55 protein-coding genes (1 of these 55 running past the window's edge) are annotated in these 57671 nt (G+C 69.6%); 46 read left to right on the top strand and 9 right to left on the bottom strand.

Annotated features, from left to right (window positions below):
• A protein-coding gene (gene queG / locus NXI30_27420) for a tRNA epoxyqueuosine(34) reductase QueG (protein MCR9097968.1) crosses the window boundary here: on the top strand, positions 1 to 770 show its 3' portion. 256 nt of this gene lie to the left of the window's left edge; only the last 770 of its 1026 coding nucleotides appear in the window; its start codon lies off the left edge, out of view; it ends in the stop codon at positions 768 to 770.
• A gap of 21 nt (positions 771 to 791) precedes the next feature.
• Here queG and NXI30_27415 read toward each other — a convergent pair whose 3' ends face one another.
• Together NXI30_27415 and NXI30_27410 are read right to left on the bottom strand one after the other, a co-directional pair.
• A complete protein-coding gene (locus NXI30_27415; protein ID MCR9097967.1) occupies positions 792 to 1346 on the bottom strand; it encodes a methyltransferase domain-containing protein in 555 nt (184 codons plus the stop codon).
• Complete coding sequence (locus tag NXI30_27410; protein ID MCR9097966.1) at positions 1333 to 2121, bottom strand: hypothetical protein; 789 nt, start codon at positions 2119 to 2121, stop codon at positions 1333 to 1335. Before NXI30_27410 ends, NXI30_27415 begins: the two co-directional genes overlap by 14 nt.
• Before the next feature lie 220 nt (positions 2122 to 2341).
• On the opposite strand from NXI30_27410, the gene dcd reads away from it, so the two are divergent.
• The 14 genes from dcd to trpA all read left to right on the top strand — a co-directional run bounded on the left by dcd (position 2342) and on the right by trpA (position 15549).
• A complete protein-coding gene (dcd, locus tag NXI30_27405; protein ID MCR9097965.1) occupies positions 2342 to 2854 on the top strand; it encodes a dCTP deaminase in 513 nt (170 codons plus the stop codon).
• Between the two features lie 2 nt (positions 2855 to 2856).
• Complete coding sequence (dtd, locus tag NXI30_27400; GenBank protein ID MCR9097964.1) at positions 2857 to 3306, top strand: D-aminoacyl-tRNA deacylase; 450 nt, start codon at positions 2857 to 2859, stop codon at positions 3304 to 3306.
• A gap of 132 nt (positions 3307 to 3438) precedes the next feature.
• Complete coding sequence (locus NXI30_27395; protein ID MCR9097963.1) at positions 3439 to 3942, top strand: hypothetical protein; 504 nt, start codon at positions 3439 to 3441, stop codon at positions 3940 to 3942.
• 199 nt (positions 3943 to 4141) lie between these two features.
• The gene (locus NXI30_27390; protein MCR9097962.1) at positions 4142 to 4915 is read left to right on the top strand and encodes a cytochrome c biogenesis CcdA family protein; all 774 of its coding nucleotides are present in this window, start codon (positions 4142 to 4144) and stop codon (positions 4913 to 4915) included.
• Between the two features lie 39 nt (positions 4916 to 4954).
• Positions 4955 to 5479 carry a TlpA family protein disulfide reductase gene (locus NXI30_27385; GenBank protein ID MCR9097961.1) on the top strand — a complete coding sequence of 175 codons (525 nt, stop codon included), beginning with the start codon at positions 4955 to 4957 and terminating at the stop codon, positions 5477 to 5479.
• Positions 5480 to 5535: 56 nt separating this feature from the next.
• Complete coding sequence (locus tag NXI30_27380) at positions 5536 to 6234, top strand: Crp/Fnr family transcriptional regulator (protein ID MCR9097960.1); 699 nt, start codon at positions 5536 to 5538, stop codon at positions 6232 to 6234.
• Positions 6235 to 6400: 166 nt separating this feature from the next.
• Positions 6401 to 8794, top strand: coding sequence for an LPS assembly protein LptD (gene lptD / locus NXI30_27375; protein ID MCR9097959.1), 2394 nt, complete (start codon positions 6401 to 6403; stop codon positions 8792 to 8794).
• A 142-nt stretch (positions 8795 to 8936) separates the two neighbouring features.
• Entirely contained in the window at positions 8937 to 10421 is a 1485-nt protein-coding gene (gene trpE / locus NXI30_27370) for an anthranilate synthase component I (protein MCR9097958.1), read from the top strand.
• A gap of 1 nt (position 10422) precedes the next feature.
• The gene (locus NXI30_27365; protein MCR9097957.1) at positions 10423 to 11019 is read left to right on the top strand and encodes an aminodeoxychorismate/anthranilate synthase component II; all 597 of its coding nucleotides are present in this window, start codon (positions 10423 to 10425) and stop codon (positions 11017 to 11019) included.
• Positions 11016 to 12053, top strand: coding sequence for an anthranilate phosphoribosyltransferase (trpD, locus tag NXI30_27360; GenBank protein MCR9097956.1), 1038 nt, complete (start codon positions 11016 to 11018; stop codon positions 12051 to 12053). The genes NXI30_27365 and trpD overlap by 4 nt, the downstream gene beginning before the upstream one ends.
• Entirely contained in the window at positions 12050 to 12862 is an 813-nt protein-coding gene (gene trpC, locus NXI30_27355; protein ID MCR9097955.1) for an indole-3-glycerol phosphate synthase TrpC, read from the top strand. Before trpD ends, trpC begins: the two co-directional genes overlap by 4 nt.
• A complete protein-coding gene (locus NXI30_27350; protein MCR9097954.1) occupies positions 12859 to 13515 on the top strand; it encodes a phosphoribosylanthranilate isomerase in 657 nt (218 codons plus the stop codon). The genes trpC and NXI30_27350 overlap by 4 nt, the downstream gene beginning before the upstream one ends.
• 58 nt (positions 13516 to 13573) lie before the next feature.
• On the top strand, positions 13574 to 14749 hold the full coding sequence (gene trpB / locus NXI30_27345; protein ID MCR9097953.1) for a tryptophan synthase subunit beta: 1176 nt from the start codon (positions 13574 to 13576) through the stop codon (positions 14747 to 14749).
• Positions 14746 to 15549, top strand: a complete 804-nt coding sequence (gene trpA, locus NXI30_27340; protein MCR9097952.1) for a tryptophan synthase subunit alpha — start codon at positions 14746 to 14748, stop codon at positions 15547 to 15549. The genes trpB and trpA overlap by 4 nt, the downstream gene beginning before the upstream one ends.
• 33 nt (positions 15550 to 15582) lie before the next feature.
• Here trpA and coaE read toward each other — a convergent pair whose 3' ends face one another.
• Positions 15583 to 16209, bottom strand: coding sequence for a dephospho-CoA kinase (gene coaE / locus NXI30_27335; GenBank protein ID MCR9097951.1), 627 nt, complete (start codon positions 16207 to 16209; stop codon positions 15583 to 15585).
• A 45-nt stretch (positions 16210 to 16254) separates the two neighbouring features.
• Complete coding sequence (locus NXI30_27330) at positions 16255 to 17916, bottom strand: diguanylate cyclase (GenBank protein ID MCR9097950.1); 1662 nt, start codon at positions 17914 to 17916, stop codon at positions 16255 to 16257.
• Positions 17917 to 18487: 571 nt separating this feature from the next.
• Here NXI30_27330 and pheA point away from each other — a divergent pair.
• The 15 genes from pheA to NXI30_27255 all read left to right on the top strand — a co-directional run bounded on the left by pheA (position 18488) and on the right by NXI30_27255 (position 38005).
• Entirely contained in the window at positions 18488 to 19675 is a 1188-nt protein-coding gene (pheA, locus tag NXI30_27325) for a prephenate dehydratase (protein MCR9097949.1), read from the top strand.
• Positions 19672 to 20787 (top strand): histidinol-phosphate transaminase, encoded by a 1116-nt coding sequence (gene hisC, locus NXI30_27320; protein ID MCR9097948.1) that lies wholly within the window; start codon positions 19672 to 19674, stop codon positions 20785 to 20787. The genes pheA and hisC overlap by 4 nt, the downstream gene beginning before the upstream one ends.
• A complete protein-coding gene (locus tag NXI30_27315; protein MCR9097947.1) occupies positions 20784 to 21674 on the top strand; it encodes a prephenate dehydrogenase/arogenate dehydrogenase family protein in 891 nt (296 codons plus the stop codon). Before hisC ends, NXI30_27315 begins: the two co-directional genes overlap by 4 nt.
• 89 nt (positions 21675 to 21763) lie before the next feature.
• Complete coding sequence (locus NXI30_27310; GenBank protein ID MCR9097946.1) at positions 21764 to 23482, top strand: 30S ribosomal protein S1; 1719 nt, start codon at positions 21764 to 21766, stop codon at positions 23480 to 23482.
• Between the two features lie 105 nt (positions 23483 to 23587).
• The gene (locus tag NXI30_27305; protein ID MCR9097945.1) at positions 23588 to 23938 is read left to right on the top strand and encodes an integration host factor subunit beta; all 351 of its coding nucleotides are present in this window, start codon (positions 23588 to 23590) and stop codon (positions 23936 to 23938) included.
• A 29-nt stretch (positions 23939 to 23967) separates the two neighbouring features.
• Complete coding sequence (locus NXI30_27300; GenBank protein ID MCR9097944.1) at positions 23968 to 24345, top strand: LapA family protein; 378 nt, start codon at positions 23968 to 23970, stop codon at positions 24343 to 24345.
• A gap of 4 nt (positions 24346 to 24349) precedes the next feature.
• Positions 24350 to 25396 (top strand): tetratricopeptide repeat protein, encoded by a 1047-nt coding sequence (locus tag NXI30_27295; GenBank protein ID MCR9097943.1) that lies wholly within the window; start codon positions 24350 to 24352, stop codon positions 25394 to 25396.
• On the top strand, positions 25393 to 28146 hold the full coding sequence (gene mutS, locus NXI30_27290) for a DNA mismatch repair protein MutS (protein ID MCR9097942.1): 2754 nt from the start codon (positions 25393 to 25395) through the stop codon (positions 28144 to 28146). The genes NXI30_27295 and mutS overlap by 4 nt, the downstream gene beginning before the upstream one ends.
• Positions 28143 to 29324 (top strand): N-acetylmuramoyl-L-alanine amidase, encoded by a 1182-nt coding sequence (locus tag NXI30_27285; GenBank protein MCR9097941.1) that lies wholly within the window; start codon positions 28143 to 28145, stop codon positions 29322 to 29324. Before mutS ends, NXI30_27285 begins: the two co-directional genes overlap by 4 nt.
• Positions 29324 to 32140, top strand: coding sequence for a DUF294 nucleotidyltransferase-like domain-containing protein (locus tag NXI30_27280; GenBank protein MCR9097940.1), 2817 nt, complete (start codon positions 29324 to 29326; stop codon positions 32138 to 32140). The genes NXI30_27285 and NXI30_27280 overlap by 1 nt, the downstream gene beginning before the upstream one ends.
• Positions 32133 to 33068, top strand: coding sequence for a site-specific tyrosine recombinase XerD (locus NXI30_27275; GenBank protein MCR9097939.1), 936 nt, complete (start codon positions 32133 to 32135; stop codon positions 33066 to 33068). Before NXI30_27280 ends, NXI30_27275 begins: the two co-directional genes overlap by 8 nt.
• Positions 33065 to 34483, top strand: coding sequence for a hypothetical protein (locus NXI30_27270; GenBank protein ID MCR9097938.1), 1419 nt, complete (start codon positions 33065 to 33067; stop codon positions 34481 to 34483). Before NXI30_27275 ends, NXI30_27270 begins: the two co-directional genes overlap by 4 nt.
• A gap of 171 nt (positions 34484 to 34654) precedes the next feature.
• Positions 34655 to 35551, top strand: a complete 897-nt coding sequence (locus NXI30_27265; GenBank protein MCR9097937.1) for a segregation/condensation protein A — start codon at positions 34655 to 34657, stop codon at positions 35549 to 35551.
• 93 nt (positions 35552 to 35644) lie between these two features.
• Entirely contained in the window at positions 35645 to 36466 is an 822-nt protein-coding gene (scpB, locus tag NXI30_27260) for an SMC-Scp complex subunit ScpB (GenBank protein ID MCR9097936.1), read from the top strand.
• Positions 36467 to 36472: 6 nt separating this feature from the next.
• On the top strand, positions 36473 to 38005 hold the full coding sequence (locus NXI30_27255; protein ID MCR9097935.1) for a pseudouridine synthase: 1533 nt from the start codon (positions 36473 to 36475) through the stop codon (positions 38003 to 38005).
• A 250-nt stretch (positions 38006 to 38255) separates the two neighbouring features.
• On the opposite strand, the gene NXI30_27250 is transcribed toward NXI30_27255, so the two are convergent.
• On the bottom strand, positions 38256 to 39335 hold the full coding sequence (locus tag NXI30_27250; GenBank protein MCR9097934.1) for a DUF368 domain-containing protein: 1080 nt from the start codon (positions 39333 to 39335) through the stop codon (positions 38256 to 38258).
• A gap of 190 nt (positions 39336 to 39525) precedes the next feature.
• On the opposite strand from NXI30_27250, the gene NXI30_27245 reads away from it, so the two are divergent.
• The 8 genes from NXI30_27245 to NXI30_27210 all read left to right on the top strand — a co-directional run bounded on the left by NXI30_27245 (position 39526) and on the right by NXI30_27210 (position 46579).
• Entirely contained in the window at positions 39526 to 40317 is a 792-nt protein-coding gene (locus tag NXI30_27245) for an SOS response-associated peptidase (protein ID MCR9097933.1), read from the top strand.
• 37 nt (positions 40318 to 40354) lie between these two features.
• Positions 40355 to 40594 carry a hypothetical protein gene (locus tag NXI30_27240; GenBank protein ID MCR9097932.1) on the top strand — a complete coding sequence of 80 codons (240 nt, stop codon included), beginning with the start codon at positions 40355 to 40357 and terminating at the stop codon, positions 40592 to 40594.
• Entirely contained in the window at positions 40591 to 42057 is a 1467-nt protein-coding gene (locus NXI30_27235) for a sodium:solute symporter family protein (protein ID MCR9097931.1), read from the top strand. Before NXI30_27240 ends, NXI30_27235 begins: the two co-directional genes overlap by 4 nt.
• A gap of 143 nt (positions 42058 to 42200) precedes the next feature.
• Positions 42201 to 42401 carry a hypothetical protein gene (locus NXI30_27230; protein ID MCR9097930.1) on the top strand — a complete coding sequence of 67 codons (201 nt, stop codon included), beginning with the start codon at positions 42201 to 42203 and terminating at the stop codon, positions 42399 to 42401.
• A gap of 186 nt (positions 42402 to 42587) precedes the next feature.
• A complete protein-coding gene (locus tag NXI30_27225) occupies positions 42588 to 44621 on the top strand; it encodes a M3 family metallopeptidase (protein MCR9097929.1) in 2034 nt (677 codons plus the stop codon).
• A complete protein-coding gene (locus tag NXI30_27220; protein ID MCR9097928.1) occupies positions 44618 to 44950 on the top strand; it encodes an MGMT family protein in 333 nt (110 codons plus the stop codon). Before NXI30_27225 ends, NXI30_27220 begins: the two co-directional genes overlap by 4 nt.
• Entirely contained in the window at positions 44947 to 45192 is a 246-nt protein-coding gene (locus NXI30_27215; protein ID MCR9097927.1) for a hypothetical protein, read from the top strand. The genes NXI30_27220 and NXI30_27215 overlap by 4 nt, the downstream gene beginning before the upstream one ends.
• Before the next feature lie 13 nt (positions 45193 to 45205).
• On the top strand, positions 45206 to 46579 hold the full coding sequence (locus tag NXI30_27210) for an HD domain-containing protein (GenBank protein MCR9097926.1): 1374 nt from the start codon (positions 45206 to 45208) through the stop codon (positions 46577 to 46579).
• A gap of 42 nt (positions 46580 to 46621) precedes the next feature.
• Here NXI30_27210 and NXI30_27205 read toward each other — a convergent pair whose 3' ends face one another.
• Together NXI30_27205 and NXI30_27200 are read right to left on the bottom strand one after the other, a co-directional pair.
• A complete protein-coding gene (locus tag NXI30_27205) occupies positions 46622 to 46840 on the bottom strand; it encodes a uracil-DNA glycosylase (GenBank protein ID MCR9097925.1) in 219 nt (72 codons plus the stop codon).
• A 4-nt stretch (positions 46841 to 46844) separates the two neighbouring features.
• A complete protein-coding gene (locus NXI30_27200; GenBank protein MCR9097924.1) occupies positions 46845 to 47855 on the bottom strand; it encodes an MBL fold metallo-hydrolase in 1011 nt (336 codons plus the stop codon).
• Positions 47856 to 47950: 95 nt separating this feature from the next.
• Between NXI30_27200 and NXI30_27195 the strand changes: the two genes are divergently transcribed.
• Both NXI30_27195 and NXI30_27190 read left to right on the top strand, forming a co-directional pair.
• A complete protein-coding gene (locus NXI30_27195) occupies positions 47951 to 48532 on the top strand; it encodes a hypothetical protein (protein ID MCR9097923.1) in 582 nt (193 codons plus the stop codon).
• A gap of 178 nt (positions 48533 to 48710) precedes the next feature.
• Entirely contained in the window at positions 48711 to 49367 is a 657-nt protein-coding gene (locus NXI30_27190; GenBank protein MCR9097922.1) for an OmpA family protein, read from the top strand.
• A gap of 115 nt (positions 49368 to 49482) precedes the next feature.
• Here NXI30_27190 and NXI30_27185 read toward each other — a convergent pair whose 3' ends face one another.
• Positions 49483 to 50124 (bottom strand): response regulator transcription factor, encoded by a 642-nt coding sequence (locus NXI30_27185; protein ID MCR9097921.1) that lies wholly within the window; start codon positions 50122 to 50124, stop codon positions 49483 to 49485.
• 168 nt (positions 50125 to 50292) lie between these two features.
• The gene (locus NXI30_27180; GenBank protein MCR9097920.1) at positions 50293 to 51576 is read right to left on the bottom strand and encodes a PEGA domain-containing protein; all 1284 of its coding nucleotides are present in this window, start codon (positions 51574 to 51576) and stop codon (positions 50293 to 50295) included.
• Between the two features lie 193 nt (positions 51577 to 51769).
• Here NXI30_27180 and NXI30_27175 point away from each other — a divergent pair, with 193 nt between their 5' ends.
• From NXI30_27175 to NXI30_27150, 6 genes are all read left to right on the top strand, one after another.
• Positions 51770 to 52663 carry a MotA/TolQ/ExbB proton channel family protein gene (locus NXI30_27175; GenBank protein ID MCR9097919.1) on the top strand — a complete coding sequence of 298 codons (894 nt, stop codon included), beginning with the start codon at positions 51770 to 51772 and terminating at the stop codon, positions 52661 to 52663.
• Positions 52664 to 52666: 3 nt separating this feature from the next.
• Positions 52667 to 53440 (top strand): hypothetical protein, encoded by a 774-nt coding sequence (locus NXI30_27170; protein ID MCR9097918.1) that lies wholly within the window; start codon positions 52667 to 52669, stop codon positions 53438 to 53440.
• Positions 53437 to 54420, top strand: a complete 984-nt coding sequence (locus NXI30_27165) for a hypothetical protein (protein MCR9097917.1) — start codon at positions 53437 to 53439, stop codon at positions 54418 to 54420. The genes NXI30_27170 and NXI30_27165 overlap by 4 nt, the downstream gene beginning before the upstream one ends.
• Before the next feature lie 186 nt (positions 54421 to 54606).
• Positions 54607 to 56697, top strand: coding sequence for an ATP-binding domain-containing protein (locus NXI30_27160; protein ID MCR9097916.1), 2091 nt, complete (start codon positions 54607 to 54609; stop codon positions 56695 to 56697).
• Between the two features lie 91 nt (positions 56698 to 56788).
• Entirely contained in the window at positions 56789 to 57067 is a 279-nt protein-coding gene (locus NXI30_27155) for a hypothetical protein (GenBank protein MCR9097915.1), read from the top strand.
• 18 nt (positions 57068 to 57085) lie between these two features.
• A complete protein-coding gene (locus NXI30_27150) occupies positions 57086 to 57496 on the top strand; it encodes a secondary thiamine-phosphate synthase enzyme YjbQ (protein ID MCR9097914.1) in 411 nt (136 codons plus the stop codon).
• Positions 57497 to 57671: the final 175 nt, after the last annotated feature.

Raw genomic sequence — 57671 nt, 5'->3', positions numbered from 1 at the left:
ACGCCGGCGGAGACGACTACCACGACGTCCTCCTCGAGCGGCTCCGTGCCCTCGAGGCGGCGCTCCCGTCGCTCGCCGAGCGCCGGGTCGTCTCCCGGAGCTACGTCGACACGGGACCGATCCTCGAGCGCGCAGCGGCGGCCCAGGCCGGCCTCGGCTGGATCGGGAAGAACACCTGCCTGATCGATCCGGAGCGCGGGTCCCACCTGATGCTCGGCGTGATCCTGACGGACCTCGCCCTCGCGCCCGATGCGCCGGAGCCCGATCACTGCGGAACGTGCCGGGCCTGTCTCGATGCGTGTCCGACCGACGCGTTCCCCGAGCCCTGGGTACTCGATGCGACGCGCTGCCTCTCGTACACGACGATCGAGCTGCGGGGCGCGATTCCGGCGCACCTGCGCGAGGCGCAGGGAGAGCACGTCTTCGGCTGCGACGTCTGCCAGACGGTCTGTCCCTGGAACCAGAGTCGGCCGCGGGAAGCGCCGGAGGATCCGCTGGGACTGCGCGCGCGACTCACGCCGCGCTCGGCCTGGCAGTCGCCGACGCTGCGCTGGCTCCTGGAGCTCGACGAGGTCGGCTTCCGCGAACACGCGCACAAGACGGCCATCAAGCGAACGGGTCACACGGGCCTGCTTCGCAATGCCCTGGTCGCGGCCGGCAACAGCCGGGACGGTTCGCTGCGTCCGGCGGTCGAGCGCCACGCGGAGAGCCCCGATCCCGTCTTGGCCGAGCATGCCCGCTGGGCGCTCGACCGGCTGACCTCCGCCTAGCGGGTCGGTCGGGGGGACGCTCTAGCGAGGGCGGCGGGCGAGCAGCCGGGCCGTGTCCGCGGGCTTCGGCTCGTCGGTCGGGCCCTCCTCGAAGCGAAGGGGCTCGAGACTCGGGAAGAGCGTCGGCAGCTCGCCGGGCGCGAGGAGGAACGCATCGCGCGAGGGGCCCCAGCCGCGTTCGCGCTGCGCGGTCGTGAACGTCTCGTAGAGCAGGATTCCGCCGGGCGCGAGGAGCGACTCGATCCAGGGCGCGAGGGGGCGATGGAGGTAGCGGAAGACGAGGACGGAACCGAAGGGGGCCGTGCCCAGGTCAGGGGGCGCACCGGTCTCGAGGTCGACCACGCGCGTCTCGATCCGGTGCCCTGGCGCGGCGGCCTGCCGGAGCGCCGCCAGGGGATCGCCGTTGCGATCGACGGCGAGGACCGCGAGGCCGAGGTCGGCCGCCGCGAGGGCATGGCGGCCGCGTCCGCAGGCGAGATCGAGGGTCGGGCCGAGCTCGGCGGAGCCGCGCAGCGCGTCCTGGCAGGCCACGAAGAAGGGCGAGGGGGCTCCGATCTCGCGCCTAGCGTCGTCCATCGGCCACCAACCAATCGTGCATCTGCCCGGGCAGGTCCGTCACGATTCCGTCGACGCCCCGCGCGAGGAGCTCGGCGATCTCCTCGAGGTCGTTGATCGTCCAGACGTGGACCTCGACGCCATGGGCATGGGCGTGCTCGACGAGCGCCGGGGTCGCGAGGGGCTGCCCCGCGAACTCGGCCGGGATCTGGAGCGCGTCGACGCCCTCGGGCATCTTCCCCTGGCCGAGCGCGCTCCCGACCGCCTGGACGATCTCGCCGAGGCTCGCGCCGATCGCCGGGGCGACGGCGTGTTCGCGCAGGGCCGCGCGCAGGAGTGTCATCACGTCGTCTTCACCGGCGGCGAGGAGCGTCCGATCCGCGCGATCGAAGCGCGCGACGAGATCGAGGGTCGCGCGGATCGCCGCCGCGTCGGCGCACTTCACTTCGAGATTGAAGCGCGCGTCCGGGAAGGCATCGAAGGCGGCTTCGAGGGAGGGGATGCGATGTCCCGCTCCCTGGAAGGTGGGCTGGTAGTGGCCGGCGTCGAGGGCGGAGAGGGCGGCGAAGTCGAGATCCGCCGCCAGACCTTCGCCCTCGCTCACGCGTCCGACGTCGGGATCGTGAAGCAGGATCGGTACGCCGTCTCGACTCACGTGGATGTCGCTCTCGAGAATCTGGGCACCCTGCTCGAGCGCGGCGGCGAAGCTCGCCAGCGTGTTCTCCGGGTGCGTGCCCGCGGCCCCTCGATGACCGATCACGACCGGTCGATCCACGTTGAAGTATTCGTGCGCCATGTCTCTACGGTAGTTCAGAGGCCATCTCATGAACCCCTCGGTCGCGATGAACGCGCCTTCGGCCCGATCTCGGCGTTGCGAAATCTTGAAGTCGGGAGGAGCCGACAGGCTCCGAGTAGCTACGCCTGCGATTTCGCGCCTTGATCTCGGGCCCCTGTTTTCATCCATGAGAGGCGCGTCCCTCACTCGGTCGGGATTTATGAGATAGCCTCTGCGCCCGATGTCGGTCCTGACCCGTGACGTGATCCTGCGCGAACTCGATTCGGGGCGCGTGAACATCGACCCGCTCGAGACGTCCCAGGTGGGCGTGGCTTCGATCGATCTGACCCTCGGACGCGAGATCCGGGAGATCGTGGGCAACGAGGCCCCGATTCCGGTCGAGGACGCGACCGACTACCGGGACCACACGCGGGTCCTCGACCTCGACGAGCCCTATCGCCTCGAACCCGGGTCGACGATCCACGGCATCACCCTCGAGCACGTGACGCTGCCGCCGGATCTCTGCGGCTTCCTGGAAGGGCGCAGCCGCTTCGCGCGCCTCGGTCTGATGATCCACGTGACGAGCGCCTTCGTTCAGCCCGGCGTCTCGAATCGCCAGGTCCTCGAGATGAGCAACGTCTCGAGCCGGGCCCTCGAGATCGTGGCCGGCGTGCGGGTCTGCCAGCTCGTGCTGATGCGCACCGAGGGCGAAGCGGTCTACCGCGGACGCTTCCAGAACCAGCGGGAGATCTAGTCGTGCGCGCCGTCGTCCAGCGCGTGTCGTCGGCGTCCGTCGACGTCGGCGACGATCGCGTCGCCGAGATGGGGGCCGGGCTCCTCGCGCTCGTCGGGGTCGCCGAGGGCGACGACGAGCGCGCCGCAGCGGAGCTCGCGAAGAAGATCTGTGGTCTGCGGATCTTCGAGGACGACGGGGGCAAGATGAACCTTTCCCTCGAAGAGATGGGGGGAACCCTCGGACTCGTCTCGCAGTTCACGCTCCTTGCCGACGCACGCAAGGGAAGGCGGCCGTCGTTCGGGGCGGCGGCGCCTCCGGAGTCGGCGGAGCCGCTCTTCGAACGCGTGGTCGCCGAAGCGAGATCGATCGGCGTGCCCGTCGTCACCGGAAGGTTCCGCGCGATGATGCAGGTTTCCCTCGTGAACGAGGGGCCGGTCACGATCCTGTTGGATACCGACCGCGCGTTCTGAGTCCGCCGGAACCCGCGCGAGTTGGACGACCTCGGAAGATCGGGCACACTCCCTCACGGGGAATGTGAGAGGTCGAGGGCAGGACGGCGCGATCGTGTCGTCCGAACCTCGCATTGAGAGGTTGGACGAATCATGACATTCGAGATCGATCGCTCGGGCGAGCGCCCGAGCATGGAATCCGTGCGCCCGAAGCGCGGCCACGACGTCAAGCGGCGCTTGATGACGGCCCTGGTGGTCGTTGCGATGCTCGGCGCCCCGAGCGCGGGCTTCGCCGAGAGCGCGGCCCAGGAGACGGGCCGCGAAGGGGGCCTCGGCGCCGCGGCAGCCCTTTCGAGCCTGATCTACGGGCCGGTGAAGCTGCTCTACGCCACGGGGGGCCTGATCGTCGGTGGCTTCGCCTGGGCGTTCACCGCCGGTGACTCGCAGGTCGCCGAGAAGGTCTTCACGCGCTCCCTGCGCGGCACCTACGTGCTCACGCCGGACCACCTGACCGGCGAGCAGGAGATCGTGTTCATCGGACGCGACGTCGACGAGCCCGGCCGTCGGCCGGAAGCCGTCGCTTCGGCGACGACGGCCTCGGCGTCGGCCTCGGCCGAGCCGATCGACACGAGCGGCTACGACGAGATGGGCTGGTAGCCCTCGTCCCGTCCGGCCTCGCGCGCGCGTCCGGCTCCGACCGGGCGTCGCGCGCGGTGCCGGAAGGGTTGGCCGGGACGCAGCGAGCCGATCGACACCCAGCGGCGCGGGCCGACCGCAACGGATCGTGGCCCTGCCGGCGTTCGAACGATGAGTGCTGGCATCGGCGGGACGTGCGCGTCACCTTCCCGCGCAACCCATGTCCGACTTCGTCACGCAGATCCCGATCGTGTTCGCCTCGGGGCTGATCTCCGTCCTGTCGCCGTGCGTGATGCCCCTGATGCCCGCCTATCTGTCGCTCGTCTCGGGCGTCTCGGTCCAGGATCTCGGGGAGGGCGCGTCGACCGGTGAGCAACGAGCCCGCGTGATGGAAGCCTGCCTCGGCTTCGTCTGCGGCTTCTCCACCGTCTTCATCGTGCTCGGCGCGAGCGCCTTCGCGCTGGGCCGCGTGCTGCGGACCTTCCGCCTCGACCTCGGCTTCGCGGAGCTCGGGATCGCCCAGATCGCAGGGGTCGTGATCCTGATCTTCGGCCTTCACATGATGGGGGCCTTCCGCCTGTCGTGGCTGATGCGGGACACGCGTCTCCACCTCGACCTGGGGGCGCCCGGCTTCATGGGCTCCTTCACCGTCGGCGCCGGGTTCGGCTTCGGCTGGTCGCCGTGCATCGGGCCGATCCTCGGCGCGGTCCTGACCCTCGCCGGAAGCCGCGACACCGTCTACGAAGGGATCACGCTGCTCGCCGTCTACTCGGCGGGGCTGGCGATTCCGTTTCTCGCGGCGGGCTGGAGCATCGACTACTTCTTCAGTGCCTTCGCCAGGATGAAGCGCCACTTCCGGACGCTCGAGTTCGTCTCGGGGATCCTGCTCGCCGGCGTCGGCCTCCTGCTGATCTCCAATCAGCTGGCGATCTTCAATACCTACTTCGGGTTCCTGAACGACCTGGTCTACGCCGCCGAGGAGGCGCTCCAATGAGGGCGCTGGGCGGCGGGGTCCCCCGGTGAGCGGCCCGCGATGAAGGCGGCGATCGGGATCTGGCTGGTCGTGCTCGTCGTGACCGTCGTCGCGAGCGGCTACCTCGACGGCTGCTTCGTCGAGGAGTCGATCGAGCGACCCGAGGCCGCGTCCTTCGAGCTCGTGCGTCTCGACGGTCTCCCGGTCCGCCTGGAAGAACAGCGCGGCCGCGTCCTGATCCTCGATTTCTGGGCGACCTGGTGTGCCCCGTGCGAGGTGCAGATGCCGATCCTGCAGGAGATCTGGGAGCGACGCCGGGACGAGCCGCTCACGATCGTGGGTGTGTCGATGGACACGGATCCGCCGCAGAAGGTGAGTCGCTGGCTCGCCGAGCGCGGCCTGACGTACCCGATCGCGATCGCCGATCAGGAGCTCGCGGTCGAATACGGAGTCTGGTCCTTCCCGACCCTCATCGTCGTGGATCCGTCGGGCCGGATCGCTCGTTCCCATCAAGGCGTCTTGAGTCGTCCGGAGCTCGACGATCTGATCGATCAGCTGCAGCGCGAGACTCCGCCGGCCTCCTGAGGGCGGTGGGGCGCGGACCGCGACGCAGACCGGCCCGTCTCAAGTGGTCCTTGCGCGTGGACGAAAGAACCCGGAGGCCCCGCCCAGCCGGGCGGAGCGCCGAGGGGGACGGTCGGCTGTCTGCGGGAGAAACGACACAGATCCAGGTCCGGAAGGCCTTCCAGCGCCACTTCGAAGACGGCGAGGTCGTCTTCGACGAGGGCGACGAAGGGATCGACCTCTACGTGATCCAGTCCGGTCGGGTCGAGATCAGCCGCTCCGGGAGCTCGGGGCCGCGGGTCATCGCGCGCCTCGGCCCGGGGGACTTCTTCGGCGAGATGAGCGTCGTCCTCGGTGAGGCTCGGACTGCCCGCGCCGTCGCGGCGGGCCCGACCGAGATCCTCGAGATCGATGGCGAGACCTTCGAGCTCATGTGCATGGAACGCCCGGAGATCGGCGTGCGCATGATCCAGCGCCTGGCCACGCGCCTGATCGGCGCCGAGCGTCGCCTGGCCGCACTCGGTCTCGACGAGCTGGTCGGTCCGCTGGTCCGCTTCCTGGCCACCCGTCCCGTCGGCGAGAACGAGGACGAGCTGCGGCTCCGCACGAGCCTCCGGGAGCTGTCGGCGGGGTGCGATCTGTCGATGGAGGAGACCCATCAAGCACTGCATCAGCTGATGGACCAGAAGCTCCTCCGGCTCGTCGAAGACGAGCTGGTCGCGCCGGATCGCGCGGCGCTCACGACGGCGCTCACCCGGTTCGCCCAGGCGAGCTAGCCGCCGGTTTGGCCGGGCCGCCGGCACTCAGGTAGCGTCCCCCTGTCCGCACAGGAGTGCGCGCAGCGCGCGTTCCGTGGCGACGGGGGGAAGCGTGGCGCGAGGGGCCACCTGCCAGAGCAGAAGGGGCCGCGGTCTGCCCGCGTGTATTCGCCTGGCGATCGCCGTGGCCTGTCTGATCACGGGACCCGTCGCTGCACAGCAGGTCGACCGCGCGCGGCTCGAGGATCCCCTCGAGATCACCGCGGACCGGATCGACTACGACGGCGAGCGTGATCTCTACGTCGCCACCGGCAACGTCCACGTGATCCAGACGACGCGGACCCTGCGCGCGGACTGGGTGGCCTTCAGCACCCAGACGCAGACCGGCGTGGCCGAGGGCGACGTCGAGCTGGTCGACGAGAGCGACGTCCTGCGCGCGGAGTTCATGGTCTTCGACGTCGAGACCCTGCGCGGGATGTTCTTCGACGGTGGCTTCGACGCCGGCAGTCAGGGGTTCCGGATCCGCGCGAAGGAGATGATCCGAACCGGGGAGAACACGTTCGAGATGCGCGACGCGGTCTTCACGACGTGTCGCTGCGAGCCGGGCGAGCCGCTGCCCTGGAAGATTCGGACCGCGGACGCCGACGTCGAAGTCGGCGACTACGGCACGGTCAGGAACGCCACCTTCGACGTGCTGGGGGTTCCGGTGCTGTGGTTCCCCTGGGCCTTCTTCCCCGTGAAGAGCGATCGGGAGTCCGGCGTGTTGCTCCCGCAGCTCGTGCTCGGCGGACGGAGCGGCTTCGGCGGTGGACTGCCGCTCTTCTGGGCCGCGCACGATCAGGTCAACGTCACGTTCACGCCCAACTACTTCTCGGAGCGGGGCTTCAAGGGCGACGGCCAGATCGAGTACGTCTTCGGCGAGCGATCCGGGGGCGATCTCTTCGTCTCGGGGCTCTACGACCAGCGCGACGACGACGTCGCGAGCACGGATTCGCGACGCTTCGGCGTTCGCTGGCTCCACGACCAGATGCTGCCCGGAGAGTGGCGCTGGAATACGGACCTCAAGTACGTCTCCGACAATTTCTACCCCGAAGACTTCGCCGAGTTCCGCCCCTTCCGTGAGTTCCGATTCCTCGAGTCGACGACGAACGTCCATCGCTCGTTCGGCGACGCGGGGGGGCTCGGCGCGATGGTCGGCGCCCGCTTCGCCGACGACGTCCAGGGCATCCGTAGGCGGGACACGGTCCCGCCCGGGGAAGTCCAGCTGCTCGACGCCGACGACGTGACGCTGCAGCGGTTCGGGGAAGCGGCCGTCGACGTCCAGCCGGGGACAGCGGTGGCCCCCGGCGGCATCGAGTTCCTGCTCGACGCGGACGTCGTCCACTTCCGGTCGATCCGGGATCACGAGAGCGTGTACGACCCGCGGCCCGGCGCGAATCCCTCGGTCGCGGACGGCCATTTCTACGATCTCGGTGCCGACGGGCTGGTGCCGGCCACCGTCTCGGGTCGTCCCTTCGACTTCGGCGGCGGCAACGGCCTCTTCGAGCCGGGCGAGCCGATCCGCGAGCGCGGGGTGCGGGCGGTGATCCATCCGCGCGTCGCCCGACGCTTCCACCTCGGTCGCTTCGGAGCCGTGACGCCCGAGGTGGGTTGGCGCCAGAGCCTCTACCGCACGGATCAGCAACAGTTCGGGGAGCGCGGGCTGCTGACGGCGCGGCTCGAGTGGCGCAATCCGCTCGCGCGTGAGTTCGAGCGCGGTCGGGGCGGCCTGCTTCGGCACGTCGTCGAGCCGCGACTGGGATGGGCCCTCGTCTCTCAGCGACAGCAGGACCGCAATCCTCTGTTCACGCCGCGGGGGCTCGTGGAGCAGTCTCGCCTGCGCTCGCTCTCGCTCGAAGCCATCACGCGCGACCCCGCCGATCGGATCGAGACCGCCAACCGCGTCGTGGCCGCCGTCGGCCAGCGCTTCTACCAGAAGCGCCGCGCCCGAGCGTCGCTCCAGTTCCTCGGCGAGGTCCTGACCGGCATCGACTACGACTTCGCGGAAGGCGGGCTCGGCAACGTCTTCCTCGACGGCCGCATGATGCCCCTTCGCGGCTTCTCCGCGCGCGCGGTCGCGGCCTTCGACCCGGAGGCGCTCGCCCTCGACGAGGGCGGCCTGGATCTCCGGTTCGGGAAGAAAGTCGACCTCTGGCTGCTGCGTCGCTTCACCCTCGTCGGCGGCTATCGCTACCGACGCCGGATTCCGCCGGTCCTCGAGAGCGACCGGGGCGTCGTCCGGATCGGTGAGATCGATGCGATCAACCAGATCCGAGGGCAGGCGATCGTGGAGCTCACGTCGCGGATACGCCTGCGGTACGCGACCGTCTACAAGCTGGCGGAACGCGACGAGTTCATCCGGAATTCGGGGACGTTCGAGTACGTCTCGAAGTGCCGGTGCTGGTCGGTGGGCGCGACCGTCGCCGTCGATCGGCGGGACAACCTCCGCGGCGGGCTGATGTTCCGCTTCATCGGGCTGGGGGAAGGGCGCGAGGACCAGCTCTTCGACTCCGGCTTCGGGACCGGCGTCAGCTTCTGAGGCGGCACAGCGCCCCGTGGCCCGTACGCGCTGCCCATCGCTTGCTGGACTCACCACAAGGTCTTAGAATCACAGGGTTTTCTGCTCCCCCTACCCACTCCCGACGCACCGGTCCCGCCGGTCCCGTCCCCGAGATCACCTCGTGCTTCGCACATCCCCCGAGCAGTTCGAAACGCTCGCCCAGCAGGGGAATCACGTCCCGGTCGTACGCGAGGTCATGGCCGACCTCGAGACGCCGCTCTCCCTGTTCCGCAAGATCGACGACGGCCGGACGGCCTTCCTCCTCGAGTCGGTCGAGGGCGGGGAGAAGTGGGCCCGGTACAGCTTCCTGGGTGTCGGCGCACGCGCGAAGTTCTCCGCGACGGGGAGCCGGGTCGAGTGGACCGAGGGTGATTCGACCGAGGTGATCGACACGGGCGGAGATCCGCTCGAGGTCCTGCGCGACCGTCTGCGCGCGTACCAGGCCGTCCAGCCGACCGATTTCGCCCTCCCGCGCTTCATCGGCGGCGCCGTCGGCATGATCGGCTACGACTGGGTGCGCTTCGTCGAGAAGATCCCGGACGCGAATCCGGACAAGGTCGGCCTGCCCGACGCCTTCTTCGTGCTCCCCGAATTCGTCGTCGTCTACGACAACGTCCGGCACACGGCCCTGATCGTCGTGCACGCCGAGATCGGGACAGCCGGCGCGCGGGCGGCCTATGACGCGGCCTCCGCGCGGATCGAGAAGATGGTGGAGCAGATCCGCCAGCCCCTCGCGGCGGAGCCCCGTCGGACACCGGTCCGTGCGCCGATGGAAGTCGAGCGGAGCATGACCGAGTCCCAGTTCCACGAGATCGTGAAGCGGGCCAAGGAGTACATCGAGGCGGGTGACATCTTCCAGGTCGTCCTCGCCCAGCAATTCCAGCTGCCGCTCCAGGTCGACCCGTTCTCGATCTACCGACACCTGCGCGTGATCAACCCCAGCCCCTACATGTTCTTCATCCGGATGGAGGACGCGGTCATGGTCGGGGCCTCGCCGGAGATCCTCGCGCGGGTCGAAGGAGATCGCCTGGACGTGCGACCGATCGCCGGTACCCGCTGGCGGGGGGAGACGCCAGAGGAGGACAGGGCGCTCGAAGCCGACCTGCTCGCCGATCCGAAGGAGCGCTCCGAGCATCTCATGCTCGTCGACCTCGGGCGGAACGACGCCGGTCGGGTCTCGGAGATCGGCTCCGTCGAGGTCGACGACTACGCCTTCGTCGAGCGGTACTCGCACGTCATGCACATCGTGTCGAACGTGCACGGGAAGCTGCGCAAGGGGCTCGACTGGCTCGACGTGCTGCGCGCGACCTTCCCGGCGGGCACGCTCTCGGGCGCACCGAAGGTCCGCGCCATGGAGATCATCGACGAGCTCGAGACGGTCCGTCGCGGCTTCTTCGGAGGCTGCGCCGGCTACCTCGACTATTCCGGCAACATGGACATGGCGATCACCATTCGCACGATGGTCGCGAAGGACGACAAGGTCACTCTCGAAGCGGGGGCGGGCGTCGTCGCGGACAGCGAGCCCGAGTACGAGTTCGAGGAGACGATGAACAAGTCGCGGGCCGTACTGACGGCGATCGATCTCGCGCGGGAAGGCGTCGACTGAGATGCGCCTGCTGATGATCGACAACTACGACTCCTTCACGTACAACCTGGTCCAGTATCTGGGCGAGCTCGGTGCCGAGGTCGAGGTCGTGCGCAACGACGAGGCCGACGTCGAGACGCTCCTCGGGCGACAGGCGGATGGCCTGGTGATCTCGCCGGGGCCGGGCACGCCGGACGACGCCGGTGTGTCGATGGCCGCGATCGAGGCCTTCGCTTCGGCCGGGATCCCCGTCTTCGGGGTCTGCCTCGGGCACCAGTCGATCGGGCAGGTCTACGGCGGCAAGGTGATCCGCGCGCGGTCGATCATGCACGGCAAGGTCTCGACCGTCGCACACGACGGGAAAGGCGTCTTCGAGGGACTGCCCCAGGATTTCGAGGCCACGCGTTATCACTCGCTGGTGATCGAGGAGTCGACGATCCCGGATTCGCTCGAGATCACCGCGCACACCCGGGACGGCGAGATCATGGGCGTGCGCCATCGAACGCTCCCGATCGAGGGGGTCCAGTTCCACCCCGAGTCGATCATGACGGGCGAAGGCAAGCGACTGCTCGGCAACTTCCTCGCGCGATGTCGCGCGGTAGCGGGATCTGCGGGATGACGGCGATCCGCGACGCGATCCAGGCGCTCGTCTCCGACGGCGCCGCCCCGCCGGCGCTCCTCGGACGGGCCTTCGGCGAGATCATGGACGGCGAGGCTTCCCCCGCCGCGGCGGCGGGTCTGCTGGTCGGTCTCCGCATGAAGGGCGAGACCGTGGACGAGATCGTCGCCGTCGCCGAGGCGCTGCGGGCCCGGGCGACGAAGGCGGCGCCGGCGGACCCGCGGACGATCGACACCTGTGGAACCGGGGGCTCGGGCCTCGACACCTTCAACATCTCGACGACCTCGGCCTTCGTGGTCGCGGGGGCCGGCGTGTCGGTCGCGAAGCACGGCAACCGGGCCGCGACCAGCCGGTCCGGCAGCTTCGACGTCCTCGAAGCGCTCGGCATCCGGATCGACCTGCCGATCGAGACCTGCGGCCGGATCCTCGCCGACGTCGGGATCGCCCCGTTCTTCGCGCGCACGGCCCATCCCGCGTTCAAGCACGTGGCGCCCGTCCGTGCCGAACTCGGCGTGCGAACGCTGCTCAACTGTCTCGGCCCCCTGCTGTCCCCGGTCGGCGCGCGGTATCAGGTCGTCGGCGTCTATTCGCGCGAGCTGGTCGAGCCGCTGGCGGAAGCGCTCGGTCGCCTCGGAGCGGAGCGCGCGTTGGTCGTGCACGGCTCGGACGGCATGGATGAGCTCACCACCACGGGGCCCAGCCACGCGGCGCTCCTCGCGAACGGCAAGGTCGGCCCGATGGGGGTCGAGCCCGGGGCGCTGGGTCTCGAAACGGCGCGCCTCGAGGACCTGGCGGGCGGAACGCCGGAAGAGAACGCGGCGACGACCCTGGCGATCCTGGACGGGGCCACCGGTCCCAAGCGCGACATCGTGCTGCTGAACGCGGCCGCAGCGCTGCTCGTCGTGGAACGAGCGCCGAACCTCGAGGACGGAATCAATCTCGCTGCGGCGAGCATCGATTCCGGCGCTGCGCGGGCGCGACTCGACGCCCTGGCGGAAGCCACCCGTGCGGCCGGGGAGGCGGCTTCGTCGTGACGATCCTCGACGACATCCTGACCCACAAGGCGACCGAGGTGGAGGCGGCCAAGCGGGCGCGGCCGCCGGAAGCGCTGGCGCGCGCCGCGGAGAGCTGTGAGCGGAAGCCTGCGGGTTTCCGGGAGGCGCTCCGTTCGACGCCGGGGGCGTCGGTGATCGCCGAGGTGAAACGACGGTCGCCGAGCAAGGGGCTGATCCGGGAGGACTTCGATCCCGTCTGGATCGCGAAGTGTTATGCGGAGGCCGGCGCGGCTTGCATCTCCGTCCTGACCGACGAGAAGTTCTTCGGCGGCAGCCTCGAGGTGCTCGAGGCCGTCCGCGCAGTCGTCGAGCGGCCGCTGCTGCGCAAGGACTTCATGATCGATCCGTACCAGGTCGACGAGGCCCGGGTCGCCGGCGCCGATGCGATCCTGTTGATCGTCTCCGCCCTCGACGACGGGACGATGGAGACGCTCGACGCGCGGGCGCGGGCGCTCGGGCTCGACGTCCTGGTCGAGGTTCACGACGAGGACGAACTCGAACGGGCGCGTGCGCTCGGAGCGGATCTGATCGGGGTCAACAACCGCAACCTCAAGACCTTCGAGACGGATCTCGCGACGACGGAGCGGCTGGCGGCCCGCCTCGACGATCGCGACGTCGTGCTCGTGGCCGAGAGCGGGATCGGCTCGGCAGCGGACGTCGCGCGACTCGAACGCGCCGGGGCCGCGGGATTCCTCGTGGGTGAATCGTTGATGAGACAGCCCCATCCGGGGCAGGCGCTCGAAGCCTTGCGACGCGGCGAGGTGAGCGCGGGAGGGGCATCGTCGTGACGGGAAGCGTTCGGATCAAGATCTGTGGCGTGCAGGACGTCGAAGATGCGCTGGCTGCCGTGGAGGCAGGGGCGGATCTCATCGGGATCAACTTCGTCGACGGCTCGCCGCGACAGGTCGACGTCCACCGGGCCCTGGAGATCTGCGAGGCGCTCGAGGCGCACGACGTCGAGCGCGTGGCCCTGTTCCGGAACGCGCGCTGGGACGTGATCGACCCGATCCTCCAACGCGTGCCCTTCGAGCGCGTCCAGTTCCATGGTGACGAGAGCGAGGAGGAGGTCGAGGCCGTCGATCTTCCCACGATCAAGGCAATTCGCGGCGCCGATCACGACGCGGCGGAGACCTATCCGAGTTCGATCCTCCTGCTCGATCATCCCCATCAGGGGGGCGGACAGGGGCAGACCTGGGACTGGAGCGAGGCCGAGGACCTGATCGCCCATGGCTACGACGTGATCGTTGCCGGCGGGCTCACGCCGGATAATGTTGCAGAGGCCCTCGCGGACGTCGGAGACATCCCGCCGTGGGGGGTCGATGTCGCCACGGGCGTCGAGGACGAGAACCGACGCAAGGACCCGGCCAAGATGCGCGCCTTCGTCGAGGCCGTGCGCGAGCGAGAAGAGGCGGTGGAAGCCGCGAAGGAATCGGGCGAGTAGTTCCTGCGAGGACGACCGCCAGGGAGACCCCTTGAAGAGCGAACCCGACGAGCGAGGCATGTTCGGGCCCTTTGGTGGCCGCTTCGTTCCCGAGATGTTGATCAGCGCCCTCGACGAGCTCGTCGAGGAGTCGGAGAAGATCCTCGCGGACCCGGGGTATCGAAAGGAGCTCGACGACCTGCTGCGCGACTACGCCGGCCGGCCCACGCCGCTGACCTTCGCGAAGCGGCTGACCGAACAGACCGGCGGCGCGAAGATCTACCTGAAGCGCGAGGACCTCGCGCACACCGGCGCGCACAAGATCAACAACGTACTCGGCCAGGCGCTCCTCGCGAAGTACATGGGCAAGACCCGCGTGATCGCCGAAACCGGCGCCGGCCAGCACGGCGTCGCGTCCGCGACGGCGGCCGCGCTCCTCGGCCTCGAGTGCGAGGTCTACATGGGCGCCGAGGACGTCCGGCGCCAGGCGCTGAACGTCTTCCGGATGGAGCTCCTCGGCGCGAAGTGCATTCCCGTCGAGAGCGGATCCCGAACCCTCAAGGACGCGATCAACGAGGCGATGCGCGACTGGGTCACGAACGTCGAGGACACCTACTACCTGATCGGTTCGGTGATGGGGCCGCACCCGTACCCCCGGATGGTCCGTGACTTCCAGCGGGTGATTGGTCTCGAAGCGCGCGAGCAGATGCTCTGCGTCGAAGGCCGTCTGCCCGACGTGGCGATCGCCTGCGTCGGTGGCGGCTCGAACGCGATCGGGCTCTTCCACCCCTTCGTGGAGGACGACGAAGTCGCTTTGGTCGGCGTCGAGCCCGGTGGCGAGGGGCTCCAGGGCAAGCACGGCGCCACGATCAATGCCGGCGTCCCGGGGATCTTCCACGGCAAGCGCACCCTCGTCCTCTCCGACGACGACGGCCAGATCATGGAGGCGCACTCGATCTCCGCCGGCCTCGACTATCCCGGCGTGGGCCCCGAGCACGCCCACCTCAAGCAGATCGGTCGGGCGTCCTACGCGGTCATCAACGACGACGAGGCACTCGAGGCGTTCCAGCTCCTCTCGCGCACGGAGGGGATCATCCCCGCCCTCGAGAGTTCCCACGCCGTGGCCCACGCGATCAAGGTCGCGAAGACGATGAACCCGGATCAGATCGTGCTGATCAACCTCTCCGGGCGGGGCGACAAGGACGTCGACGAGGTCCGACGGATCCTGGCCGAGCGTGCGGGAGAGTCCGCTTGAGCGACGCGAACCGCATCGACGTCCGCTTCGCGAAGCTCCGGGAAGAGGGCCGCACGGCGCTCGTTCCCTTCCTGACCGCCGGCGATCCGGACCTCGAGACGAGCGAACGCCTGATCCTCGAGATGGCCGACGCGGGAGCGGACGTGATCGAGATCGGCGTGCCGTTTTCGGATCCGACCGCCGAGGGGCCGACGATCCAGCGCTCGAGTAGTCGAGCGCTCGCGAGCGGAACGAGCCTGCGCGCGATCCTGATGATGGTCGATCGACTGCGATCCCGGATCGAGCAGCCCCTCGTGCTGATGGGCTACGCCAATCCGGTCCACGCGATGGGCGCCGAGGCCTTCGCGAAGTCCTGCGAGGACGTCGGCGTCGACGGGATCATCTTCCCCGACCTGACGCCGGAGGATGGCAAGCCCTATCTCGACCCGTGTCGAGAGCGGAACGTCCACCCGATCCTGCTGGCGGCACCGACGACCCGTCCCGATCGGCTCGAAATGCTCGTTCGCGAGACCCGCGGCTTCCTCTACTACGTCTCGCTCCAGGGCGTGACCGGTGCGCGGGCGGACCTCGCGAAGGGGATCGAGGAGAAGGTGCGCGCCGCCCAGGCGCTCGGCGACACGCCGGTCTGCGTCGGCTTCGGAATCAGCACGCCCGAACAGGCGAAGGCGATCGGGGCGTACGCCGACGGCGTGGTGATCGGAAGCGCGATCGTCGACCTGATCGAGCAGGCGGAGGGCCGGACCGCCGCCGTCGACGCCGTGGGGCGCTACATCGCCGAGATCCGGGCCGCCCTCGACTGACCCCGACTGACCCTGGCCTCGCACGGCCCCAGGCTAGGCGGGGCCCGAGGTCTTCTCCAGGTAGAAGGCTTCGACCTGCACGCGGGTCTCCTCGTACGTGCCGGAGTTGTCGATCACGTGGTCGGCCATCTCGCGCTTCTCGTCGATCGGCATCTGCGCGGCCACACGCCGCTCTGCCTCGGCGCGGTCGCAGCCGTCCCGTTCCATGGTGCGCTCGACCTGGACCTCGACGGGGACCCAGACGCAGACCGTGCTGTCGTACTCGTTCGCGGCAGCGCTCCCGGTGCCGGCGCGGTAGCCCTCGAAGAGCAGCGGGATGTCCATCACGACCATCGGCTCCCCGGCGTCGATCGCCACCGCTGCGCGCCGGGCCATCTCGGCTACGACCGGCGGCTGGACGATCTTCTCGAGCACCTTTCGCTGGGCCGGGTCGCGAAACACGATCCCGCCGAGGGCGGGGCGATCGAGGGAGCCGTCCTCGCGGATCACGTCGTCACCGAAGGCAGCTCGAATCTCGTCGAGCATCGGCTGGCCCGCGGCCTGCATCTCGTGCACGAGCGCATCGGCGTCGACGACGGTCGCACCGAGTTCGGCGAGGAGCTTCGAGACCGTGCTCTTGCCCGAGCCGATCCCGCCAGAGAGTCCGATGAAGGCGGTCATGGAGCGGGAGTCTCGCGCGACAAGGACGCCGCCGCTAGGCGTTCGCTACGGGATCTCCGCGCCCTCGTTGCCCGCGATGATCACGCAGTTCTTGCCGTTTTCCTTGGCGGTGTAGAGGGCCTTGTCGGCCTCGACGAAGAACTCGCGTCGGTCGCCGTTGAACAGTGCGACGCCGAGGGAGATCGTGATGTTGATCGGCTTCATGTTGTCGCCGATGATGAGCCTCGTCGATTCCACGGTCATGCGGATCTTCTCCGCGAGGTGGACCGCGCCGGCGAGATCCGTGTTGGGCATCAGGATCACGAATTCCTCGCCGCCGTAGCGGGCGATCAGGTCGGATTCCCGGGCCGAGTCGTTCATGATCGCCGCGAGCGCCACGAGCACCTCGTCGCCGGCCGCATGGCCGTGGGTGTCGTTCAGCAGCTTGAAGTCGTCGATGTCGAGCAGGATCAACGAGAGCGGCGCGTGGGTCCGGCTGACGCGCTTGATCTCGCGGGTCAGGTGGTCCTGGAAGTAGCGATGGTTGTGGAGCTTCGTGAGGCCGTCGGTGATCGAGAGCTGCGCGAGGATCTCGTTGGCGCGCTGGAGCTCTTCGTTCTTCTCGTGGAGACGGATGCGATCGTTCTCGATCTCGAGCTGGCTGCTGCGCAGCTTGCGCATCATGCCGTTGAAGGTCCCGGTCAGCAGACCCAGCTCGTCGTCGTTCGCGGGCATGGGGATCTCGTAGTCGACGTGGCCCTCGGCGATCCGCTGGGCACCGCGCGAGAGTGCCTCGATCGGCTGCATGATCGCGAGGGTGATCTTGTACGCGAGGACGCTGAAGAGCAGGATGATGCAGATGTCGACGATGAAGATCTGGTTCGTGATCGCGATCGCCGGCGCGAAGGCGCGCGCGTGCTCGGTCTCGGCGACGAGGTACCAGCCCGATCGGCCGAGGGGAAGCAGGCGTCCGACGAGGTCGGTGCCCTGGTCGTCCTCGTAGCGGGCGAGGGCGCCGTCGGCCGGGTGGAAGAGGTCGGCCATCGGGAGTCGCTGGCCGATGCGCGCACTGGCGCGGATGCCACCGGCGACGGCGATCCGGCCGTCCGCGGTCGCCACGAGCAGTCGCCAGCCCCGCACATCGGCCGACGCCGGCTGGAGCGCGTCGTAGAGACTCTCGTTGCCCACGCACCCCTCGAGATGCCCGGCGACGCTCGAGTCGGAACGGATCAGGTCGATGCCCGTCGGCAGGCAGGCGTCGCGAACTTCGGGGCCGGGACCGTCACGGCGGAGCGTCAGGCGGTCGAAGCGGGCCGCGACGTCCGGGGGCGGCGTCGGGAGCGAACGGACGCGTGAGTCCTCGGCGATCGGCGTGCTCTGCCAGTCCCAGCTGCGGGTGTCGGGGCGGGCGTCGAGTGCGGCGACCAGGGCCGCGTGCCAGTCGCTGCCGATTGCGGAGGCCGCGGACAGCCGAGCGAAGGCGCTGGCATGGCTGGACTCGATCTCGGCGGCCTGCCGGTCGAGGACGACCGCCGCCCGAGCCGCGATCCGGGTCCTCACGTCCTGGTGGATCGCGCCGACCGAGAGCCAACTCACGATCAGCGCGGTCAGGAGCGTCGAGAAGAAGACGCACAGAATGATCCGTGTCGAGACGCTGTTCAGCGGCGCACGTCGACGCGTCGGCTCGGCAGGGCTGCCGGCGGCGATCTCGGGCTCTCGCGGGTTCATCGGGCCTCGGACGGGTGGACTCGCCCGTCGTATCGGCGTCATCGAGTCCCATCTTGAATCACGTCCGTGGAAAGTCGCGTGAATTCAACGGCTTACGCTCGTTCGGCCCGTGCCGGACGCGAGCGATCGGGCCCACCGGCGGGGGATTCCGGTAAACCCTTGCTTTTAGAAGAGAAAAGCCGATTTCGAGGTTTGCAGGGCGGGAGCGCCTCCGATATGATGCGCCAGCAATTTCAGGGGGTTAGAGGACCTCGGCCCGTTTCCCCGGGTGTCTCGTCCCCGCTCCGTCTGGAGACCGTCCTACATCGCGGGTTCGCGGCCGCCTCCTGCCTCGTGCCGTGACCCGACCACCCATCCGCAACGCGTCCACGCGAAGCCGCCCGACGGCGTTCCTTCGCGGGCAATCGATCGTGTCCCGAGAGCCGGGGCCGCCGTTCGAACGGACCCCATCCCCCGACCCGAGAAGCATTCCGACCCATCGCCGTGCCGTCGGTGGTCGGTCGCCGTCCGAGGCGCCGTCGTCGCGCCTCCGAGACGCCGAGGAAGCCGGGTCGCCTGGAGTTCGTTGTCGATGTCGAACGAAGACCGCAGCGCCAAGGGGGCGGGCGCGACGAGCGACGCCTCCGGGATCGAGCAGGAGCTCACGGAGCTTCGCGCGGAGATCGATGCGATCGACGCCGACATCCTCGCCCGGCTGAACGCCCGGGCGCGCGCGGTCCAGCGGGTCGGCGAGATCAAGGAAGGCGGTCGCAAGGGCCCCATCTACGTGGCGGCGCGCGAGCGCGACCTCGTGAGCGCGCTGATCGAGGCGAATGAGGGCCCGTTCCCGAGTGCGGGGATCCCGCACGTCTTCCGGGAGATCATCTCCGCGACGCGTTCCCTCGAGGAGCGCGTGAAGGTCGCCTTCCTCGGACCCGATGGCACGTTCAGCCACCAGGCTGCGAGCCGGCAGTTCGGGGCGCAGGTCGACCTCGTGCCGGTCGAGAACATGCGCGACGTGTTCACCCTGACCGAGCGGGGCGATACGCACTTCGGGGTCGTCCCCGTCGAGAATACGATCGAGGGGCCGGTGACGGTGACCTATGACGCCCTGATCGAGACGGAGGTCACGATCTGCAGCGAGATCAAGCTCGAGATCGCCCAGCACCTGATGTCGCGAACCGGCCGACTCGAGGACGTCCAGAAGGTGGTGTCCCACCCGCAGCCCCTCGCACAGTGCCGCCGCTGGCTCGAGCAGAACCTTCCCGGAATCGACGTCGTCGAGACGACCAGCACCGCCGCCGCCGCCCAGCTCGCACACGCGGACGAGAAGGTGGCCTCGATCGGATCCGAGGTGTCGGCCGAGGTCTACGACCTGCTGATGGTCGCGTCCCGGATCGAGGACCAGCGTGGCAACACCACCCGCTTCCTCGTCATCGGGCGGGAGACGCCGGCGCCCTCGGGCCAGGACCTCACGAGCGCGGTCTTCACGGTCCGGCGCGATCAGTCAGGGGCGCTCCACAACCTGCTCGGCCCCTTCGCCAAGAACGGCGTGAACCTCACGGCGGTCCAGTCCCGGCCGATGAAGGGAAAGCCGTGGGAGTACATCTTCATCGTGGACATGGAGGGTCACCAGGACGACGACGCAGTGGCCCGGGCCCTGGCCGAAGCGGGCAGTGTCGCCGCCTCCCACAAGGTCCTCGGTTCGTTTCCGCGCGCCCTCGAAGTGAGTTCCGGTGTCGGTCGCTCCGCCGCCGTGGCCCAGGAGTCCCATTCGTGAGCGTTCGCGATCTCGTCAAGCCGCACATCCGCGAGCTGTCGCCCTACAAGCCGGGCAAGCCGATGGAGGAGCTCGAACGCGAGCTCGGGATCACCGATTCCATCAAGCTCGCCTCGAACGAGAATCCCCTCGGCCCGAGCCCGAAGGCCGTGGCCGCAATCCGCGAAGCGGCCTCCCAGATCCACCGCTATCCCGACGGCGCGAGCTTCAAGCTCCGGTCCAAGCTCGCCGCCCGCCTCGGCGTGGGCGAGGACCAGCTCGTCTTCGGCACGGGTTGCGACGAAGTGATCGAGCTGATCGCGAAGACATTCATCGGCCCGGGCGACGAGGTCGTCTTCCCGTGGCCCTCGTTCGCGATGTATCCGATCGTCGTGACGGGGATGGGGGGCACGAGCGTGCCGGTTCCGCTCAAGGCGGACCTCGATCACGACCTCGACGCCATGGCGGATGCGATCACCGACCGGACCCGCGTCGTGATGGTCTGCAATCCGAACAACCCGACCGGCGTGAGCTTCGGGGCCGACGCGTTCGAGCGCTTCGTCGCGCGTCTCCCCGACGACGTTCTCCTGGCGATCGACGAGGCGTACTTCGAATTCGTGCGAAGGGACGACTTCCCGAATGCGACGGCACTCCTCGCGGAGCGGCCGGCGACGATCGTCCTGCGCACCTTCTCGAAGATCTACGGGATCGCCGGCGTCCGCATCGGCTACGGCATCACGAGCCCGGAGGTCGCGAGCTTCCTCGAGCGCGCGCGCCATCCCTTCAACGTCAATCTGCTCGCCGAAGCCGCGGCGGTGGCCGCGCTCGACGACGACGAGCACCTGAACGCCACCCTCTCGTTGAACGCCTCGGGCGGGGACTACCTGCGGTCGGAGCTCGGGAAGCTCGGGATCGAGACCTGGCCCACGGATTCGAACTTCGTGCTCGCCCGCGCGGGGGCTGGCGTCTACGACGCGCTCCTGCAGCAGGGCGTGATCATCCGTCCGATGGGCGGCTTCGGCCTCGACGATTGCGTACGGATCTCGATCGGCCTGCCCGAGGAGAACGAGCGACTGATCAAGACGATCGCCGAGCTCCGAGCCGCCGAATCTTCCGGGGAGGACGGCGCTTGAGCGGTCATCCGCCCTTCGATCGACTGGCCGTGCTCGGCCTCGGACTGCTCGGCGGCTCCGTCGCCGCAGCGGCGAAGGAGCGTGGACTCGCCCGGGAAGTGGTCGGCGCCGCGCGGCGGCCGGCTCCGCTCGAGCGGGCGCTGGCAGCGGGGATCGTCGACGTCGTGGCGAAGCCCGCGGAAGCGGTCGTCGGCGCGGACTTCGTCGTACTCGGCACGCCGGTGGGCAACATGACTGCGGTCCTCGCCGACGTGCGCGAGGGCCTTGCGCCCGGCGCCCTCGTGACGGACGTCGGCAGCGTGAAGGGGGCCGTCCTCGATGCGCTCCCCGGGCTGCTGCCCGAAGGCGTCGAATTCGTCGGGTCGCACCCGATGGCGGGGAGTCATCTCCGCGGCCCCGACCATGCCCGTGCCGATCTCTTCGAGGGCGCGACCTGCGTCGTCACCCCGCGCCCGGGCCAGGACGAGCGACCCGTGGAGCGGATCGCGGCGTTCTGGGAGGCGCTCGGCGCGCGTGTGGAGCGTCGCTCGGCCGACACCCACGACGAGGACGTCGCGTGGGTGAGCCACCTGCCGCATCTCGTGGCCTTCGCCTTCGCCGACGCGCTCAAGGAGGCGCCCGATCAGGTCGGGACGCTGGCGGGCGGCGGCTTCCGCGACTTCACGCGCATTGCCCAGAGCGATGCCGAGATGTGGGGCGAGATCCTGCGCCTGAACGGCAAGGCGCTCTCGGGCCCGCTCGAACATTTCTCCGCGTCCCTGGCGAAGCTCGCCCGGGCGCTCGAGGAGGGCGACGCTGCGTCGCTCGAACGAACGCTATCTCAGGCGCGGGAGCGTCTCGCCGAGGTCGCCGCGAAGGCGTCGGCCGAGGGGAGGGGCGAGGACTGAGCAGTTCCTCGCGCCTGAAACGCTGGCACCAACACAGAGGGAGCCATGGACACGGGGTTCATGGCGACTCTCAGGAGAACCATCCAACAATGTCCGAATCCACTGAACAATCGCAGGGAGCCGCAGGCGCTTCCACAGGCGCCGCGAGTTTCGCGGAGCTCTTCGGTCAAGCCGAGAAGGCCATCAAAGAGGGCGAGATCGCCGTCGGCAAGGTCCTCTCGATCGACAACGATTACATCCAGATCGACATCGGCTTCAAGTCCGAGGGAATGATCGCCGCCTGGGAGTTCATGACCGAGGAAGGCGAGATCACCGTCAACGTCGGTGACGACGTCGAGGTCCTCGTCGAGGAAGTCGAGAACGAAGACGGTCAGCTCGTGCTCTCGAAGGAGAAGGCGGAGCGCCTCAAGGTCTGGGACGAGATCAGCGACGCCTACGACAACGAGAACCCGGTCGAGGGCACGATCGTCGCCCGCGTGAAGGGCGGCCTCAGCGTCGACATCGGCGTCAAGGCGTTCCTCCCCGGCTCGCAGGTCGACCTGCGCCCGGTCCGGAACCTCGAGGCGCTGCTCGGCGAGAAGGCCAACTTCAAGATCATCAAGTTCAACAAGCGACGAGGGAACATCGTTCTCTCCCGCCGCGCGCTGCTCGAGACCGAGCGCAAGAAGATGCGCGAGGCGACGCTGACCACGCTCCAGGAGGGCCAGATCCTCGACGGCGTGATCAAGAACCTGACCGACTACGGCGCCTTCATCGATCTCGGCGGCATCGACGGCCTGCTCCACATCACGGACATGTCGTGGGGTCGCATCAACCACCCGAGCGAGCTGTTCCAGGTGGGCGACGAGATCAAGGTCAAGGTCCTCAAGTTCGACCAGGAGAACGAGCGCGTGTCGCTGGGTCTCAAGCAGATCCAGCCCGACCCGTGGATCGACGCCGGCATGCGGTACCCGCTCGGCATGCGCATCCAGGGCAAGGTCGTGTCCCTCACGGACTACGGCGCGTTCATCGAGCTCGAGCCCGGCATCGAGGGCCTCGTGCACGTCTCCGAGATGTCCTGGACGAAGCGCGTCAAGCACCCGTCCAAGGTCGTCACGATCGGCGACGAAGTCGAAGCGGTCGTCCTCGACGTGGATGAGCGGGATCGCAAGATCTCCCTCGGCATGAAGCAGATCGAGGAGAACCCGTGGACGGTGATCGAGGAGCGCTACCCGGTCGGCACGGAAGTGTCGGGCCAGGTCCGCAACATCACCAACTTCGGCATCTTCGTCGGCCTCGAAGAGGGCATCGACGGCCTGGTCCACGTCTCGGACATCTCCTGGACGGAGCAGGTCAAGCATCCCTCCGAGCGCTTCGAGAAGGGCGACGAGGTGAAGGCGGTCGTGCTCAAGATCGACAAGGAGAACGAGAAGTTCTCCCTGGGGATCAAGCAGCTCGAGCCCAACCCGTGGGAAGACATTCTCAAGAAGTACACCGTGGGCAGCGAGATCACCGGTCCGGTCAAGAGCGTGACCGACTTCGGTGTGTTCGTTCAGCTCGAGGACGGGATCGATGGTCTCGTCTACAGCTCGGAGCTCGCGCCTGAGCGGATCGAGACCCCGTCGGAGCACTTCAGCGAAGGGCAGGAAGTCACTGCGCTGGTCGTCAAGGTCGACGCCCACGAGCAGAAGATTTCCCTGTCGATTCGTGCGGTGAACGACAAGGCTGAACGTGCGGCTCTCAAGGAGCTCGCGGAACAGCAGTCGGCGAGCCAGACCACCACGCTCGGTGATCTGCTGGCCGAGAAGCTCAAGGGACAGGGCGACTAGCCCACCCGCGAGAAGAGGTCGGGGCGCGGCGCCCTGCAACCACACGGCGCCGCGCCCCTTGCCTCGGTCCCTGTACGCCAGGGATGCCATGTCTGGGGAGACAGAATGACGAAGAGCGGTTTGATCGAAGAGGTGGCGAAGCGCACCCCGCACATCTCGAAGAAGGACACGGAGGTCGTGGTCAACACGATCTTCGACGCGATGATCGAGTCGTTGCGTGCCGGCGACCGGATCGAGATCCGGGGGTTCGGTTCCTTCCAGGTGAAGATCCGCGAGGCGCGGGACGGCCGGAATCCCAAGACCGGCGAGCCCGTGCACATCTCCGCGAAGCGCACCCCCTTCTTCAAGGTGGGCAAGGAGCTGAAGGAGATGGTGGATTCGTCGCCCGCGCAGGGAGACGCTTCCGCCGCGGCCGAGTCCGACCCGATCGGTCCGGGCGATTCGACCGCCAGCTGATCGGCTGACGAGATCGGGGGGGAAGCGGTTTGAAGCGGAATCTGACCATCGTCGCGCTGATCGTGATCTTCGTGTGCGTGAACGCCGTCTTGTGGATGTTCTACGCCGCGAACACCGCGGTCGTGACGGTCGACCTGCTCGGCCTCGGCGTGATCGAAGTGACCGTGTGGAAGCTCACACTGTCCTGCTTCGCGCTCGGTGCCGTGGTCGTGCTCCTGATGGCGGGCTTCTTCGGCCTGCGCGGGGGCGAGCTGCGGCGCCGATACCGGAAGACGATTCGCCGCCTCGAGGGCGAGCTGCACCAGCTCCGCAGCCTGCCGCTCTCGACGGATCGGGAACCTCCGGTCGCGGCGGAGACGGCGGCCGGGGGCGACGGCCCGAAGGCCGCCGCAGGCGGGCAGGGCTAGCGACGTGGCGATCGGGAGGAAACGGCCGGTCGTCGATCCGCGCAAGGCGGGGTCGGTCGAGGCCGCCCTTCGCCGGGCGCTGCGCGCGGCCGTCGGCGGGGACTGGCCGGCGGCCGAGACCTGGCTCGAGCGGATCGTCGAGGCGGACAGCACCGATCTCGACGCGTATCACGCCCTCGCGCGCCTCTATCGGGAGCAGGGCGCGATCGGGCGGGCAATCCGAATGCATCAGAACCTGCTGCTGCGCCCGGGGATCTCGAAAGAAGAGAAGAACGAGGCATTGCTCGAGCTCGCCCGGGACTTCGATGCGGGGGGCTTCGTCGAGCGCGCGGTCGCGGGCTACGAGGAGGTGCTCGATACGAGCCCGAGGGAGCGTGAGGCCCTCGCGCGTCTCGTGAAGCTGCTCGGCGAGATGCGCGAGTATCCGCGGGCGCTCGCCCTGGTGAAGCGTTGGCGAAGGCTCGACCGGGAGGCCGCCGAGACCGAGGAGCACCGACTGCTCCTCGCGCAGGCGCAGGGGCAGACGGAAGAGGGCGACGCGGACGCGGCTCGCTCGACCCTGAAACGGCTGCTGCGCAAGGACAAGGCGTGCGCCCCGGCGTGGTCGATGCTCGGCGACCTCGAGGCGGAGAAGGGTCGCGACGCGAAGGCGATCGGCGCCTGGCGGAGAGCGGTCGAGGCCGACCGGACCCTGGGCACCATCCTGCTGCCCAGGATCGAGGCGGGCTTCGCCGCGCGCAAGAAGCCGCAGGACTACGAGAAGCTGGTTCGCGCGCTCCTCGAATCGCAGCCGACGGATGCAGCCGCGCAGGTGGCCCTCGCGCGCACGCTCGCCAGCCGGGGCGACGCGGCCGCGGCGATCGAGTCGCTCTCGCGGGCCATCGAGATCGCACCGAGCGCTCCCTCCCTTCGCGTCGAGCTCGGCCGGATGCTGCTCGACGGAGGGCAGGATGCCGAGGCGCTCAAGGCCTTCGCCGCGCTCCTCGACGTGGTCGAGCGCGACGCGTGGCAGCGCCCCGCCCGCGCCGGCGACGAGGAGACGAGCGCGTGAGTGGCTCGGCGCTCGACACGCCGATGATGCGCCAGTTCATCAAGGTGAAGGCGCAATATCCGGATGCGGTGGTCTTCTACCGGATGGGCGACTTCTACGAGATGTTTCTCGACGACGCGGAGCTCGTCGCTCCGATCCTCGACATCGCCCTCACGTCCCGCGACAAGGGAAAGAAGGACGCCGTGCCGATGTGCGGCGTGCCGGTCCACGCGGCGGATGCGCACATCAAACGCCTCGCCGAGCTCGGGCACCGAATCGCGATCTGCGAGCAGGTCGAGGATCCGAAGGAAGCGGGCGGCAAGCGGCTCGTTCGGCGTGAGGTGGTCGAGGTGGTCACCCCGGGACTCGTCGGAGATCCGGAGGGGCTCGATGCCCGTCAAGTCGTCGCCGTCGCCGCGATCGCCGCCGACCCTGGGAGCGATGCCTTCGGTCTCGCGGTGCTCGATGCGTCGACTGCGGACTTCCGTGCGACCGAGGTCGCCGGCGTCCCCTCGTCGTTCCCGCTTGACGGCAAGGGCGCTGGTCTGCCGGACACGCTCGTCCAGGAGCTCTCCCGGATCGCGCCTCGCGAGCTCCTCGTGCCGGGCGCACGACTCGACGATTGGCAGGCAGAGCTTCGTGATCGCCTCGACGAGGTCGCGCTCACCCCCCTCGAGGAGAAGGGCTACGACGTCGTTCCGGAGCGCGCCGAATGGCCCGGGGACTTCATGGGCGCGCCCGACCCCGCCTCCCGGGCGGCAGTGGCGATCGCCAACTACCTGACCGAGAACCAGCCCTTCGCGGCCGAGAATCCGCCGCGTCTGCGCCGCTATGAGATCGCCGAGACCGTCGTTCTCGATGCGTCGACGCGACGGCACCTCGAGCTGCACGAGAACAGCGAGGATCGTGGACGGACCGGGACGCTCGTGGCCGAGCTCGACCAGTCGGCCTGCGCACTCGGTGCCCGGCGCCTGGCCCACTGGCTCAGCTATCCGCTGCTGTCGACCCGTGAGATCGAGCGACGCCAGGACGCCGTCGAGTGGCTCGTCGAGCGGGATCGCGTTCGAGGCACGCTTCGCGAGGCGATGGGACGCGTCCGCGACCTCGAGCGCATGCTGTCCAAGGCGACGCGGCCCGGCGCCGTGCCGCGGGATCTGGGTCAGCTGCGGGGCTCCCTCCAGGCGCTCCCCGATGTCGTCGCGGCCCTCGCGGTCGAAACGGAGGGCGAGGACGCGCTCCTCGGGAGCGGGGCGGCGGGCGACGCTGGGACGGTCGTTCCCCTCGACGGCCCGGCGCCGCTTCCGAGCCTCACGCGGCTCCTCGAACAGGCCCTGATCGACGACCCGCCGACGATCGCCAAGGGATCCAGAGGCGCCAACGAGACGGGCTACATCCGGGAGGGCTACCGCAGCGACCTCGATGCGCTGCGCGAGAGCGCGACCAAGGGACGCGAGTGGATCGCCGGGCTCGAGGCCGAGGAGCGCGAGCGGTCGGGGATCCCGACGCTCAAGGTGCGCTTCCATCCGGTCCACGGCTACTCGCTCGAGGTCGGCAAGGCGCACCTGGCCAAGGTTCCGGAGGACTACGACCGAAAGCAGACCCTCGCGAGTGTCGAACGTTTCACGACCGAATCGCTGCGCGAAGTCGAGTCCAAGGTCATGGGCGCGAACGAGCGCGCCGCGAAGCTCGAGCGGGAGATCTTCGAGGCGGTGCGCCTCGAGGTCTGCGCCGCTTCGGAAGCGATCCGAGAGGCGGCGGACAAGGTCGCGACCCTCGATGCGTTGGCCTCCCTGGCCGAGGTCGCCCGAACCAAGCGCTGGGTTCGCCCCGTCGTCGACGAGGGGGAAGCCCTCGAGATCGTCGGCGGACGTCATCCGGTCGTCGAGACCGTCCTCGGTCGTCAGGGCTCTGATGGATTCGTGCCGAACGACACGCGACTCGACCCGGCGGGTCAACAGATCCTGCTGCTGACCGGTCCGAACATGTCCGGTAAGAGCACCTATCTCCGACAGGTCGCGCTCATCGTCCTGCTGGCCCAGATGGGGAGCTTCGTCCCGGCAGAGTCCGCGCGGGTCGGCGTCGTCGATCGGGTGTTCACGCGCGTCGGTGCGTCGGATCGCCTCGCCAAGGGCGAGTCGACCTTCATGGTCGAGATGCGGGAGACGTCGGACATCCTGCGACAGGCCTCGCGCCGGAGCCTCGTCATCCTCGACGAGATCGGGCGCGGAACCTCGACCTTCGATGGACTCTCGATCGCCTGGGCCGTCGCCGAGTACCTGCACGACACGCGCGGGGTCGAGGCCCGGACGCTCTTCGCGACCCACTATCACGAACTGGTGGCGCTCTCGGAGTCGAAGCCGCGGATCCACAACGCGCACTTCGAGGTCCGCGAGTGGAACGACGAAGTGATCTTCCTGCGGAGACTCGTCGAAGGCGGCGCGAACCGGTCCTACGGCATCCAGGTCGCCCGCCTCGCCGGGCTGCCCTCCGCCGTCGTAGAGCGGGCGCGGCAGATCCTCCACGACCTCGAGGGCGGGGCGCTCCCGGGCGGTCGGCCCAAGCAGTCGGCCGCGGCGGGGGACGGACAGCTCAGTCTGCAGCTCGCTCCGGCGCGTCCCCCGCGCAACGACGCAGCGGGGGCGCTTGCGGTCGCGCTCCGGGAACTCGACCCGAACACGATGACGCCCCTCGATGCCCTCACCTGGCTCGCGAAGAGCCGTGCGACGCTCCTGGCCGCCGAGGACGAGGAGCGTTCCGGAGGCGCGACATGAGGCGGCTCGGGCGGCGCGCAAGGGGGGGCTGGCTGCTCGCGATCGGGGTCCTGGTGCCGGCACTGGTGGCGATCGAGCGCCCGCCGGGCCTCTCGGACGTCGCGGACGTCCGGACCTGGTCCTACCCCGAATACACCCGGGTGGTGCTCGAGCTCGAGGGCGCGCGAGACCTCGGGCCCCCGGCGCTCGTTCGGCTACCGCCGAACTCGGCGGCGCATCGACCCGAGCGACTCTATCTCGACGTCCCGGACGTCTGGGTCGGACGCCGCTTCGAGGAAGGGGTCGAGGTGGGCGACGGACTCCTCGAAGGCGTTCGCCTGGGACAGAACACGCTGTCGACGACGCGGCTGGTCCTCGATCTCGCGCGCTACGACCACCACCGGGTCTTCACGCTGCCCGCGCCGCCGCGCATCGTCGTCGACGTGTACGGGGAACGAGGGCAGGGCGCCGACCCGGCGGGCCGGCTCCCGGCCGGCCTCCGGCGCGTGCAGACCGTCGTCGTGGACCCCGGACACGGGGGGAGCGATCCCGGCGCACTCGGGGTCGGTGGGCTTCGGGAGAAGGACGTGAACCTCGGGATCGCCCGCGCGCTCGCGACCGAGCTCCGCGCTCGCGGGTTCGACGTCGTGCTGACGCGCGACGACGATCGGGCGCTCTCACTCGAAGACCGGAGCGCGATCGCCGAATCCGCCGGCGGCGACGTCTTCGTGTCGATCCATGCGAACGCCGCGCGCCGGAAGGGCGCTCGGGGCATCGAGGTCTACACCCTCGATGCGAACCACGAGCGTCACAGCCTCGACGTCGCCGCGCGGGAGAACAACGTGCCGGCGGCCAGGCTCGACGCGCTGCAACGGGCGCTCGCACGCATCCGCGTCGACGACGTGGGAGACCATTCGGCGCGGCTCGCCACCCACGTGCACGACCAGGTGATCCAGGGGGCCCGCTCGCGAGACGCCTCGCTTCCGGATCTGGGCGTCAAGAAAGGCCCCTTCTACGTGCTCTTCATGTCGAGCATGTCCGCGGTCCTGGTCGAGACCGGGTTCGTGACGAACCGACGGGACGCCCGGCTGCTCGGGAGCGAGCGCTACCAGGCCCTGCTGGCCGAACGGATCGCGATGGGGATCGATCGGTACCGCACCGAGATCGAGACCGGTCTGGCCGCCCGAGGGCTTCCCTGATGGCCGCGCCGCAGCCCGGAGCCGGGGGACCGCCCTCCATCGAGACACAGCTCGCCGACCTGCCCGCCGATCCCGACGCGCGACAGAACGCGGTCACACCCGCGGTGAAGAATTTCCTCGTGGACGTTCGTGCCCACCTCGAGAGGATGCATCGGGAGTACGGCTCCGGTCGGCGGGTGAACGAAGCGAACTCGGACCTGATGGACCGCATGATCCGGCGCCTCTTCGAGCTCGCCGAGGACCTTCACCTCGTGCGCGGCGGCGAAGTCCACGAAGGCGTCTCGATCATCGCCGTCGGAGGCTACGCCCGACGGGAGATGTCGATCCACTCGGACGTCGACCTCCTGCTGCTCTATCGGGACGAGCTCACGCCCTTCGTCGAGTTCATGGCCGAGCGGCTTCAGTACTGGCTCTGGGACGCGGGACTCACGATCGGCATGGCGACCCGCACGATCGAGGAGACCGTGGAGCTCGGACGCGAGGACGTGACCGTGCGGACGGCGGTACTCACCGCGCGCTTCCTCTGCGGCGACGGCGAGTTCTTCCACGCCTTCGCCGATCGGATCCGCGACGAGCTCCTGCCGGATCCGGCGGCCTTCGTGATGGAACAGGTCGAGCTGATGCGCGAGCGGCAACTCGAGTACGGCGACACGCTCTATCTCCTCCAGCCGAACGTGAAGGAGGGGGCGGGGACCCTGCGCGACTACCACGCCGCCTACTGGGTGGCACGCGGGACGCAGCCGTCGGTCCGGAACGTCGACGACTTCCTGCACTTCGGCCTGCTGACCGAGACCGAGATGGACGAGTATCGCGAGGCCCTCGAGTTCCTCTGGCGGACCCGGAACGAGCTCCATCTACGGGCGAAGCGGTCGAACGACCAGATGAGCTTCGAGGCCCAGGAAGAGGTGGCCGAGGGGATCGGCTACGGGTCGATGCTCGAAGCGATGACCGAGGCCGCGGCGAAACCGGCGCCGGACGACGCGACCCTCGCGGACCTGCGCTTCCAGCCCGACGACCCGGATCTGCCCGTCGAGCGCTTCATGCGCGACTACTACCGCCACGCACGCACGATCAAGTCGCACTCGGAGCTCGTGATCGACCAGTGCGTTCGGCGCGTGAGCGGCGCCGACGGTTCCCGCGCGGAAGAGAGGCCCGTCGAGGACGGATTCAGCCTGATCGACGGCCAGCTCGCGATCCCGCACGCCGGGCACCTGCGAGAGGATCCGATCCGGATCCTGCGCGTGTTCGAGATCGCCCAGCGCCACCAGGTCCGACTCTCGCGAATGGCGCAGCGCCTGATTCGTGAGAACCTGGCCCTGCTCGACGACACGCTCCGAGGGACGCCCGAGGTTTCGGACATGTTCATGCGGATCCTCGACTCCGAGACCCGCGTGATGCGCACGCTCATGGCGATGAACGACGTGGGGGTGCTCGCCCAGGTGATTCCGGAATGGGAGCACATCGTCTGCCGCTGGCAGCACGTCATCTACCACACCTACACGGTCGACGTGCACTCGATCTTCCTCGTGGAGGAGCTCCGCAGGCTCTGGCGCGGGAAGTACGCCCGCGCGATGCCGGAGCTGACCGAGCTGATGCAGGAGGTCGACGATCGTGCGGTGCTCTTCCTCGGCTGCCTGCTCCACGACATCGGCAAGGGCTTCGGCGGCGATCATTCGAACAAGGGCGTGATCCGGGCGATCCCCGCGATCGAGCGGTTGGGCCTGTCGAAGGAGCGCGGCGACCGCGTCCTCTTCATCGTCCAACACCACCTGCTCATGTCCCATCTCGCCCAGAGCCGCGATCTCTCCGATCCCCAGCTGATTCTCGAGCTCGCGCAGGTCTGCGGCGACCGGACCAACCTGCGGAATCTCTATCTGGCGACCTTCGCGGACATTCGCGCCTCCTCGGTCGAGGGTTGGACGGACTGGAAGGGGCAGCTCCTGCGCGAGCTCTTCGAGCGGACTGCCGAGATGCTCGAGACCGGCGCCGAGCGACCCGACCAGGCGGTGGCCCTCCTCGAGGCCCGGGTCGAGCGACGACGCGACGGGGCCCGGGAAGAGCTCCTTCGTCTGGGCGTCGGCGAGAGCAAGATCGAGTCGCTCTTCGATCAGCTGCCTCGCCGCTACTTCCTCTCGCACACGCCTCGGCAGATCGCGCGGCATGCTCAGCTCGTTCTGCGCTTCGGCGACGGCAGACGCGTCGTCACGGCGCACCGCGAGATGAAGGGCGGATTCACCGAGTTCATCGTCTGCACCCAGGACGTACACGGCCTCTACAGCAAGGTCGCCGGTGTGATGACCGCGTGTGGCCTCAACATCCTGGGCTCCCACGTCTATACGACGCGGGGTGGGCTGGCGCTCGAGATCTACCGGACCCACACGCCGCGGGGCGGGCCCGACGAGCGCGACATGCTCTGGGGCGAGGTCGAGGAGCAGCTCGAGAACGTGTTGGCGGGATCCGTCGAGGTTGGCGAGCTCGTGCGGCGTCGGCGTCGCCCGGTCGGATTCACGCGTCCTCCTTCGAGGAAGGAGCCCCGCGTGCTCATCTCGAACACCGAGAGCGAGTTCTACACCCTCGTGGACGTGATCGCGGACGACCGGCTGGGGCTGCTCTACGACGTCACCCGGACGATCGGCGAGCAGGGGTTCGAGATCTACATCTCCAAGGCCGCCACCATCAAGGATCAGGTCACGGACGCCTTCTACCTGAAGGACGGAAACGCGAAGAAGATCAAGGATTCCGAAGCGTTGGATCGACTTCGCGAGGCGTTGCTGGAGGCCGTGTCCGGCGGACTCGAGGGGGCGGGGCGTGGCTAGGGCGGGCGCTTCCGAGCTCGAGGCGCTCTGCGACGCGTTCCTCACGCGGCTCGCGGTCGAAGAGGGCCTGTCGCCTCGGACCGTCGAGGCCTACGCGAACGATCTGCGCCACCTGCGCGCCCACCTCGCCGATCGCGGCATCGACCGGATCGAGCGCGTGACCCGCCACGATCTGTCGACTCTGGCGGGCTTTCTCGACGAGCGATCCATGGCGGCGAGCACCCGGGCGCGGGTCTTCGTTTCCGTGCGGCGCTTGATGCGCTTCGCCGAGGAGAAAGGACTCATCGGCGCGGATCCGATCGAGGCGCTCCAGGCGCCGAAGCAGACGCGGAAGCTGCCGCGGATCTTGAAGGCAGAGGAGACGGCGGCGTTGATCGAAGCGGCTCGAGGCGACGACGCCCTCTCGCTCCGGGACGTCGCGATGCTCGAGGTCCTCTACGGCGCGGGACTGCGGGTGACGGAGCTGGTCACGCTGCCCCTCGATGCGATCGATCGACGGGGTCAGCTCCTTCGGGTCGTGGGCAAGGGGCGGAAGGAGCGGATCGTTCCGATGGGGGACGTCGCCGCCGAGGCCATCGACGACTACCTCGAGCGCGGGCGGCCGACGCTCCTCGGCGAGCGGCCCGATCGGAGCCATGCGACGTTCCTCACCCGGCGCGGGACGGCGATGACCCGGCAGAACTTCTTCTCGCGGCTGCGTGGCCACGCGAAGGCGGCGGGCCTCGCCGCGGACCGCGTCTCGCCCCACGTGCTCCGTCACGGCTTCGCCACCGACCTGCTCGAAGGGGGCGCCGACCTGCGGGCGATCCAGTCGATGCTCGGACACGCGGATCTGTCGACGACGGAGATCTACACCCACGTCAGTCGAGCGCGACTGCGGGAGACCGTCGAGTCGCGACATCCGCGCGGTGCGGGTGGCAAGCGGTGACCCGTCCGTCGGTCTCCTTCGACGACGTCGCCGGCGCGATCCCGGCGGCGATGGCCGCGCTGCTGGAGCGCGTCGTGGCGACGGCGCAGGATCGCGGCGTCGAGATCCATCTGGTCGGCGGGCCGGTCCGCGACCTCCTGCTCGGCCGTGCGCTCGACGACGTCGATCTCCGGGTCGAGCACGACGCGCAGGGACTCGCCGAGGCGGTCTGTGCGGGGCGGGGAGGGGCCGGGCTCGAGGCGGTGGCCCACGATCGTTTCGGCACGGTCCGGATCCTCTCCCAGGAAGCCAGTCTCGACCTCGCGACCCTTCGCCACGAGACCTACGCCGCACCGGGCGCCTTGCCCGACGTCGTCCCGGGCTCGCTCGAGCAGGACGCGCGACGTCGGGACTTCGCGGTCAACGCGCTGCACGTTCCCCTCGACGCGCGGGCGCGCGGCAGGGCGCTTCCGATCGTGGACCTCGAAGGCGGGCTCGAGGATCTGGCGGCGAAGCGACTGCGGATCCTCCACCCCAGGAGTTTCCACGACGACCCGACCCGGGCCTGGCGCGCGGCCCGCTTCGCCACGCGGCTCGGCTTCCGGCTGGACCGCGGCTCCCGCAGCGCCCTCCGGAATGCGCTTCGGGACGGGGCCTTCGGCGCGGTGAGCGGAGAGCGCTTCCGCCGGGAGCTCGAGTTCTCGTTCGCGGAGGCGCGGCACGGGGCGCACGTCGGGAAGATCCTTCGCCTGCTCGACGATTGGCACGTGCTCGGTGCCCTCGAGCCGGGACTCGGTCTCGGTGCAGATCGTCTCGTGCCGCTGCGACGGCTGTCGAAGACCATCGCCGAACCCGATTGGCCGGCCCCGCGCTGGCGGAGCTTTCACGCGGGACTCTCGATCTGGCTCGCGCCGCATCCCGCGGCGCTCCGACGGCGAGCCCTCGAACGCTTCGCCGTTCGGGGTGAGGCCGCCAAGCGGATCGTCGAATTCGGACGCAGCAGCGAGCGGACCCTCCGCGCCCTCGCGAAGGCGCGGGGACGGGGGGCCGTCGATGCGACGGTGAGCGGGCTGCCCGAGGAGACCCTCCAGGCGCTCTATGCGATCGCGGACCTCCCGGTCCGGAAGCGGATCCTTCGTTGGGCAGCCGAGGACCGCCGTCGGCGTCCGCCGGTGAGCGGTGGCGACCTGGTCGAGGCGGGGCTCGAGGGGGCGCTGGTCGGCAAGGCCCTGGCGCGAATCCGGGCGGGATTCCTCGATGGCGAGATCGCCAACCGCGAGGAGGCGCTGGCGCTCGCCCAGGAGCTCGCGCGCCGCTCGGCGCGTCGTGGAAATGCGCCCAAGCGCCGGAAATCACGTCGAAAAGTGGCGTCCCGGAAGCCGATTGCGGATACTTCCGGGGACGTCGACGGGGGGTCGGCGCGCGCCACGGACTGAGCCACTGCTCGCACGGAGCCGGCTCGGCGGACGGCTGCGGAAGAGAGGGACGGGGCCCGACGCGCGTCGGATCCGCCTCGCGACCGCAGGCCGAGGGCACGCGCCCGGTGCCGCGGAGGCGCCCCCGATCCCGGCCACCCCCCAGGCAGCCATGCAGGACGGTTTCGATCGATGAGCGCAAGCGACGTGGAAGTCGGAGAAGGCCCTGCTCCCCTCGATGTCGAGGGCAGCGTGCTCGAATCCCTGGGTGCCGACCCGGACGAGCGCACCGATGGCCTCGACGGCTATGCGGTCAAGCTGGCCGTCTTCGAGGGGCCCCTCGATCTGCTGCTCCACCTGATCCGGCAGAACGAAGTCGACATCACCGACATCCCGATCCAGCGTATCGCCGAGCAGTACCTCGAGACGATCGAGCTGATGCAGGAGCTGAACCTCGACATCGCGGCGGAGTACCTCGTGATGGCGGCGACGCTCGCGCTGATCAAGAGCCGGATGCTCCTGCCGAACGAGGCCGAGGACGAAGAGGAGGCCGTCGATCCGAGGGCCGAGCTCGTCCAGCGCCTCCTCGAGTACCAGCGCTTCAAGGAAGCCGCGGAGACGCTGTCGAAGCGACGTCTCCTGGGGCGCGACGTCTGGAGCGTCGTGGGGCCCGGTCCGGAGAAGACCCCCGAGAGCGAGCGCGAGATCGAGGTCGGGCTCTACGAGCTGGTCGCGGCCTTCAAGGAGGTGCTCGACAACGCGAAGGGCGCGAGCCTCAAGCACGAGGTCGAGACCGAGAGCGTGACCGTGCGCGACCGGATGCTGGTCGTGATGGACCTGCTCGAAGAGAACGAGACGGTCGAGTTCATGCGGATCTTCGAGTCGCCCGGCGAGGCCGGCGGAGTCCCGTCCCGTCCCGTCCTGGTCGCGACCTTCCTCGCGATCCTCGAGCTCGCCCGCCTCTCGGCCCTTCGGATCTACCAGGGAATCTCCGAGAGGGGAACGCCCGAAGGTGCCATCCGCGTACGCCGAGCCCAGATCGAGAGTGACTCGCCGGAATGGCGTGAACGCATCACGGAGACGATGTAGCGGCCGCCGAGCCCCATCCTCCCGCCCTTCGAGATTCGTCGGTCGTGTCGACGCCACGACGCACACCGAGAGCCAGCCAGGAGCCCCATCCACATGAGCCGAATGGAAGCCAGCGAGAAGCGACGTATCGTCGAGGCGCTGATCCTGTCGTCGCCGGAGCCGCTATCGGCGGCGCGGATCGCGGAGATCATTCCGTACTGCAACGCGGGTCAGGCCAAGGACCTCGTCAACGAGCTGAACACCGAGTACGTCGAGCAGGACCGCTCCTTCGAGATCTGGGAAGTCGCCGGCGGCTACCAGATCCGGACCCGAGCCGAGTTCTCGGGCTATCTCCAGAAGCTCCAGAAGGAGCGGGCACTTCGTCTCTCGCAGGCGGCCCTCGAGACTCTGGCGATCATCGCCTACCGCCAGCCGGTCACCCGCGCCGAGATCGAGGACGTGCGCGGCGTCGACGCGGGCGCGACCGTGAAGAGCCTGCTCGACCGTCATCTGATTCGGATCGCGGGACAGCGCGAGGTTCCCGGGCGACCGATGCTCTACGGAACCACCCGACGCTTCCTCGAGGTCTTCGGCCTCGAGCGTCTCAAGGACCTGCCCACCCTGCGCGAGCTCGACGAGCTGGCGCGGGAGCAGGGGCTCCTCGAGAAGACGGCGGAGGATGCCTTGCCGACCACTGCTGAAGGCGCAGGCGAAGGCGAGGCCGAGGGCGAGAACGCGACGACCGACGCCGAGCAGGCGACCGACGAGGACGGCGCGGTCGCGGCGTCGCAGACGGGTGACGACGGCGGCCCGGCCGAGGCCGCATCGACCACGACCGAATCGGAGCCTGCCGCCGAGGCGGCCCCCTCGACGTCCGAGCAAGCGGACGGCGCGGCCGAGCCCGCCGACGAGGAGGATGACGCCCCGCGCGTCTAGCCCAGCATGTCTCACGGATCCTCTCCCCGTCACGCGCGGAAGCCGAAGAAGGCGCGCGCGAAGAAGCCCGCTCGTTCCGCCGCCTCGCGCGACGACACGCCGGACGGCCGGCCCCCGCGCGGCCGGTACTCGAAGACGATGCCCGAGCGGGCGTCCGACAAGCCGAGCCGGAAGGCCAGTGCCACGCCGGCCCCGAAGCCCAGCGCCGCACGAGGCCGCAAGTCGAGCGCTTCCGGCGGTCGAAGCGCGAAGCCCTCGGACGCCGGCGCTCAGCGTCTCCAGAAGCTCCTGGCGGCGGCCGGCTTCGGTTCCCGTCGCGACGTCGAGCAGTTCCTGGTCGAAGAGCGGGTGACCGTCAACGGGCGCGTCGCCAGTCTGGGGGACAAGGCGGACCCCCTGGTCGACGAGATTCGCGTCGACGGAGAACGCCTCGCCCGCGACAAGCCCGCCTACTGGATCGTGAACAAGCCTCGCGGCGTGATCACGACCGTGCGCGACAACGAGGGGCGGCGGACGGTGATGAACCTGCTCCCGCCCAAGGTGGGGCGGCTCTTCCCGGTCGGCCGCCTCGACCTCGAGACGTCGGGGCTCCTGCTCATGACGAACGACGGTGACGTGGCCCACGCGCTCCTCCATCCCTCCCTCGGAAACGAACGGGAGTACCGCGTGAACGTGAAGGGGGAGCTCGACGCGAAGGCGATCGGTCGACTCGAGCGGGGTGTCAGCCTCGACGAGGGCAAGACCGCGCGCGCGCAGGTCGAGGACGTCCGCTACGACCCCGATTCGCACACGACGTCGCTCTCCCTCACGCTCGTGGAGGGCAAGAAGCGCCAGATCCGCCGGAGCCTCCTCGTGCTCGGATTCCCGGTCCGCCGGCTCGTGCGCGTACGGATGGGACCGCTCCGCATCGGTCGACTGCCCGTCGGCGAGTCGCGGGCCCTGCGGCCCGAAGAGCGTCGGGCCCTGCTCGAGCACGTGCGACGACTTCGCGCAGGAGAGCCGGTCGCCGCGGCCGCACGCTCGGGCTCCGGGCGTGACGACCTCGCGGCACCGCCCCGCAAGAGCGGAGCGCGCCGGCCGGCGAAGAAGAAGGCGGGCGCCCGAAGGTCGCCGCCCTCCGGTCCGCGGGCAGCGAAGTCGGACGGTCGACGGTCCCCGCCGTCCGGACCGAAGGCGACGTCCTCCCCGACGCGAAGATCTCCGCCGTCGGGACCGAAGGCGACGTCCTCGTCGGTGCGAAGATCTCCGCCGTCGTCACCGAAGGCGATGACCTCCGCGGCGAGAAGATCGCCGCCGTCGGGTCCCCGAGCCCAGGCGGCACGGGGCGAACGCGCCGGTCCGGCCGGGCCGCGCAAGAAGGCCGCCCGGAAGAAGAGCGCGGCGGCACGCCCGAGTGCGCGGCGAGCGCCCAAGAAGGCGGCCCGCAAGAAGGCCGCCCGGAAGAAGGCGGGGGCCACGCGCCGTCCGTCCAAGGGCGCTGCGCGCAAGCGACCCGGCACGAAGCCCAGGGGTCGCCCGGGTCCCCGCGGTCGGCGCTAGAGGGCCTGCTCGAGAAACGGCGTCAGGACGACGAAGGCGAAGAGCAGCCCCATCACGAAACAGAGCAGCCCCATCGTGCTCGACGGCATCGCTCGCACTCTCCCCGATTCCGACGACCCCGCCTGATTGCGGGCCTCCGTACGCAGAGAGAGCAAGATCCGTGCTCGCGAGCGGTCGCGGGACGCGAACGTTTCGGGGCCGCGCGCTTGCCGCTCCGAATGCCGCCGATCTGCGTATGCGCAGGCGACGGTCAGCGGAAGTCGTTTTCCTCCGGAGTGGAAGCGGGCTTCCTCATCGGCACATCCGTGGGGCCCGGCGAGGCCCTCGAGACCCGGGACTCGTCTTCGTCGGGGTCGCGCCCGACGCGGGCGATCAACAGCGTGAGCCCGAGGCCAGCCACGAAGGCCCCGCCCGCGCCGGCGAGATCGGTGCCGCTGGGCGAGTAGCGCTCGAGGGGCCAGTCCTCGCGCGGGACGTCGTCGAGCTCCTCGACCGGGATCTCGACGCCGCGATGGGTGAAACCCGGCTGCGGGGGCACGGCTTCCTGGAAGGGATAGAGGCCGATGACCGCGCCGAGGAGCAGGCCGAGCAGGGCGCCCAGGGTCGGCTTCTCGTAGCGGTCGAGCAGCCAGCGGAGCCCGTTGCTCACGCCGACGATTCCGAGGACCACGCCGATCCCGACCGGAATCACGACCTCCATCGCACCGAGGACGAGACCGGGGTCGAAGCCCGCTTCTCCGATCAGTCCTTCTTTGGCGTCGTCGATCGCGCCCAGGATCGGCACGTACTGACCGAGCAGGAGGAGCAGGTAGCCCCCGGAGATGCCCGGAAGGATCATGGCGGATGCGCCGGCGAGACCGGAGAGCACGAGCAGGAACGGGCTCGCGCCCGAGCCGCCGTTCCCCTCGGCGCCGAAGGCCATCGCGACCATGAGCGCGAACGCCGCCGCGGCGCCGCCCCAGACGCCGGGCGTCGCAGGACGGGCGAGGCGCCAGACGAGCGGCAGCCCACCGAGGGTGAGCCCGATGAAGAACGCGTACATCAGGCTGCGATGGTCGAGGACGAGATCGCGGGTCGGGCCCGCGAGCAGACCGATCGCGAGGACGGCCGACCCGCCGATCGTGCCGAGGACGAAGAGCGGCCAGCGGGTGAGGCGACCGCGGGTGACGTCGGCGATGGCCTCGATGAAGGTCGGGTAGACGCCCGCCGCAAGGAGCATCGTCCCCCCGCTGATCCCCGGCACGAGGTTCGCGAGGCCCATCAGCACGCCGCCGAGCACGCCGCGCAGCAGGAAGCGTGCGAGGGAGGGCATCGGTTCAGACGAGTTCACCTCCGACACCTCCGACACCTCCGGCTCGGCGCCGTCCTGCGCTTCTCTCACATCGTCCCCCACGACTCGGCTAATCTAGCAAGGTCCATGGATGGACGCGCAGGGGGACGAGCGACGCATGGGCGGCCGGATGCGAACGGCTCGGAGTGGGACATGTGCGGGCGGCTGAGCGCTGCGAGGAGTCGGCCATGTGCGGGCCGTTGAGCGCTGCGAGGAGTCGGCCGTGTGCGGGCGGTTGACCCTCACGCGATCCGGCGACGAGATCGCGGCCTACTTTGCGGAGGCCATGGCGATGCTCGTGGCGAGCGACGGGGCTCGGGAGCTGGACGGCGCGCCGCTCCGTCCGCGCTTCAACGTCTCGCCCATGCGGGACGTCCTGACCCTCGTCCCGGCGGACGGCGGGGTCGCCTTCGCGTGGAAGCGCTGGGGATTGGTGCCGAGCTGGGCGAAGGACCCCTCGATCGGGAATCGGACCTTCAACGCGCGGGCGGAGACGGTCGCGGAGAAGCCCTCCTTCCGAGCGGCCTTCCGACGACGGCGCTGTCTGGTCGCGGCCGACGGCTTCTACGAGTGGACTCCGAAGAACCGCGACCATCGTCCTTTCCACTTCACCCCGGGCCGCACGGCCCTGCTCGGGTTCGCCGGCCTCTACGAGTCGTGGAGCGGCGAGGGCGGCGAGGTGATCGAGTCGGCGACGGTGATCACGACCGACGCGAACGCCGACCTCACCGACGTCCATCACCGGATGCCCGTCGTCCTCGATCCGTCCGACTACGCGCGCTGGATCGATCCGACGAGCGAGAAGGCGGCGCTCCTCGCGCTGCTGCGACCGGCGATCCCGGGTACGCTCGATCGGCGTCCGGTCTCGCGCTACGTGAACGATCCGCGCCACGAAGGCCCGCGCTGCCTCGAGGACGAGGAGAAGGCCGAGCAGGGCGCTCTCTTCGAGCTCGACCCTGGCGTGGACGACGAGGAATTCTGAGCTCGATGTCGGACGACGGAGGCCCCGGGTGAACGCAATGGTTCGTAGGATCTGCCTGGTCCTGATCGGGGTGCTCTACGTCGTGTCGGTCCCGTGGTACCGCGAGAGCGGCGAGGCGCCGGCGATCTGGCTCGGGCTGCCTGACTGGGTCGCGGTGTCCGTTCTCTGTTACGTCGCCGTCGCGGTGCTCAACGCCTTCGCCTGGGGAGCGACCGACGTGCCCGACGACCTGCCCGAGAACGAGGGCTTCGCGGGCCCGGCGGAGGGCGAGCGATGAACTTCGGCATCGTCGGCGTCATCGCCCTCGTGGTCTATCTGCTGGCGCTGGTCGCCGTGGCGGAGATCGCGCGGCGGGCCAAGCAGGACCATTCCCCCGCCGACCACTTCCTGGCCGGGCGCTCCCTCGGCGCCTTCGTCCTGTTCCTGACGCTCTACGCGACGGCCTACTCGGGCAACTCCCTCCTCGGCTATCCGGGACGGGCCTATCGCGACGGCTACAGCTTCGTGATGGCGACGGGCTTCATGATGGGGATCATCGTCGCCTTCCACGCGCTCGTCCCGAAGCTGCGCCCCCTCGCGGTCCGGCATCACTTCGTGACGCCGGGGGACTATCTGCGGCTCCGCTTCGGCGGTCCGTGGGCGAAAGCGCTCCGCCTGGCGGTCGCGGTCCTGATGACCCTCGCGCTCGCCAACTTCCTGCTCGCCCAGCTGAAGGCCATGGGCGACGTCGCGAGCGTCGTGACGGGTGGCATCGTGCCCTATGAGGCAGGGGTGGTCGGGTTGGCCTTCGTGATCCTCTTCTACGAGACCCTGGGCGGCATGCGGGCGGTCGCCTGGACCGACGCCGCGCAGGGAATCGCGATGCTCGTCGGTCTTTCGGCGCTCCTCGTCTGGCTGCTCGGCGAATCCGGGGGGCTCGAGGCCATCACGCGGGCGGTGGCCGAGAAGGCTCCGGAGAAGGTCGCGACGCCGACGGCTCGGATGAACGCGAACTGGTTCAGCTCGATCGCGCTCATGGGGCTCGCGAGCGTGCTCTATCCGCAGGCGATTCAGCGCGTCTTCGCCGCGGAGAGCGGGCAGGCGCTGCGGCGTTCCTTCGCCGGCATGACCTTCATGCCCCTCGCGACGACGCTGGTCGTGACGCTGATCGGCGTCGCGGCGATCGCGCGCTTCGACATCGAGAGCGCCGTCGATACCGATGGGGTCGTGCCGATGCTGCTGGCGGAGTGGGGGAGCGCGGGGGGCTTCGCGACCGCGGCGGCCCTGATCGTCTTCCTGGGCGCGCTCTCGGCGATCATGTCGACGGCGGACTCGTGCCTGCTCTCGCTCGGGTCGCTGCTCTCACGAGATCTGCTCGGCGCGGAGGGGAGCGACGCGGCGGCGACCCGGTTCGGGAAACGGCTCGCGGCGGCGGTGCTCCTCGCGACGATTCCGTTCGCGCTGGCCCGGGAGCTCACGCTCTGGCGATTGATCGAGCTGAAGATGGAGCTCCTGATCCAGTGCGTCCCGGCGTTCCTGATCGCGCTCCACTGGTCGAGGCTCCAGACGGGGCCCGTGCTGGCGGGGATCGTCGCCGGCACGCTCTTCTCGATCACGCTGACCTTCAGCGACGTCACGCGTCTGGCCGGCGTCCACGTCGGCGTGGTGGGCTGCGGTGTGAACGTCGCGGTCGCCGTCGCGCTCTCGCTCTTCGTCCGCGGTGGGCCGCGATCGGCGGAGGAGACGCAATCGCGCGGCTGATCCGCTTCTTCGGGGGGCAGCGGAGCGGCAACTCCCTCCGCTGGGACGGGATCCGTTCAAGATTCCTGCGAGAACCGGGCGCGGATCCCCACGAAGGGACGGAACCCGATGTCGGGCTCTCCGCTCTTCGCCCCGGAGTCGTGATGATCCCCCTGCTGGGCATGCTTTGTGTCGCCTGGACCGCGTACGAGATTTCCCGTCTCGTCGCGCGCGTCGGACGTCCCGTGCTCGCGGCCGAGGGACCTGCCTCCGAAGAACGCCCCCCGCGCCCCCGCCGCCGTCGCTTCGCGGCCTGGGACGAGCGCGGGTGCCCGATCGACGTCGAGGATCTCGGGCAGGCCTGATTCCATCGGACCCGGATTCCGGCTCGATGCTGGGCTGGTTGCGCTCGGGTGGCTAATTTTCCCCTCGGATGTGGCCGATCGACGCACGAATCGTCCAGTCGACGGACATCCAAGAGGGGGGGATCGGTGGCCGGATCGGCAGCTCGAGAGGGGAACGGAGCGAACCCGCTCCATGCGGCAGGCGCATTGCCGCGATTCGACGAGATCGAAGCGAGCCACGTCGTGCCGGGGATCCGTGCGCTGATCGCGGAGCTCGAGGACGAGCTCACGGCGCTGGAAGCCGATCTCGAGCCGACCTGGACCGGACTCGTCGAGCGACTCGAGGCGATGTCCGATCGACTCGGCTACGGCTGGGGGCTCGTCGGCCACCTGATGGGCGTGAAGAACAGCGATGCGCTCCGGGAGGCCCACGCGGAGGTCCAGGGCGAGGTGATCGGCTTCGGTCTGCGCCTGGCCCAGAGCCGGCCCCTCTACGACGGCCTCGAAGCCCTCCGCGCGAGCGACCGGTTCACGACCCTCGAGCACGCGCAGCAGCGGATCGTCGAGAGCCTCCTGCGCGAGGCGCGTCACGCCGGGGTCGGCCTGGGCGATGCGGAGCGCGAGCGCTTCAACGCGATCCAGGCGGAGCTCGCCGAGCTCGGGACGAAATTCAGCAACCACGTGCTCGACGCGACGAAGGCCTTCGCCCTCGTGCTCCGCGACGAGGCGGAGATGGCCGGCACGCCGGACAGCCTGCGGGCGCTGGCGGCCCAGAGCGCCGCGGAAGAGGGCGAGGCCAGCGCGACGGCCGAGGCCGGCCCGTGGCGGATCACGCTCGATGCGCCGGTTCTCCTTCCTTTTCTCGAGCACGGGGAAAGGCGCGATCTGCGCGAGCAGCTCTACCGCGCCCACGTGACCAAGGCGGGGAGCGGCGAGCTCGACAACACGCCGCTGATCGGGCGGATCCTCGAGTTGCGCCAGGAGATGGCGGCACTCCTCGGTTTCGAGAGCTACGCCGCCCTGTCGGTCGACGCGAAGATGGCCCCCTCCGTCACGGAGGTGGACCGACTGCTCGAGGACCTGCGAACGGCCTCGATCGACGCGGCGAAGGACGATCTCGCGTCGTTGCAGTCGTTCGCGACGGAGCGCGGGCTCGAAGGCGGACTCGCGCTCTGGGACGTGGGCTACTACGCCGAACGTCTTCGCGAGGAACGCTTCGACTACTCGGAGGAGGAGCTCCGGCCCTACTTCCCGATGCCTCGGGTGCTCGAGGGCCTCTTCGCCCTGGCCGGGCGTCTCTTCGGCGTCTCGATCGAGGCGGCGGACGGCGAGGCGCCCACCTGGCATCCCGACGTGCGTTTCTTCCGGGTGAAGGACGAAGCGGGCGCGCCGATCGCGGCGTTCTACCTCGATCCCTACAGCCGTCCGGGCGACAAGCGAGGCGGCGCATGGATGGACGAGTGCCTCGGACGGACGCGGCTCGGGCGAGACGCGGCGCGCGAGCCCGTGGCCTACCTCGTCTGCAACCAGACGCCCCCGGTCGGGGACCGGCCCTCACTCATGTCCTTCGACGAGGTGCTCACGCTCTTCCACGAATTCGGCCACGGCCTGCAGCACATGTTGACCCGCGTCGACTACGGCCTCGCATCGGGCATCCGCAACATCGAATGGGACGCCGTCGAGTTGCCGAGCCAGTTCATGGAGAACTGGTGCTACCACCGCGCCACCCTGATCGGCCTCTCGGGCCACTTCGAAACGGGTGAGCCCCTCCCGGACGCACTCTTCGAGAAGATCGAGGCGGCGCGCACCTTCCGGGCGGGCAGCGCCATGCTCCGACAGCTCTACTTCGCGACGATGGACATGAAACTCCATCGTGAAGATCTCGCGGCCTCGGGGCAGAGGATCTTCGACGTCCAGCGGGACGTGGCGGAGAAGACGACCGTGCTGCCCCCGCTGCCGGAGGACCGCTTCCTCTGCAGCTTCGGGCACATCTTCGCCGGGGGCTACGCGGCCGGCTACTACAGCTACAAGTGGGCCGAGGTGCTGTCGGCGGACGCCTTCTCCGCGTTCGAGGACGCGGGACTCGAGGACGAGGCGGCCGTGGTCGAGACCGGCCGGCGGTTCCGGGAAACCGTGCTCGCCCTCGGTGGCGGCGCGCCCCCCATGGAGGTCTTCGAAGCCTTCCGCGGTCGGGCGCCCACGCCCGAGGCCCTGCTGCGCCACTCCGGGCTCGCGGCATGAGCGGCTGGTCTCCGGTCTACCGCGTCGTGCGGCGGATTCCGGAAGGGCGCGTGTCGACCTACGGACAGGTCGCCGCGCTCGCCGGAATGCCGCGGGCGGCGCGTCAGGTGGGGTATGCGTTGAACGCGCTCACCGGGGACGAGGACGTTCCCTGGCACCGCGTGATCAACGCGAAGGGGGAGATCAGCGCGCGGGGGGAGCGGGCCTTCGCCGACCTCCAACGCGCACTCCTCGAATCCGAGGGCGTCGACTTCGACCGGCGCGGGCGCATCGACCTCGAAACGTACGGGTGGAAGCCGCGCGTGCGACGAAAGCAGGGGGACGCATGAACAGGATGGTCAAGCTGGCGATCGACTTCGAAAACCCGGCCCCCGAGTGGTGGGAGAACGGGGGGCGCGACCTGTGGGAGTCGATCACCGAGGCCTTCGACAACAACGACGTCGCCCTCGACGAATCCCTCGCGCAGTCCTGGCTCGCCCAGGCGGCACGGATTCCCGGATGGGAAGGGGGCCCCGAGTTCTCGCCCCATCCGATCTGCGTGAAGGAACTCGACGAGGACGAGATCGTTTGAGGTCCGGTCCAGCGTGACGGACCTGGATCCTTCCGGGCTCCCGCCGCGCGTCGTGGCGCTCGCGCGCGCCTTCGAGGCCGAGGGCGGAAGGCTCTTCGTGATCGGCGGATGGGTGCGCGACGCGGTCCACGGTCGCCAGGCCAAGGATCTCGACCTCGAGGTCTACGGACTCCCGGCGGAGCGGATCGAAGCGATCCTCGCGCCCCAGGGATTCACGCCGCCGGTCGGCCGCCACTTCGCCGTCTGGCGGCACACGGCCGAGGGCATCGATGTCGCCCGACCGCGCGTCGAGGGCGACGGCCGGGCCGATCCGACGGTCGCGTTCGCGCGTGCGGCGATGGGTCGCGACCTGCGGATCAACGCGATGGCCTTCGACCCGCTGGAGGGGACCGTTCTGGATCCCCTCGGTGGACGCGAGGACCTGGCGACGGGCACGATGCGGTGCGCGGATCCGCGGACCTTCGGAGAGGACCCGCTCCGGGTCCTGCGCGTCGCGCGTCTGGCGTCGGCCTTCGAGATGGAGCCCGACGCCGAGCTCGTCGAGGTCTGCCGTGGACTCGATCCGAGCGCGATCCCGGTCGAACGCCTGGCCGCCGAGCTCGACCGGATCCTGCTCGAGCTGCCGCGCCCGTGGCGCGCGATCGAGTGGCTGGATCGAATGGACCAGCTCCCGGTCTTCCCGCCCCTGGCCGCGCTCAAGGGCGTGCCGCAGGATCCGGAGTGGCACCCCGAAGGCGATGTCTACGTGCACACGGGGATGGTCGTCGACCGAGCGGCCCGGATCGCGCGGGAGGAGGCACTCGACGGAGAGCCGCGGGCCGTCCTTCTCTGGAGCGCGCTGTGCCACGACCTGGGCAAGCCGGCCACGACCGGGACCGGGGACGACGGCCGGATCCGCTCCTACGCACACGACGAAGAGAGCGCGACCCTCACGCGCGTCTGGCTGACGGCGCTACGCCTCGGCGGCCGACGCGTCGACGCCGTCGCGGTGCTGGTTCGCCATCACCTCGCGCCGGCGCTCTACGTGAAGAACGGCGCGAAGGCGCGCGGCTATCGCCGCCTCGCCCGCAAGCTCGAGGCCGGGGGCGTCACGCCCGTCGATCTCGAACGCCTCGCGCGTGCGGATCATCTCGGTCGGACCACGCCGGACGCCCTGGCCGACCGGTTCCACGAGGGCGAGGTCTTCCTCGCCGCAGCCCGGAATGCCTTCGTGGAGCGCGGCCCGCGGCCGGACGTGGTCCGGGCGGCGACGCTCATGCAAAGGGGGGTCGAGGCCGGCCCCGCCCTCGGTCGACTGCTCGCGCGAGCCCGGGAGCTCCAGGACGAGACGGGGCTCCAGGACGAGGCCGCCCTCGTGGACCGGGTGCTGGGGGAGGAGACGGACTGAGCAGGGCCCCTGGGCTCGACCGACTCTGCCTTCGCGGCAAGCTCAGCGGAGCAGACGCGCCTTCGGCCTCGCGCCGGGCTTGCGCTCGAAGCACTGGCAGGGCTCGCCCGACGACGAGAAGACCACGTCCGAAGGCAGGTCCGCCGACTTGAACTCGTAGGCGCGGCAACCGCGGGGCCGATCGGACTCCCACGTCACGAAGTAGTGGACGCAGTGGAGGCAGTCCGGGCGCTCGCTCTCGCTGGGGGTTCGTGCCGCCATTCGCCTAACGCACGAGCTCCGCCATCAGGCCGAAGATCTCCATCGTGTCGGGCGCGGGGCCGTCGTACCCGAACTCCTTGTAGAGGGTCGAGACGTTGACCGCGATCCGTTCCGAGTCGAGCCACGCCGAGTAGTCGCCGAGGGCGATGTCGTGGGCCGCGTCGCGGATCGACAGGCCCGCATCGAAGCGCTTGCGGGTCTCGTCGCGCACGTAGACCAGGTAGTCGCGAACGGCGAGCGCGCCGCGGGTGTCGGTCAGCGGGCCATGCCCCGGGACGATCACTTCGGGGTCGAGCTCGGCGATCTTCTCGCAGGCGGCGATCCAGTTGGCCACGGGGCCTTCCCACATGATGGGCGTGCCCTCGATGAAGAGGATGTCGCCGGTGAAGATCGTGCGCGTCGACGGGACGTGGATGATCACGTCGCCGGCGGTGTGGGCCGGGCCGACCTCGATCAGCTCGACCTCCCGATCGCCGATCGCGAGGTCGAGCCGCCCGTCGAAGGTCTCGGTCGGCGGCGTGGGCTTCAGTCCCTCGAATTCGTACGCGCCGAAGGCCTTCTTCACGAACTCGCCGACCGGGCCCATCTGGTCGGCCGCGGCGAGCATGCGCGTCATCATCTCGGGCGGGACCTCGTCCCACTCGCCTGCGGTCGCCGTCGACGTGATGATCCGGGCGTCGCCGACCAGCTGGTTGCCGAAGCAGTGGTCCCCGTTCGCGTGGGTGTTGACCAGGGTGTCGATCTTGCGCGCCGCGGGCGTGGCGTCCGCCATCGCCTCGAGCATCCGCCGGGTCAGCGGAAGGTCGTAGAGCGTGTCGACCAGCAGGCTGCTCCCGCCGTCCGAAACGAGGCCCGCGTTCGCGAGGCCCCACGACCCGTCGGGCTGCAGCCAGGCGAAGATCCCACCTCCCAGATCCTCCAGTCGTGCCTCGTCGCGCATCTGCAGGTCGCCTCCCTCGTCGGTCCCGCGCAGAGTCGCACACGCCTCGAGCGGGCGCCGGTTTCGCGCAGGCAAGGCCCGGACTCCCCGGAATTCCAGCGCTTTGTCGTTCAAGCCAGGGCGGTGTTTGTCCGATGGGGAATGTGGCTCCAGTGAATCGAGGGGGATGGATGTCGACGAATGCTCTGGCGCGCGTGGCCTACCGGGAAGCCGGCCGCGCAACGGTTTGTGAGGTCCTGTACGGGCCGAACGTTCTGAAGCATGCCGTCATCGACGCCGAAGCCGGGGAGGGAGAGGTCGTCACGTTCTCGGGCATGCCGCTTCCGATCGACTGCCGTCCGCCGGCGGGTCGGCGCCGCGGCGAGCAGGTGGGCGTCGTCCCCGACAAGCTGATCGATTCCCACGGCGTCTTCGCCTACGCCGGGATCGCCGCGGAGCGGATCGCGCTCCGTGACGGTCGCTTCGACCCCGTCGATCTCGAGTCCGAGCTGCTCTGGACCCGCTGGCTGGGCGCCGCCCGCCGCGGTCGGGAAGAGCTCGCGCGGATGGCGAAGCTGATCGGGCTGGAGCGCCCGGCGGAGCAGTTCTACACCGAGTACTGCGAGGAGGCCGAACGCCTGCTCGTGCCCGTCTGGAGCACCGTCGAGGAGCTCGCCGAAGCACTCCTCGAGAAGCGAGAGCTCAAGGGCCACCACGTCGATCGGCTGGTGCACGGCGAGGAAGTCCTCGAGCGACCCGCACCGCCGATCTGAGGGGCGTCCGTTCGACGAGGGGGGATGCCCCCGCCGGGAGGCACCCCTCGCGGAACCGACAGCGAACGCTTCGGCACCTCCGTTCGAGGGACGCCCGGCCGTGGCTTCGTTCGGCTCGCGCGCTCGCCGCTCGGAGCCGTCTGGGGCATGGTCTGGGCGCATCAGGGGAACCGGGATCATGCGAAACGGACTCTTTCAGCGCTCCCGTCGGACGATCGTGCGAAGGCGGATCGCCTGCGCGATCGGCCTCGCGCTGTCGCTCGCGGCAGGCTCCGCCGGGGCGGAGGGCGGCGCCGACGCGGACGCGATCAACGCGCGTCTCTACGAGGCGCTCGCGCCGCCGAGCGGCTCGGGGCGAATCGAGACCGTCTCGGGCCAGATGTATCTCTCCAAGGAGAACATGGACGCGGACGTGATCGCGGAGGCGCTGTCCGCGATGCGATCCCTGGAAGCCGGAGAAGGGACGACGGTCGCCGTCCAGCGGACGCCGCGCATCAACTTCGAGATCCACTTCCCGAAGAACAGCGCCCGGCTGACCGACGAGTCCCGCGCGAGCCTCGACGAGCTCGCCGAAGCACTCCGCGGCGGTGACTACGACAGCATGCGCTTCATGCTGGGTGGACACACGGACCAGGACGGCGACGCCGCGGTCAACCAGCCGCTCTCGGAGGCCCGCGCGCAGATGGCCCGAGACTACCTGGTCGAGGAGCACGGCCTCGACCAGAGCCGACTCGTCGCGCGCGGCTTCGGTGCGTCCGAGCCGCTGCGCGAAGTCGAAGAGAACGCGCAGGACAAGCTCTACAATCGACGCGTCGACCTGCGTCCGCTTCGCTAGGCCGATCTCCCCGGACCCCGAAACGACGGAAGCCCGCCCTCGGCCGGGGCCGGGGACGGGCTTCTCGCTCGCGCGGCGTGATTCGACACCGCGTCGAGAGACGGTCTGCTTCGACCTACGGCTCGACGAGACCCGCGCGGATCGCGAAGCGAACCAGCCCGGAGACCTTGTGGATGTCGAGCTTCTCCATGAGGTTGGAGCGGTGCGAGTCGATCGTCTTGAGCGACACGCCCAGGTCGGAAGCGATCTCCTTCGAGGAAAGCCCCTCGGCGATGAGCTTCAGGACCTCGCGCTCGCGCTCGGTGAGCATCGAGACCCCGGACGGTCCCGCATCCCCCGGTCGCGCGATCGCGTCGACCACCTGCTGGGTGATCGCCGGCGACAGGTACGAGGCCCCGGCGCGCACCGCATCGATCGCGTTGTGCACGTCCTTCGAAGCGGAGTTCTTGACGACGTAGCCGGAAGCGCCCGCGCGGAGCACTTCCTCGACGTAGGCACGACTCTCGTGCATCGAGAGCACGAGGATCTTCGACTGGCAGCCGGCCTTTCCGAGCTGCCGCGTCGCGTCGATGCCCGAGAGCTTGGGCATGTTGATGTCCATCAGGACGATGTCGGGTCGCTTCTCCATGACGAGCTGGACCGCTTCCTCGCCGTTCGCGGCTTCACCGACCACGGTGAAGTCTTCCCGCGCCTCCAGCAAACGGATGAGTCCTTCTCGGACGATCTTGTGATCGTCTGCCACCACGATACTGACCATGATTCCCCCCTTGATCGATCCTTACGCACTGGATCTCTTGAAAACCATCGAATCGGGAGTTTCAAGGTAGGGATCCCGGGATTTCACGGTATCGGGGGAAACGAGCAGATTTTCGGTAGGAATGCCGAGGGTTTACGGGGTTCATGACGAAGCCTTCGGGGTTTCCCCCTAGATCCGGGCTTTCGCCATGCCCGTCGCCTGCGCCTGGAGTCCGCAGCCGCGCATCCGCTCGTAGGCGACGCCCCGGACGCTGCGCTCGAAGCCGAGGGCGCCCGGATGCCATTCGCTGCCGTCGAATCCGTAGTAGCGCGCCATCGAGAGGCCGAGGCCTCCCTCGTCGAAGCTCTGCTCGGTCTCCCGCCACCAGGTACAGGAGATCGACTCGCTCTCCTCGAAGCGATCGATCCGACCCGACGCGTCGCTGTCGAAGCGGTTCAGGAACTCCCGTCGGACGCGGTCGTGCCAGGCAGTGGAGCCTCCGTCCGGCAGCCCGCCGAGCCCCTCGCGTTCGAGCAGCCGGGTCACGGGACGTCGGGTGTCCGGCGCGATCGACTCCGCGAGATCCCCCATGTCGAACGGGGTCGGGGCCCGAGGAGGCGGCGGCGCGAGCGCCTTCGCGTCGAAGCCGAGATCGAGCCTTCGCGCACGGAGTGCCGGTTCGCGCTCCGGCAACAGGAGGGCCGTCAGTTCGACGCGGGCCTCCGGTCGGATACGGACTCGCTCGACCCAGCGACGGAACCCGTCCCGCTCGACGACGACCTCGTGCTCGCCGACCGAGAGCGTGTGTGCGACGTCGCCCGGCGCTCCGAACGGGGCGCCGTCGATCTTCACCTCGGCATCGGGCACGTTGGCCCGGACGATCAGTCGACCTTCGCCGGTACACAGCGTCGGCGCGAAGCGGTGGACGGTCCCGGGTCCGAAGTAGACGGATCGCGTCCAGGCGTCGGGACAGTCCGGGCGCGTCACTTCGAGGGCGAAGCGTCCGCGGTCGAGCTCGTGGACGGCGCCCTCGGCGCGCATCTCGGCGACGATGCGCGTGCGGTCCGCGTCGTAGATCCGGAGGGTCGCGGCCGGCAGCGGACCTTCGAGCTCGAGCCTCGGCTTCTGCGAGAGCGCGAGCGTAGTGCGTAGGGGCGCTCGAGTGTCGTCGGGTCCGCCGGAGTAGAAGAAGAGCGCGGCGAGGCCCGCGATCGTTCCGAGCAGCGCACCGATCAGGGGGAGGCGGTCCGGCGTTCCGACGGCGCGGGCAATCGGTCTCGCTGCCTCGAGCCGCGCGATCTCCTCGTCGAGGCGCCGTCGCTCGGGCCCCTCGGTCTCGTCCGCTTCGCGTCGCGCGCGCAGGGCGGCCAGCAGTCGATCGAGAGCGACCCCGATCGACGCTTCGCTCGCATTGGAGGGGAGGTCCAGGATCCGCGTGAGCTGGGCGCGGGTGGGCACGTCGGAGCGGGGCATCGGGCGCAGGCTAGCGCGACGCCCGATCGGCGTCGGGGTCCCGATCGCGGCGGCCGCGTCGGGGAGGGCCTAGTCTTATCCGCGAGTTGGTGGAGGCGAGATGTCCCGGCCCTGTCCGCATTGTGATCGACCCGCGCTCGAGTCTTCCGGCGAGCACGGGGTATTCCGTTGTACGCACTGCGGACAATCCTGTTTGGCGTCGGAGCTCGAAGCGGGCGCCTCCGGCGCGAGCCGTCTGCGCCCGCGTCGCGCCCCCGGTGAGGGACCGGACTGGCCGCCGGCGGTCGGGGCGATCGTCTTCACCGGGGTCTTCTACGGCCTGCTGCAGGTCGTCCCGACGGGCCGGGTCGGGGAACTCTTCCTCGAGCGCGGCTTCGTTCCGGTCCTGATCACCGGCGCCTCCGCCTGGGCGCTGCTCCTGATCGGCGCCCGCTGGGCCCGGCTGCAGTCGGAGGCGAGGATCCTCGACGTCGACCTCTTCGCAGCGGAGTCCGAGCGCGGGATCCGGCCCGACCGCGCAGGGGACCTGCGGCGGGAGCTCACCACCCGTGCCGGCGCGGCCGCCGAGGGCTTCCTCGTCGCCCGCCTCGACCGGGCGCTCCGGCAATTCGAGGTCCGGCCGCGGGTCTCGGCCGTCCTCGAGTTCCTGTCCGCCGAGTCCGCGGCGGACGAAGGGCGGGTCGACGCGAGCTACGCGCTCGTCCGCGTCTTCGTGTGGGCCGTCCCGACCCTCGGATTCATCGGCACGGTCCTCGGCCTCGGCGCGGCGGTCGGGGGCTTCTCCGAGAGCCTCGAAGCCGCCGCGAGTCTCGACGGGCTCAAGACCTCGATCGGCTCCGTCACCGGCGGGCTCGGCGTCGCCTTCGACACGACCCTGCTGGCCCTCGTGTTGAGCATCGTCATCATGTTCCCGGCGAGCATCGTCCAGCGCATGGAAGAGGGACTCGTCGGCGCCGTCGACGACTACTGCGCGGAGTGGCTGGTGCCGCGGCTTCGGGAGAACGGGGCGGACGACGCGGCGATCGCGGCCCTCGCGACGAAGCTCCTCGATCACGTCGGTGCTGCCGGCCGCGGAGCGGGCGACTAGCCGATGGCGCGGCGGGAGGGACTGCCGTCGGCGCTCTTTCCGTTCATGAGCGTCCTCGCGTGCACGATCGGCGCGCTCATCGTCCTGCTCGCGGTGATGGCCCTGGCCGCGGTCGACACGACCCGGACAGCGGACGTCGAGGACGGCGAGCGGCGCTCCGAACTCGCTCGCGAGCGGGCGCGCTTCGAAGTCGAGCTCGCCCGGGCGGAACGTGCGCTCGAGCGGTGGGCGGCGGTCGACGCCGCGCTCCCGGCCCTCGGTCTCCCGGCGGACGCGGAGCTCGACGAGATCGTCGCACGGCTGCGAGCGGCCGGGCGCGCCCGCGCCATCGAAGAGGCGCTCGTGGAAGCGCGAACGGAGGCCGAGCACCTGGCGGACGAGCAGGGGGACGTCGCGACGACGCTGGCGGTCCTCGAATCGAGACGCGAGACCCTGCCGATCCTGATCGATCCGACCGACCTCTCCGCGCGCTGGCAGCCCTTCTTCATCGAGTGCGACGAGGCGGGCATCACCGCGCTCCGCGTCAGCGACGACTTCCGCTACTTCGTGCCGAACGAGGCGATCGCGATGGAGGGGGACCTCGGGCGCTACCTGCGGCGGGTGCGCGCGGAGCCGTCCGCGCTGCTCGTGCTGCTCGTGCGACCGGACGGGATCCCCTCGTCGAGGACGGTGCATCGCGTGGCTGCGAAGGCGGGCATCCGCGTGGCCCGGCTCCCGCTGCCGGGCGACGGCGAGCTCGACTGGCGCCTGCTTCGCCGGGCGGAGGCCAGCCGGTGAAACGTCGTACCGTGGCGGACAACCTGGGGCCCCTGGTCGACACCCTGTCCAACGTGGTCGGCATCCTGGTGATCGTGCTCGCGCTGACGCAGATCGAGCTCGGCGGTGCCCTCGACCGGGTGCTCCAGCGGCGCGCGGAGCAGTTCGAGGCCGAGCGCGAGTTCGTGGCCACGATCCCCGGGCGCCGCGCTGCGCTCGACGCACGGAGCGCCGCCCTCGAGGCCCGGGGAATCCCGTCCGACGACGAGGGGCTCGCCGTCGCCGAGGAGATCCTGGAGGCGCTCGACGAGTTCGATCCGGAGCTCGGGGCCCCGCCAGAGGAGATCGAAGCCCGCTTCCGCCTGCTCTCGTCGATCCGACGCGAGAACGCGGAGACGCAGCGCGCCCTCGACGACCAGCGGGTCCGGGAGGATGCCCTTCGGTCCGTTTCGAAGGAGCGGGTGGCCCGCCTGCCGGATCCGCGGGTCGAGCGCGGACTCGAATCCTGGGTGCTCGTCCGTCACGGCCGGATCTTCCCCGTCGATCGCAAGGCGCTCTTCGAGGCAGGGCAGAACGCGCTGGGTCGACTGCTCAAGATCGAGGAATCCGGCGCGAGCTTCCGCCTCGACGAGTTCGAGTCCGCAGCGCTCTACCTGCGCAAGCGCCGGATCGGAAGCGACGGATTCCGCTGGCTCCTGGAGCCGGGCACGCCTTCCTGGGTCCGGCTCGACTGGCCGCCTGCGGAGCGCGGAATCGATCCGACCGGCCTGACGACGAGCGAAGCCTGGCGGCGATGGCTCGCCCGACGCGTTCCCGGGCGGGACTTCGTGAAGTTCCACGTCTGGAACGACAGCTTCGAGGCCTACGGAACCGCGCGACAGGCGACCGAGGCCGCCGGACTGGGCGGCGGATGGATCGGCTACACCGCCGATGCCGAGTATCGGACCCCCCTGAAGTTCGGCGTCCGGCCGCCGGAGCAGCGCGACATCCTCGTCGATTGACGAGCCGCCGTGTCCCCGCTGCGGCCGACTGAGCGCCACCTCTTTCAGGCTAGGCAGTCCCCGCAAAAGCGCGTATAAACAGAGACCGCCTCGCGGCGGCCTCGTGCGGAGCGCGGATGCCGTTCCCCGGGGCGACCCGCGTGCCAGGGGTGGCGCGCGATGCGCGAGGCAGGGGGGCAGCCAGCGATGGACGATCGGCCGGATCAGGTCGTTCGAGAGGAGCTCGAAGCGCTCGAGGACGTCTCGCGCCGGCTCGCCGAGCTCCCGCCCGCGAAGACCGCGAGTGAAGCGCCCATCGTGAAGGAGCTCGAGCGGATCCGGGAACGGCTGCTCTCGGGCGACGAGAACAAGGATCTCTCGGCCCTCACCGAGCAGTACCACAACCAGTCGGCGATTCTGAACCAGCTGCGTCGTGCGGGGCAGGCCGTCCAGGTCGATGCAGCGTCCCCGTACTTCGCGCACCTGCGTCTCGAGGAAGAGGGCCGCAGACGCGACCTCTACCTCGGGCACACGACCTGTCTCGAGAAGGGCCTGCGGATCGTCGATTGGCGAGACGCGCCGATCAGCAAGATCTTCTACAGCTACCGGCAGGGCGAGGACTTCGACGAGGAGATCTCCGGGCGGGAGCGCTCGGGCGAGGTCCTGGCTCGACGGATGGTGCGCATCCGCGACGGAGTGCTCGAACGGGTCCAGGCGCCGGAAGGGGACTACAGCCTGGATCCCGATTCCCCCTCCGGCTGGCGCCGCGACGAGATGGGGACCCCTCGACTCGCCGGGGGCGAAGCGGCGGCGCTTCGCTACGACGAAGACTCCCTCGATCTCTCCCGACGCATGGGCGAAGACCGGACCGGCGAGGCGCTCCGGGCCGACAAACATCTCCCCGAGATCACGAGCCTGATCGACCCGACCCAGTTCGATCTGATCACACGACCGGCGGCCGGCTACCTGGTGATCCGCGGAAGCGCCGGCTCGGGCAAGACGACGGTCGCGCTGCACCGCATCGCCTACCTCGCCTACGCCGACGAGCGGATCGACGGTCCGGATACCCTCGTGGTGGTCTTCTCGCGCGCGCTGGCTCGCTACGTCGCCCACGTCCTGCCTTCCCTGGGACTCGAGGGTGTACGGATCACGACCTATCGCGACTGGATCCTCGAGGAACGCAAGCGCCACTTCCAACGACTTCCCAAGGCGCAACGGGACGACACGCCGGCGGTCGTCCAGCGGATCAAGCTCCACTCGGGCCTCGACGTCGCGCTCGAACGGCAGGTGGCGCGGGTTGCCGGTCCGCGGACCGCCGAGCAGGCGACGGACGATTGGGCGAGCGTCCTCACGCAACGCGCGCTCCTCGGCGACGTGTTCGCCGAGGTCGCGCCGGATACCTTCAGCGACGGCGAGCTCGATCGCTTCGTCGACTGGAACCGTCGGCGCCTCGAGGCGATCTCGGAGTTCCAGGCCGGCGACGAGGAAGCCGACGCAGGCCTCGATGCGGAGGACGACGCGCTGCTCCTGCGCGCGTGGCAGCGGCGGGTGGGCCCCCTCCAGCGCGGCAAGCGCCCGCTCCGACTTCGCCACATCGCGATCGACGAGGTCCAGGACTTCGCGCCGATCGAGGTCCGGGTCCTGCTCGAGTGCATGGAGCGCGAGTCGAGCATCACGCTCTCCGGCGACACCCAGCAGCACCTGATGGAGAACTCGGGCTTCACCAGCTGGTCGGGCTTCTTCACCGAGCTCGGCGTCGGCGGCGCGGAGATCGAGACGCTCAAGGTCAGCTACCGCTCCTCGGCGCAAGTGATGCAGTTCGCGACGTCGCTCCTCGGCGACCTGCAGGAGGACGAAGAGGTCGTGACGACGCGCGACGGTCCGCCGGTCGAGCTCTTCCGGATGACCGATCGCGGTGCCTGCGTCGCCTTCCTTTCGGACGTGCTGCGGGACCTGATGGCTGCGGAGCCGTTGGCGAGCGTCGCCGTGCTCACGCCGAGCGCGAACGCCAGCGACCTCTACTACGAGGGGCTCGCCCGGGCGGAGCTTCCGCGCCTGCGTCGGATCCGCGACGGGGAATTCCCCTTCAAGGCCGGCATCGAGGTCACCGAGGTCACCCAGGTGAAGGGCCTCGAGTTCGACTACGTGATCGTGCTCGACGTCGACGCGAAGAACTACCCCGACACGCCGGCCTCCCGCCGCCAGCTCCATGTCGCGGCCACCCGCGCCGTCCATCAGCTCTGGATGACGAGCGTGGGCACGCCGTCGCCGCTCGTCAGCGAGGTCGACGCCCGCTGAATCGGTGCGACTCCCGATCCGCACCGAGATCTGCAACACTCTCCGACCCACACCGGGTCCGTCCCCCCGCTCGGTGCCGAGAGGATCCCCGATGAGCTCCCCGTTCCGACGCGGCGACCGCGTCCGCGTGATCAACCCGAACCACGAGTACACCGGCGCCCGCGGAACCGTTTCCGATGCCCCGAGTTCCCAGGCGAACGGCGTGGCGGTGCTCGGACATCAGGTCGCCATCGACGGCGAGAATGGCGTGACCCGCCCGTTCCTCGTCGCGGACCTCGAGCCCCTGCGCGCCGTTCGCGCCGGCGGACGACGCCGCGCCGCGCCGTCGAGCCAGTCGGACGTGCGACGCTCGACCGATCGCTCCGACTAGCTCGGGATCGAGCCATCGGTGATCGATCGGATCCGGGTTCAGCCGAAGGGGCAGGGACTCTTCGAGTTCACCGACCAGGTCGTCGACCGCGTGGACCGGGCCGGAATCGTCGACGGGCTCTGCACGCTCTTCGTTCAGCACACGTCGGCGAGCCTCGTGATCCAGGAGAACGCGGACCCGTCGGCGCGGCGGGACCTCGAGCGCTGGCTCGCACGCCTGGTGCCGGAAGGGGACGCGCTCTTCACGCACACCCTCGAAGGGCCGGACGACATGCCTGCCCACGTGAAGTCGGCGCTGACGGCGACGTCGCTCTCGATCCCCGTGGCCGATGGGCGCCTCGTCCTCGGCACCTGGCAGGGGGTCTACCTCTGGGAGCACCGCGACGCGCCGGGCCCGCGCACCGTCGTCGTCCACGTGACCGGCGACTGAGCGCGCGCTGCATCCGCGCACGAGAGCGACTAGCTGTGGGACCTAAGCAGCTTGTTGACGGTATTCCCTGAGCCGCTGCATAGGCGTCTTCTTGCCGAGCGAGCGATGGGGTCGCTCATGATTGTAGTGCTTGACCCAGGGCCGCAAGCTTTCGGCACGCATGGCTGAGGACCGG

Source organism: bacterium, from assembly GCA_024742285.1.
In the GTDB taxonomy this organism is placed as follows: Bacteria; Myxococcota_A; UBA9160; order UBA9160; family UBA4427; genus UBA4427.
This window is presented reverse-complemented; position numbering and strand designations above follow the sequence as displayed.

Excerpts from the sequence above, each read along its gene's own strand:
- NXI30_27215 (MCR9097927.1), top strand. The coding sequence starts at position 44,947 with ATGAACAGGATGGTCAAGCTGGCGATCGACTTCGAAAACCCGGCCCCC.
- NXI30_27230 (MCR9097930.1), top strand. The coding sequence starts at position 42,201 with ATGATCCCCCTGCTGGGCATGCTTTGTGTCGCCTGGACCGCGTACGAG.
- NXI30_27330 (MCR9097950.1), bottom strand. The coding sequence starts at position 17,916 with ATGAACCCGCGAGAGCCCGAGATCGCCGCCGGCAGCCCTGCCGAGCCG.
- trpD (MCR9097956.1), top strand. The coding sequence starts at position 11,016 with ATGACGGCGATCCGCGACGCGATCCAGGCGCTCGTCTCCGACGGCGCC.
- NXI30_27285 (MCR9097941.1), top strand. The coding sequence starts at position 28,143 with ATGAGGCGGCTCGGGCGGCGCGCAAGGGGGGGCTGGCTGCTCGCGATC.
- NXI30_27410 (MCR9097966.1), bottom strand. The coding sequence starts at position 2,121 with ATGGCGCACGAATACTTCAACGTGGATCGACCGGTCGTGATCGGTCAT.
- pheA (MCR9097949.1), top strand. The coding sequence starts at position 18,488 with ATGTCGAACGAAGACCGCAGCGCCAAGGGGGCGGGCGCGACGAGCGAC.
- NXI30_27220 (MCR9097928.1), top strand. The coding sequence starts at position 44,618 with ATGAGCGGCTGGTCTCCGGTCTACCGCGTCGTGCGGCGGATTCCGGAA.
- NXI30_27365 (MCR9097957.1), top strand. The coding sequence starts at position 10,423 with ATGCGCCTGCTGATGATCGACAACTACGACTCCTTCACGTACAACCTG.
- NXI30_27185 (MCR9097921.1), bottom strand. The coding sequence starts at position 50,124 with ATGGTCAGTATCGTGGTGGCAGACGATCACAAGATCGTCCGAGAAGGA.
- NXI30_27255 (MCR9097935.1), top strand. The coding sequence starts at position 36,473 with ATGTCTCACGGATCCTCTCCCCGTCACGCGCGGAAGCCGAAGAAGGCG.
- NXI30_27240 (MCR9097932.1), top strand. The coding sequence starts at position 40,355 with ATGGTTCGTAGGATCTGCCTGGTCCTGATCGGGGTGCTCTACGTCGTG.
- NXI30_27195 (MCR9097923.1), top strand. The coding sequence starts at position 47,951 with ATGTCGACGAATGCTCTGGCGCGCGTGGCCTACCGGGAAGCCGGCCGC.
- NXI30_27310 (MCR9097946.1), top strand. The coding sequence starts at position 21,764 with ATGTCCGAATCCACTGAACAATCGCAGGGAGCCGCAGGCGCTTCCACA.
- NXI30_27395 (MCR9097963.1), top strand. The coding sequence starts at position 3,439 with ATGACATTCGAGATCGATCGCTCGGGCGAGCGCCCGAGCATGGAATCC.
- NXI30_27190 (MCR9097922.1), top strand. The coding sequence starts at position 48,711 with ATGCGAAACGGACTCTTTCAGCGCTCCCGTCGGACGATCGTGCGAAGG.
- trpB (MCR9097953.1), top strand. The coding sequence starts at position 13,574 with ATGTTCGGGCCCTTTGGTGGCCGCTTCGTTCCCGAGATGTTGATCAGC.
- NXI30_27235 (MCR9097931.1), top strand. The coding sequence starts at position 40,591 with ATGAACTTCGGCATCGTCGGCGTCATCGCCCTCGTGGTCTATCTGCTG.
- NXI30_27155 (MCR9097915.1), top strand. The coding sequence starts at position 56,789 with ATGAGCTCCCCGTTCCGACGCGGCGACCGCGTCCGCGTGATCAACCCG.
- NXI30_27390 (MCR9097962.1), top strand. The coding sequence starts at position 4,142 with ATGTCCGACTTCGTCACGCAGATCCCGATCGTGTTCGCCTCGGGGCTG.
- NXI30_27265 (MCR9097937.1), top strand. The coding sequence starts at position 34,655 with ATGAGCGCAAGCGACGTGGAAGTCGGAGAAGGCCCTGCTCCCCTCGAT.
- NXI30_27180 (MCR9097920.1), bottom strand. The coding sequence starts at position 51,576 with ATGCCCCGCTCCGACGTGCCCACCCGCGCCCAGCTCACGCGGATCCTG.
- NXI30_27415 (MCR9097967.1), bottom strand. The coding sequence starts at position 1,346 with ATGGACGACGCTAGGCGCGAGATCGGAGCCCCCTCGCCCTTCTTCGTG.
- NXI30_27385 (MCR9097961.1), top strand. The coding sequence starts at position 4,955 with ATGAAGGCGGCGATCGGGATCTGGCTGGTCGTGCTCGTCGTGACCGTC.
- NXI30_27305 (MCR9097945.1), top strand. The coding sequence starts at position 23,588 with ATGACGAAGAGCGGTTTGATCGAAGAGGTGGCGAAGCGCACCCCGCAC.
- dcd (MCR9097965.1), top strand. The coding sequence starts at position 2,342 with ATGTCGGTCCTGACCCGTGACGTGATCCTGCGCGAACTCGATTCGGGG.
- NXI30_27205 (MCR9097925.1), bottom strand. The coding sequence starts at position 46,840 with ATGGCGGCACGAACCCCCAGCGAGAGCGAGCGCCCGGACTGCCTCCAC.
- NXI30_27280 (MCR9097940.1), top strand. The coding sequence starts at position 29,324 with ATGGCCGCGCCGCAGCCCGGAGCCGGGGGACCGCCCTCCATCGAGACA.
- NXI30_27170 (MCR9097918.1), top strand. The coding sequence starts at position 52,667 with ATGGCGCGGCGGGAGGGACTGCCGTCGGCGCTCTTTCCGTTCATGAGC.
- NXI30_27160 (MCR9097916.1), top strand. The coding sequence starts at position 54,607 with ATGGACGATCGGCCGGATCAGGTCGTTCGAGAGGAGCTCGAAGCGCTC.
- scpB (MCR9097936.1), top strand. The coding sequence starts at position 35,645 with ATGAGCCGAATGGAAGCCAGCGAGAAGCGACGTATCGTCGAGGCGCTG.
- coaE (MCR9097951.1), bottom strand. The coding sequence starts at position 16,209 with ATGACCGCCTTCATCGGACTCTCTGGCGGGATCGGCTCGGGCAAGAGC.